This window comes from Sphingomonas arvum (assembly GCF_026013565.1).
GTDB classification, from domain to species: Bacteria; Pseudomonadota; Alphaproteobacteria; order Sphingomonadales; family Sphingomonadaceae; genus Sphingomicrobium; species Sphingomicrobium arvum.
Genome location: NZ_JAPDOB010000001.1, coordinates 563,631 through 619,249 on the forward strand (window position 1 = coordinate 563,631; position 55,619 = coordinate 619,249).

General features: G+C 67.0%; 54 protein-coding genes and 2 tRNA genes (2 of these 56 cut by a window edge). 21 read left to right on the forward strand and 35 right to left on the reverse strand.

Annotated elements, in window-relative coordinates:
* Positions 1-1,160 carry the 5' end (the start) of a Calx-beta domain-containing protein gene (locus OMW55_RS02740; protein WP_264880635.1) on the reverse strand. It extends 3,403 nt beyond the left edge of the window, so only the first 1,160 of its 4,563 coding nucleotides appear in the window; the start codon lies at positions 1,158-1,160; the stop codon falls past the left edge of the window.
* 483 nt (positions 1,161-1,643) lie between these two features.
* On the opposite strand from OMW55_RS02740, the gene OMW55_RS02745 reads away from it, so the two are divergent.
* Positions 1,644-3,353 carry a cellulase family glycosylhydrolase gene (locus tag OMW55_RS02745; RefSeq protein WP_264880637.1) on the forward strand — a complete coding sequence of 570 codons (1,710 nt, stop codon included), beginning with the start codon at positions 1,644-1,646 and terminating at the stop codon, positions 3,351-3,353.
* 101 nt (positions 3,354-3,454) lie between these two features.
* On the opposite strand, the gene OMW55_RS02750 is transcribed toward OMW55_RS02745, so the two are convergent.
* The 6 genes from OMW55_RS02750 to OMW55_RS02775 all read right to left on the reverse strand — a co-directional run bounded on the left by OMW55_RS02750 (position 3,455) and on the right by OMW55_RS02775 (position 11,379).
* On the reverse strand, positions 3,455-4,075 hold the full coding sequence (locus OMW55_RS02750) for a YbhB/YbcL family Raf kinase inhibitor-like protein (RefSeq protein WP_264880639.1): 621 nt from the start codon (positions 4,073-4,075) through the stop codon (positions 3,455-3,457).
* 73 nt (positions 4,076-4,148) lie between these two features.
* Positions 4,149-5,540 (reverse strand): efflux transporter outer membrane subunit, encoded by a 1,392-nt coding sequence (locus OMW55_RS02755; protein WP_264880641.1) that lies wholly within the window; start codon positions 5,538-5,540, stop codon positions 4,149-4,151.
* 11 nt (positions 5,541-5,551) lie between these two features.
* Positions 5,552-8,728, reverse strand: coding sequence for an efflux RND transporter permease subunit (locus OMW55_RS02760; protein WP_264880642.1), 3,177 nt, complete (start codon positions 8,726-8,728; stop codon positions 5,552-5,554).
* 43 nt (positions 8,729-8,771) lie between these two features.
* Complete coding sequence (locus OMW55_RS02765) at positions 8,772-10,049, reverse strand: efflux RND transporter periplasmic adaptor subunit (RefSeq protein ID WP_264880644.1); 1,278 nt, start codon at positions 10,047-10,049, stop codon at positions 8,772-8,774.
* Complete coding sequence (locus OMW55_RS02770) at positions 10,046-10,474, reverse strand: hypothetical protein (protein ID WP_264880645.1); 429 nt, start codon at positions 10,472-10,474, stop codon at positions 10,046-10,048. Before OMW55_RS02770 ends, OMW55_RS02765 begins: the two co-directional genes overlap by 4 nt.
* Positions 10,475-10,767: 293 nt before the next feature.
* A complete protein-coding gene (locus OMW55_RS02775) occupies positions 10,768-11,379 on the reverse strand; it encodes a TetR/AcrR family transcriptional regulator (RefSeq protein ID WP_264880646.1) in 612 nt (203 codons plus the stop codon).
* 133 nt (positions 11,380-11,512) lie between these two features.
* Here OMW55_RS02775 and OMW55_RS02780 point away from each other — a divergent pair, with 133 nt between their 5' ends.
* Genes OMW55_RS02780 through OMW55_RS02790 form a run of 3 tightly spaced genes read left to right on the forward strand, consistent with a single transcriptional unit; the run spans position 11,513 to position 14,843 of the window.
* Positions 11,513-11,872 carry a thiol-disulfide oxidoreductase DCC family protein gene (locus OMW55_RS02780; protein WP_264880647.1) on the forward strand — a complete coding sequence of 120 codons (360 nt, stop codon included), beginning with the start codon at positions 11,513-11,515 and terminating at the stop codon, positions 11,870-11,872.
* Positions 11,869-13,200 carry an ABC1 kinase family protein gene (locus OMW55_RS02785; RefSeq protein WP_264880649.1) on the forward strand — a complete coding sequence of 444 codons (1,332 nt, stop codon included), beginning with the start codon at positions 11,869-11,871 and terminating at the stop codon, positions 13,198-13,200. The genes OMW55_RS02780 and OMW55_RS02785 overlap by 4 nt, the downstream gene beginning before the upstream one ends.
* 56 nt (positions 13,201-13,256) lie before the next feature.
* A complete protein-coding gene (locus OMW55_RS02790; protein ID WP_264880651.1) occupies positions 13,257-14,843 on the forward strand; it encodes an FAD-dependent oxidoreductase in 1,587 nt (528 codons plus the stop codon).
* A gap of 73 nt (positions 14,844-14,916) precedes the next feature.
* Here OMW55_RS02790 and OMW55_RS02795 read toward each other — a convergent pair whose 3' ends face one another.
* Entirely contained in the window at positions 14,917-15,624 is a 708-nt protein-coding gene (locus OMW55_RS02795) for a response regulator (RefSeq protein WP_264880652.1), read from the reverse strand.
* Positions 15,625-15,742: 118 nt separating this feature from the next.
* Between OMW55_RS02795 and OMW55_RS02800 the strand changes: the two genes are divergently transcribed.
* Entirely contained in the window at positions 15,743-16,168 is a 426-nt protein-coding gene (locus OMW55_RS02800) for a globin family protein (RefSeq protein WP_264880654.1), read from the forward strand.
* On the opposite strand, the gene OMW55_RS02805 is transcribed toward OMW55_RS02800, so the two are convergent.
* From OMW55_RS02805 to OMW55_RS02825, 5 genes are all read right to left on the reverse strand, one after another.
* Positions 16,157-18,802 (reverse strand): PAS domain S-box protein, encoded by a 2,646-nt coding sequence (locus tag OMW55_RS02805; protein WP_264880655.1) that lies wholly within the window; start codon positions 18,800-18,802, stop codon positions 16,157-16,159. The genes OMW55_RS02800 and OMW55_RS02805 overlap by 12 nt on opposite strands.
* Before the next feature lie 310 nt (positions 18,803-19,112).
* A complete protein-coding gene (locus tag OMW55_RS02810; RefSeq protein ID WP_264880656.1) occupies positions 19,113-19,268 on the reverse strand; it encodes a hypothetical protein in 156 nt (51 codons plus the stop codon).
* A complete protein-coding gene (locus OMW55_RS02815) occupies positions 19,261-19,461 on the reverse strand; it encodes a hypothetical protein (RefSeq protein ID WP_264880657.1) in 201 nt (66 codons plus the stop codon). Before OMW55_RS02815 ends, OMW55_RS02810 begins: the two co-directional genes overlap by 8 nt.
* Before the next feature lie 156 nt (positions 19,462-19,617).
* Complete coding sequence (locus tag OMW55_RS02820) at positions 19,618-22,044, reverse strand: DUF2309 domain-containing protein (RefSeq protein ID WP_264880659.1); 2,427 nt, start codon at positions 22,042-22,044, stop codon at positions 19,618-19,620.
* Positions 22,045-22,058: 14 nt separating this feature from the next.
* Entirely contained in the window at positions 22,059-23,393 is a 1,335-nt protein-coding gene (locus OMW55_RS02825; protein ID WP_264880661.1) for a proton-conducting transporter transmembrane domain-containing protein, read from the reverse strand.
* A 67-nt stretch (positions 23,394-23,460) separates the two neighbouring features.
* Between OMW55_RS02825 and OMW55_RS02830 the strand changes: the two genes are divergently transcribed.
* Complete coding sequence (locus OMW55_RS02830) at positions 23,461-24,345, forward strand: LysR family transcriptional regulator (protein WP_264880662.1); 885 nt, start codon at positions 23,461-23,463, stop codon at positions 24,343-24,345.
* Positions 24,346-24,415: 70 nt separating this feature from the next.
* On the opposite strand, the gene OMW55_RS02835 is transcribed toward OMW55_RS02830, so the two are convergent.
* Positions 24,416-24,492, reverse strand: a tRNA-Arg gene (locus OMW55_RS02835).
* A gap of 97 nt (positions 24,493-24,589) precedes the next feature.
* On the opposite strand from OMW55_RS02835, the gene OMW55_RS02840 reads away from it, so the two are divergent.
* Positions 24,590-24,799, forward strand: a complete 210-nt coding sequence (locus OMW55_RS02840; protein WP_264880664.1) for a hypothetical protein — start codon at positions 24,590-24,592, stop codon at positions 24,797-24,799.
* Here the strand turns inward: OMW55_RS02840 and purQ are convergent.
* Positions 24,796-25,464, reverse strand: coding sequence for a phosphoribosylformylglycinamidine synthase subunit PurQ (purQ, locus tag OMW55_RS02845; RefSeq protein WP_264880665.1), 669 nt, complete (start codon positions 25,462-25,464; stop codon positions 24,796-24,798). The two genes, OMW55_RS02840 and purQ, sit on opposite strands and share 4 nt — an antisense overlap.
* A gap of 4 nt (positions 25,465-25,468) precedes the next feature.
* On the reverse strand, positions 25,469-25,702 hold the full coding sequence (purS, locus tag OMW55_RS02850; RefSeq protein WP_264880667.1) for a phosphoribosylformylglycinamidine synthase subunit PurS: 234 nt from the start codon (positions 25,700-25,702) through the stop codon (positions 25,469-25,471).
* A gap of 122 nt (positions 25,703-25,824) precedes the next feature.
* Between purS and OMW55_RS02855 the strand changes: the two genes are divergently transcribed.
* Together OMW55_RS02855 and OMW55_RS02860 are read left to right on the forward strand one after the other, a co-directional pair.
* Positions 25,825-25,974, forward strand: a complete 150-nt coding sequence (locus tag OMW55_RS02855) for a hypothetical protein (RefSeq protein WP_264880668.1) — start codon at positions 25,825-25,827, stop codon at positions 25,972-25,974.
* Positions 25,975-26,032: 58 nt separating this feature from the next.
* Positions 26,033-26,587, forward strand: coding sequence for a Pycsar system effector family protein (locus tag OMW55_RS02860; protein WP_264880670.1), 555 nt, complete (start codon positions 26,033-26,035; stop codon positions 26,585-26,587).
* On the opposite strand, the gene OMW55_RS02865 is transcribed toward OMW55_RS02860, so the two are convergent.
* From OMW55_RS02865 to OMW55_RS02880, 4 genes are all read right to left on the reverse strand, one after another.
* Complete coding sequence (locus OMW55_RS02865; RefSeq protein WP_264880672.1) at positions 26,584-27,489, reverse strand: NAD-dependent epimerase/dehydratase family protein; 906 nt, start codon at positions 27,487-27,489, stop codon at positions 26,584-26,586. The genes OMW55_RS02860 and OMW55_RS02865 overlap by 4 nt on opposite strands.
* A complete protein-coding gene (gene obgE / locus OMW55_RS02870; protein WP_264880673.1) occupies positions 27,486-28,532 on the reverse strand; it encodes a GTPase ObgE in 1,047 nt (348 codons plus the stop codon). Before obgE ends, OMW55_RS02865 begins: the two co-directional genes overlap by 4 nt.
* 38 nt (positions 28,533-28,570) lie before the next feature.
* Positions 28,571-29,353: a sulfite exporter TauE/SafE family protein gene (locus tag OMW55_RS02875; protein WP_264881983.1), complete on the reverse strand. Its 783-nt coding sequence runs from the start codon at positions 29,351-29,353 to the stop codon at positions 28,571-28,573.
* Positions 29,354-29,509: 156 nt separating this feature from the next.
* Positions 29,510-30,457 carry an outer membrane protein gene (locus OMW55_RS02880; RefSeq protein WP_264880674.1) on the reverse strand — a complete coding sequence of 316 codons (948 nt, stop codon included), beginning with the start codon at positions 30,455-30,457 and terminating at the stop codon, positions 29,510-29,512.
* Between the two features lie 183 nt (positions 30,458-30,640).
* Between OMW55_RS02880 and cysE the strand changes: the two genes are divergently transcribed.
* A complete protein-coding gene (cysE, locus tag OMW55_RS02885) occupies positions 30,641-31,327 on the forward strand; it encodes a serine O-acetyltransferase (protein WP_264880675.1) in 687 nt (228 codons plus the stop codon).
* Positions 31,324-31,668, forward strand: coding sequence for a DUF2794 domain-containing protein (locus OMW55_RS02890; RefSeq protein ID WP_264880676.1), 345 nt, complete (start codon positions 31,324-31,326; stop codon positions 31,666-31,668). The genes cysE and OMW55_RS02890 overlap by 4 nt, the downstream gene beginning before the upstream one ends.
* On the opposite strand, the gene OMW55_RS02895 is transcribed toward OMW55_RS02890, so the two are convergent.
* Both OMW55_RS02895 and OMW55_RS02900 read right to left on the reverse strand, forming a co-directional pair.
* Positions 31,649-32,758, reverse strand: a complete 1,110-nt coding sequence (locus tag OMW55_RS02895; RefSeq protein WP_264880678.1) for a hypothetical protein — start codon at positions 32,756-32,758, stop codon at positions 31,649-31,651. The genes OMW55_RS02890 and OMW55_RS02895 overlap by 20 nt on opposite strands.
* Before the next feature lie 113 nt (positions 32,759-32,871).
* Positions 32,872-33,195 (reverse strand): glycine zipper 2TM domain-containing protein, encoded by a 324-nt coding sequence (locus tag OMW55_RS02900; RefSeq protein ID WP_264880680.1) that lies wholly within the window; start codon positions 33,193-33,195, stop codon positions 32,872-32,874.
* A gap of 224 nt (positions 33,196-33,419) precedes the next feature.
* Here OMW55_RS02900 and OMW55_RS02905 point away from each other — a divergent pair, with 224 nt between their 5' ends.
* Positions 33,420-34,025: an NADPH-dependent FMN reductase gene (locus tag OMW55_RS02905; protein ID WP_264880681.1), complete on the forward strand. Its 606-nt coding sequence runs from the start codon at positions 33,420-33,422 to the stop codon at positions 34,023-34,025.
* Here OMW55_RS02905 and dcd read toward each other — a convergent pair.
* A complete protein-coding gene (gene dcd, locus OMW55_RS02910; RefSeq protein WP_264880683.1) occupies positions 34,022-34,576 on the reverse strand; it encodes a dCTP deaminase in 555 nt (184 codons plus the stop codon). The genes OMW55_RS02905 and dcd overlap by 4 nt on opposite strands.
* Before the next feature lie 144 nt (positions 34,577-34,720).
* Here dcd and OMW55_RS02915 point away from each other — a divergent pair, with 144 nt between their 5' ends.
* Complete coding sequence (locus tag OMW55_RS02915; protein ID WP_264880684.1) at positions 34,721-36,211, forward strand: replicative DNA helicase; 1,491 nt, start codon at positions 34,721-34,723, stop codon at positions 36,209-36,211.
* Positions 36,212-36,277: 66 nt separating this feature from the next.
* Here OMW55_RS02915 and astD read toward each other — a convergent pair whose 3' ends face one another.
* Both astD and OMW55_RS02925 read right to left on the reverse strand, forming a co-directional pair.
* Positions 36,278-37,702: a succinylglutamate-semialdehyde dehydrogenase gene (gene astD / locus OMW55_RS02920; protein ID WP_264880686.1), complete on the reverse strand. Its 1,425-nt coding sequence runs from the start codon at positions 37,700-37,702 to the stop codon at positions 36,278-36,280.
* A 34-nt stretch (positions 37,703-37,736) separates the two neighbouring features.
* Positions 37,737-39,107: a protein adenylyltransferase SelO family protein gene (locus OMW55_RS02925; protein WP_264880688.1), complete on the reverse strand. Its 1,371-nt coding sequence runs from the start codon at positions 39,105-39,107 to the stop codon at positions 37,737-37,739.
* A 37-nt stretch (positions 39,108-39,144) separates the two neighbouring features.
* Here OMW55_RS02925 and OMW55_RS02930 point away from each other — a divergent pair, with 37 nt between their 5' ends.
* Entirely contained in the window at positions 39,145-40,008 is an 864-nt protein-coding gene (locus OMW55_RS02930) for an alpha/beta fold hydrolase (protein ID WP_264880690.1), read from the forward strand.
* Here OMW55_RS02930 and OMW55_RS02935 read toward each other — a convergent pair.
* The 7 genes from OMW55_RS02935 to OMW55_RS02965 all read right to left on the reverse strand — a co-directional run bounded on the left by OMW55_RS02935 (position 40,005) and on the right by OMW55_RS02965 (position 44,212).
* Positions 40,005-40,673 (reverse strand): SCO family protein, encoded by a 669-nt coding sequence (locus tag OMW55_RS02935; protein WP_264880691.1) that lies wholly within the window; start codon positions 40,671-40,673, stop codon positions 40,005-40,007. The genes OMW55_RS02930 and OMW55_RS02935 overlap by 4 nt on opposite strands.
* Positions 40,651-41,094: a copper chaperone PCu(A)C gene (locus tag OMW55_RS02940; RefSeq protein ID WP_264880693.1), complete on the reverse strand. Its 444-nt coding sequence runs from the start codon at positions 41,092-41,094 to the stop codon at positions 40,651-40,653. Before OMW55_RS02940 ends, OMW55_RS02935 begins: the two co-directional genes overlap by 23 nt.
* Before the next feature lie 18 nt (positions 41,095-41,112).
* The gene (locus OMW55_RS02945; protein ID WP_264880695.1) at positions 41,113-41,463 is read right to left on the reverse strand and encodes a YbaN family protein; all 351 of its coding nucleotides are present in this window, start codon (positions 41,461-41,463) and stop codon (positions 41,113-41,115) included.
* A 5-nt stretch (positions 41,464-41,468) separates the two neighbouring features.
* The gene (locus OMW55_RS02950; RefSeq protein ID WP_264880696.1) at positions 41,469-41,789 is read right to left on the reverse strand and encodes a 2Fe-2S iron-sulfur cluster-binding protein; all 321 of its coding nucleotides are present in this window, start codon (positions 41,787-41,789) and stop codon (positions 41,469-41,471) included.
* Positions 41,789-42,985 (reverse strand): NAD(P)/FAD-dependent oxidoreductase, encoded by a 1,197-nt coding sequence (locus tag OMW55_RS02955; RefSeq protein WP_264880698.1) that lies wholly within the window; start codon positions 42,983-42,985, stop codon positions 41,789-41,791. The genes OMW55_RS02950 and OMW55_RS02955 overlap by 1 nt, the downstream gene beginning before the upstream one ends.
* Positions 42,934-44,112 (reverse strand): acetyl-CoA C-acetyltransferase, encoded by a 1,179-nt coding sequence (locus OMW55_RS02960; protein WP_264880700.1) that lies wholly within the window; start codon positions 44,110-44,112, stop codon positions 42,934-42,936. The genes OMW55_RS02955 and OMW55_RS02960 overlap by 52 nt, the downstream gene beginning before the upstream one ends.
* A 26-nt stretch (positions 44,113-44,138) precedes the next feature.
* Positions 44,139-44,212, reverse strand: a tRNA-Cys gene (locus OMW55_RS02965).
* Between the two features lie 190 nt (positions 44,213-44,402).
* On the opposite strand from OMW55_RS02965, the gene OMW55_RS02970 reads away from it, so the two are divergent.
* From OMW55_RS02970 to OMW55_RS02995, 6 genes are all read left to right on the forward strand, one after another.
* Positions 44,403-44,978 carry a protein-L-isoaspartate O-methyltransferase family protein gene (locus OMW55_RS02970; protein WP_264880701.1) on the forward strand — a complete coding sequence of 192 codons (576 nt, stop codon included), beginning with the start codon at positions 44,403-44,405 and terminating at the stop codon, positions 44,976-44,978.
* 12 nt (positions 44,979-44,990) lie between these two features.
* Positions 44,991-46,448: a TolC family outer membrane protein gene (locus OMW55_RS02975; protein ID WP_264880702.1), complete on the forward strand. Its 1,458-nt coding sequence runs from the start codon at positions 44,991-44,993 to the stop codon at positions 46,446-46,448.
* A gap of 16 nt (positions 46,449-46,464) precedes the next feature.
* A complete protein-coding gene (locus OMW55_RS02980) occupies positions 46,465-46,893 on the forward strand; it encodes a DUF2497 domain-containing protein (RefSeq protein WP_264880704.1) in 429 nt (142 codons plus the stop codon).
* Between the two features lie 44 nt (positions 46,894-46,937).
* Entirely contained in the window at positions 46,938-48,998 is a 2,061-nt protein-coding gene (locus OMW55_RS02985) for an alpha/beta hydrolase family protein (RefSeq protein WP_264880706.1), read from the forward strand.
* 55 nt (positions 48,999-49,053) lie between these two features.
* Complete coding sequence (locus OMW55_RS02990; RefSeq protein ID WP_264880708.1) at positions 49,054-51,699, forward strand: valine--tRNA ligase; 2,646 nt, start codon at positions 49,054-49,056, stop codon at positions 51,697-51,699.
* A gap of 103 nt (positions 51,700-51,802) precedes the next feature.
* Positions 51,803-53,236: an MATE family efflux transporter gene (locus OMW55_RS02995; protein WP_264880709.1), complete on the forward strand. Its 1,434-nt coding sequence runs from the start codon at positions 51,803-51,805 to the stop codon at positions 53,234-53,236.
* On the opposite strand, the gene OMW55_RS03000 is transcribed toward OMW55_RS02995, so the two are convergent.
* The 3 genes from OMW55_RS03000 to OMW55_RS03010 are packed head-to-tail and all read right to left on the reverse strand — an operon-like array spanning position 53,233 to position 54,842.
* On the reverse strand, positions 53,233-53,532 hold the full coding sequence (locus OMW55_RS03000) for a DUF1622 domain-containing protein (protein WP_264880710.1): 300 nt from the start codon (positions 53,530-53,532) through the stop codon (positions 53,233-53,235). The two genes, OMW55_RS02995 and OMW55_RS03000, sit on opposite strands and share 4 nt — an antisense overlap.
* On the reverse strand, positions 53,529-53,915 hold the full coding sequence (locus tag OMW55_RS03005) for a DUF1622 domain-containing protein (RefSeq protein WP_264880712.1): 387 nt from the start codon (positions 53,913-53,915) through the stop codon (positions 53,529-53,531). Before OMW55_RS03005 ends, OMW55_RS03000 begins: the two co-directional genes overlap by 4 nt.
* A 24-nt stretch (positions 53,916-53,939) precedes the next feature.
* A complete protein-coding gene (locus OMW55_RS03010; protein ID WP_264880714.1) occupies positions 53,940-54,842 on the reverse strand; it encodes a diacylglycerol/lipid kinase family protein in 903 nt (300 codons plus the stop codon).
* Between the two features lie 49 nt (positions 54,843-54,891).
* On the opposite strand from OMW55_RS03010, the gene hemB reads away from it, so the two are divergent.
* Positions 54,892-55,619: the 5' portion of a porphobilinogen synthase gene (gene hemB, locus OMW55_RS03015; RefSeq protein WP_264880715.1), read on the forward strand. Its footprint extends 265 nt past the window's final position; only the first 728 of its 993 coding nucleotides appear in the window; it begins with the start codon at positions 54,892-54,894; its stop codon lies off the right edge, out of view.

Here is a 55,619-nt window from a genome sequence, read left to right on the forward strand (position 1 = left end):
GCGGTCGCCTGACCGGCGGCGAAGGTGAGGGTACCAGCGGCAGCAAGGTAGTCGGACCCGGCAATCGCCGTACCGTCGGCGGTCGCGAAGTCGACTGACGAAGCGGCCGACAGGTCACCGGCGCGCGTAACGGTGAAGACCATCACGCCGCCCGCTTCGTTGATGGCCACGTCGTTGACGGCCACCGCCGGTGGACCCGAGGCCGGAGCGGCCAGGGTGAACGGATCGACGTAGCTCCCGAAATAGCCCTCCATCAGGTTCATGTACGCCGAATCGGGCTGGCCTTCCTTAGCCATGTACAGGGTGTAGCTGGTGTCCCACGGACCGCCGCCCCAGGCCGTTGCCTCCAGTTTATTGGCGACCATGTAGTCGAGCGCATTCTTCTGGATCTCGAGCCAGCGCGGGTCGGTGCTGGGCGCTCCGAACTCACCGATCATGCCCTTGAACCCATGCGCGTTGAGCCAGTCCACGAACGGCTTGAGCCGGTCGACGCCGATCTCCGGGTAGGCCTTCTCGCCCTCGTAGGTGTAACGGTACGCGCCTTCGTTGAACTGATCGTAGTAGCCGTGGGCGGTATAGATCAGCCGGTTGGCTGGGTCGGTGATGATGAGGTCGGCGTTGTTGTCCAGCCAGGTGTGCGTCGACGACCAGCCGTCACCCTCGATGTAGATGATGGCCTTCATATCGACGGTGCGGATGGCGTCAGTCGCCGCTTGCGCCGCCGCCTTCCACGCGCCTGCGACCGGCATGTCGTGCGGCTCGTTCATCAGGTCGTAGCCGACCAGCGCCGGATAGCTTTTGAACTCGGTCGCCATCTTCTGCCAGAAGTCGGCGAATTGCGCCGGGGTCGGCCCGCCCACGTCACCGATCGCCTTGCCGTTGTACCGGCCATAATTGTGCAGATCGAGCACGACGTTCATGCCCAGCGATCCCGCATCGGTCAGCAACTGCTTGAGCACCGCGATGTCGCTCGCAAGGTCGAGCGGCCCGTCCAAGGCAGACTGCAGTCGCTCCCACCCGACTGGGATCCGGACCAGGTCCACGCCCTTGCTGTTATAGTATTGGAGCTCGGCTAGCGTCGGATAATGATAGCCGTTGTCGGGCGAGCCTCCGGTACCGTTGAATTCGCCGCCAGAAATGTTGAGGCCGATCGTCGCCATTCGTTACGCTCCCAAGGTCTTACGACCAAAAATTTCGTGGTTCGCCCGCTCGAAAGGACGACGATTCACAGAATGTTAGGCTTGGTGGTTAAGCATAACCGGCAAACCGGCTCGATCCAGCCTTGTTCCTCCAACCGCGGCAGTGTTCCTTCGTGAAACAGTGTCCCTGAACGTTAATTCCCGCGAGACGCGGCTTTTGCATCACAGAGAGCCAGGGTTGGCCCATGAGGCCAAGCGGAGGTCCACGTGGCGATAGCCTGATCAAACGCCATCGCTGCAAACCCAGCCAAGCGGAGTATTAACGGCACATTTCCAGCCTAGATGTTCCGCGTTCGCACGTTAATTCATCGAGCTGTAGCAACGGTTTACCGACAATCGGGTAACTCTTCCTGTTGCACCGGAGAACTCCGCGATAGCCGATGCGACCACGAGGCAGGTTCCTGTTTCGATTCCGTAATTAGTTCAGTTCAGGGCGGGGATTACATGATCGGTATTAATTTGTCTGGGGCCGAGTTCGGCTCCGGGAACACTTATGGGCGTGATTATCATTATCCTGATCTGAACGAGATCAAATATTACGCAGGCAAGGGTGCGCAGTTGATCCGGCTGCCATTCGACTGGGAGCGCATGCAGCCATCGCTTGGGGGAGCGCTGGACCCGAATGAACTCGGTCGGTTGAAGCAGTTCCTGGCCGATGCGCAAACCGCAGGCGTCAAGGTCGTCATCGATCTCCACAACTACGGCCGGTACAATGGACAAACCGTCGGCTCTTGGGCCGTGCCGAACGCGAAGTTCGCCGATTTCTGGCAGAAGCTCGCGGCGGCGGTGAAGGATGCTCCGGCCCTGATCGGCTATGGCATCATGAACGAGCCACACGACATGGGGGGTGCCGGCGTATGGAAGGCGGCCGCACAGGCCGCGGTGGACGCCATTCGCCGCGTCGACGGAACTCACTCCATCTTCGCCAGCGGGGACGGCTGGTCCGGAGCCCACAGCTGGCAGTCGATCAATCGGGATTTCATCCTGAAGGACCCGGCCAACAACATCTATTACGAAGCCCACCAGTATTTCGACCGGGACTCGTCGGGCACGTACAACGGCTCCTATGACCAGCAGGGCGCCTACGCGAACGTCGGTGTCGACCGGCTGAAGCCGTTCTTTGATTGGCTCAAGGCCAACAATCTCAAGGGCTTCATCGGCGAGTTCGGTGTTCCCAGCAATGATCCGCGCTGGATCGAGGTCGAGAACCGCGCCGTCCAGTACATGGAAGCCAACGGCGTGTCGGGCACGGCGTGGGGAGGCGGTTTCTGGTGGCCCAAGGATTACCCCATGTTCATGGGCAGCCCCGACAAGGGTGAGTCGAATTACTTCAACTCGCTGAAGGGGTTCCTGGACGACGGGACCTGGGGATCGACAACGACCACCACTACGCCGACCACCACCACCACCACCACCACGCCGCCCCCGCCGCCGCCCACGACGACCACGACGACGACCACCACCACCACCACGTCGACGGCCGACCTCAGCAACCCGACAATCGTCGGGTCAGCCGGTAACGACTGGCTGAACGGTACTCCCGGCAACGACAGAATGGACGGCCGCGACGGCAACGACACGCTTACGGGAACCGGCGGCGCCGATGTACTCTCCGGAGGCAACGGCTCCGACACGGCGAGCTACCATTGGTCGGGTGCCGGAGTGAACGTCGATCTCACCCGCGCGACGCAGCTGTATGGCGATGCGCACGGCGACACCCTGATCGGCATCGAGAATGTGACCGGCAGCGGTAACGCGGACATCCTGTTCGGCGACGCGGGCGCCAACGTGCTGAACGGCAATGGCGGCAACGACACGATCAATGGTCGTGGCGGCGCCGACGTCCTGACGGGCGGCGCGGGCAACGACCGCTTCATCTTCGATACTGCCGCAAACGCAAACGGGGACAAGATCACGGACTGGGCGTCGGGCGATACCATTGACCTGGGGCAGATCGACGCGAACAGCGGGGCATCCGGCGACCAGGCGTTCACGAACATCGGTTCCGGCGCATTTACCAGGGTGGCGGGCCAGCTGCAGATCCACAGCGACGCCGCCAACACCTACATCGCCGGCGATGTGAACGGCGACGGGGTGGCGGACTTCACGCTGACCCTGGTGGGCGTTCATGCCGTCACGGGGATAATCCTGTAGGCACAGGGTCATCCCGCGATGAGCTCCGGGGAGGTTGGGCGCGAGGCGCCTGACCTCCTTCGCCACTTGCGGTTCACTCGAAAGCCGCCGTCCCTGGCGGATTAGGCCCGGGCCAGTCCGCCAGCGGCGGGGCCGACCGGCGCTTCCTCGCCACGCGAATAGGTTCCGACCAGCAATCCGGTGGCAAGGACCCGTCCGCGGACTTTTTCGAGGAAGTCCGATCGGCCGGGAGCCGCGTCGTCGGACGGTGCGCCCGCCCGGAGGGCGAACAGCTGAAAAACATAGTCGTGACTGTCGTGCCCGGTTGGTGGATCAGGCGGCAGCCAGCCCTCGGACAGCCCCGAGTTGCGGCCGACGTTCTTGCCGCCAGAGCCCGCGCCATCGGGAGCAATGGCACCTTCCGCGAGGCTGCCGAGCGCCGGATCGATATCGAGCAGGATCGCATGCACCATGGGCCGCGGGGTCGGCGCGTCGGGATCCTCAACGATCAGCGCCAGGCTGGTCGCTCCCGCCGGTATACCGCTCCAGACTAGCGGCGGTGAGATGCCCGCCCCGTCGGCAGTGAAGCGTTCGGGCAGCCGGCCGCCGGACGCAAAAGCGGGGCTGGTGAGCGACAGCTCGGCCGACTGATGCAGGTCGAGGCGTGCGACGGTGAGCTTGTCATGGCCGGCGCGAACGCCCGTGAGTGCCTGGCCGAGCCAGTGCGGAATATGTTCGAGCATCGCCGACCAACGCGCAGCCCTGCGCTTCGTTCGCCTCGGATGGCCTCCGCTGGGCGTCATCTTCCCTGCAGCTTTATGCGCTCCAGGCGCCGCCAAGCGAGCGGAAGAGGTCAATCTGCGCGTCCACTATGCGGGCATCCGCGTCGGCGACGGCCGCCGCGGCATCCGCCGCGGTCCGCTCCGCATCGAGCAGTTCGAGCGAGTCGATCTGACCCTCACGCTGGCGCGCGCGGGTGATGCGCGCGGCGTTCTCGGCCTGCGTGCGGGCCGAGTCCAGCGCAGCGCGGCGTTCCAACGTGCGCTGGTAGGTCGACAATGCTCCTTCGGTCTCCTCCAAGGCGGTCAGGATCTGGCCATCGAAGGTCGCAAGTGCGGCCTGACTGTCGGCCTGGGCCGCGGCGATGCGGGCGCGGGCGGCGCTGCGGTTGGCAGTCCAATTAATCAGTGGGCCGACCAGCCAGCTGACGGGGTTGAACAGGTTGCCGAGGCCGCTCGCCGCCGAGCCGACCGAACCGCCGAGCGAGATGCGCGGGTAGAGGTCAGCGGTGGCGACGCCGATGCGGGCGGTGGCGGCGGCGAGGCGGCGTTCCGCGGCGCGCACGTCCGGGCGGCGGGCGAGCAGGCCTGCCCCGTCGCCGACCGGGATCGGGCGGTCGAGCCGGAAGGTGGCGGTGCGCGCCGCCGCGATCGCAGGCAGTTCACGCGGGCTGCGTCCGGTCAGGGTCGCGAGCCTGAGCAGCGCGGCTGTGCGCTCCGCCGCAAGTAGCGGCACCTCCGCCCGGCGCTGATCGCGGAGCGCGGCGATGCGGGCGGTATCAAGGCCGGTGGCGAGCCCCACCTGGTGGCGGCGCTCGGTCAGGGCCAGCGACCGGGACAGCAGGGCGACGATCCGCTCCGCCACCGCGATGCGCTCGGCGGCGGCGGCCGCGTCGGCATAGGCGCGGGTGGTGTCTGCCGCGACCACCACGCGCACGGCGTCCGCATCCGCTGCGGCCGCGGCGACGTCACCGCGGGCGGCTTCGGTTCCGCGGCTCAGGCGGCCGAACAGGTCGGCTTCGTAGGCTACATCGAGCCCGACGCTCACCTGCAGGTCGGCGCCGCCCTGCCCCGGCGCGGCTGGACCGGCGGGGCGGCCATATTGCGCGCTTCCACCCAGGCCGACTTGCGGTTGGCGGGCCGCTCGGGTCTCACGCAGCAAGGCGCGGGCACGGGCGAGCCGGGCGGTAGCCACTCGGATGTCGGTGTTGGCGGCGAGGGCGTCGCGCACCAGTCCGTCAAGCACCGGATCACGGTACAACCGCCACCAGTCGCCCACCGGCTGATCGGGCGAGACCGCGGCGCCTGTCGCCAACGCGAAGGGCGCGGCGGCGGTGGGCGACACGGGCCGCGCGACATAGTCCGGGCCGGTGGTGCAGGCCGCCAGCGCAAGCGCGGAGGCTGCGGCGAACAGGGTACGAGCTGGCATGGTGAGGGTCCTCATTCCGCTGGAGCAAGCGCGGGCGGCGGCACCGAACGCCGGCGCAGGCGCGCGATGCGATCCGCGAGGCCGCGGCAAACGACATAGAAGGTCGGCGTGAAGATGAGGCCGAAAGCCGTCACGCCGATCATCCCGAAGAATACGGCGGTGCCCAAGGCTTGGCGCAGTTCCGCACCGGCGCCCTCCGCCACCAACAGCGGCAGGGAGCCGAGGATGAAGGCGAAGCTGGTCATCAGGATGGGCCGCAGGCGATCGCGCGCGGCACGGACGGCCGCCTCGACCGGCGACATACCCGCCGCCTCGTCCTGCTGCGCGAACTCCACGATCAGAATGGCGTTCTTGGCCGCGAGCGCGATCAGCACCACCAGTCCGATCTGCGTCAGGACGTTGTTGTCCATGCCGCGCAGGTTCACGCCCGCCATCGCCGCCAGCAGGCACATCGGTACGATCAGGATGATTGACAGCGGCAGGACTAGGCTTTCGAATTGAGCCGCCAGGACCAGGAACACGAACAGCACGGCCATGCCGAACACCAGCCCGGACGTGCTTCCAGCAGCCTTCTCCTGATATGCGATGCCGGTCCATTCGGTCCGGAAGCCGGCGGGCAGCACCTCGGCGGCGATCTTCTCCATGGCGGTCAGCGACTGGCCGGACGAGTAGCCGGGCGCGGTGTCGCCATCGATCTCTACTGCCGGGAAGCCGTTGTAGCGCGACACGCGATAGGGCCCGGTGCGGTCCTCAAAGGTCGTAACCGACCCGACCGGCACCATCGCGCCCGAGTTGGACCGCGCGCGCAGGTTGGCGATGTCGGCCTCGCTGGCCCGAAACGGTGCGTCGGCCTGGGCGGTCACCCGATAAGTACGGCCGAGCAGGTTGAAGTCGTTTGCGAACGCAGACCCCAAGTAGACCTGCAACGCCTCGAAGATGCGCTCCGGCGGGACGCCGAGCATGTCGGCCTTGGTCCGGTCGATGTCGGCGAACACTCGGGGCGTGGAGATGTCGAACAGGGTGTAGACCTGCTTGAGGCCGGGCGTCTGGTTGGCCTTGCCGATCAAGGCCCAGGACAGGCCCGACAGCTCCTGGAAGCTATGGCCGCCGGTGTCCTGCACCACCATCCGGTAACCGCCGGCCGAGCCGATGCCCTGGATCAGCGGCGGCGGGACGATCAGCAGGCGAGCTTCGTTGATGTCGGCTGTGCGCTTCTGCGCTTCGGCCATGATGTCCTGAAGGGACATGCCGAGTTTCTTGCGCTCCTCGAACGACTTCAGCGGCACATAGGCGGCGGCGGCATTCGGCGCCTGCGTCTGCGAGGCGCCATCGAAGCCGGCCAGCATGACCGCGCCTTCCACGCCCTTGATCGGCAGGATGCGCGAAGCGACCTTGCGCATCACCTCGTCGGTCCGTTCCAGCGAGGAGCCGGACGGGAGCTGAATCACGGTCAGGAAATAGCCCTGGTCCTGCGCCGGAATGAAGCCGGTGGGCGTGATGGAGAACAGGCCCACGGTGGCGGCGATCAGTACGGCATAGGCCGCCATCATCCGCTTGGGCGCTTGCACCAGCTGCCGGGTCAGCGCGGCATAGCGTTCGCTGAACCGTTCGAACATGCGGTTGAACCCGTCACCTGCGGCGCGCGCCCAGCCGACCAGCCGGTTGCTCGGCGGCTCGTGCGCGTGCGGCTTCAGCAGCAGGGCTGCAAGCGCCGGCGACAGGGTTAGTGACAGCAGCAATGAGATCAGCGTTGCGGCCGAGATGGTCACCGCGAACTGGTGGTAGAAGGCGCCGGACAGCCCGTTGAGGAACAGGGTCGGTAGGAACACGGCGCACAGCACCAGCACGATCGCGACCAGCGCGCCGCCGACTTCGTCCATAGAGGTCCGTGCGGCATCGAGCGCCGACATGCCCTTGGCGAGGTTGCGCTCGACATTCTCGACCACGACGATGGCGTCGTCGACCACGATGCCAATCGCCAGCACCAGCCCGAACAGCGACAGGTTGTTGAGGGAGTAGCCGACCAGCTGGAGCACGGCGAAGGTGCCGATCAGCGATACCGGAATGGCCAGTACGGGCACCACGGCCGCGCGCCAGCGCTGCAGGAACACCAGGATGACCAGCACCACCAGCACGATGGCCTCGATCAGCGTATGGCGAACCGCTTCGATCGACTGGGCGATAAACTCGGTCGGATTGTAGATCACCCTATATTCGAGCCCCGGCGGGAAGCTGCGCGAGGCGCTCTTCATCTCCGCCTCCACCGCCTGCGCGGCTGCCAGTGCGTTGGAGCCAGGCCGCTGGAACACGCCCAGCAGCACGGTCGGCTCGCCCGATAGGTAAGTGTTGGAGGCGTAGTCGGCGGCGCCGAGCTCGACCCGGGCGACATCCGAGACGCGCACCTGGCGGCCGTTGGCATCGCTGCGGATGATTACGTTGGCGAACTGCTGCGGATCGGCCAAGCGACCCTGAGTCTCGACGTTGAGCTGGTAGGCGCTGCCTGTGGCATAGGGCGGCTGCCCGAGCGTGCCGGCCGCGACTTGAACGTTCTGGGCACGAAGTGCGGCGACGATCTCGCCTGCGGTGAGGTCCAGCGCGGCGGCGCGGTTCGGGTCGATCCAGACGCGCATGGCATAATCGCGGGCGCCGAACAGCTGCACATCGCCGACCCCGTCCAGCCGCGCGATGCGGTCGCGGACCTGTGCCAGCGCATAGTTGGACATGTAGCCACGATCGAGGCTGTGATCGGGTGAGACCAGGTTCACCACCATCAGGAAGTCGGGCGAGGTCTTGCGCGTGACGACGCCGAGCCGCTGCACCTCTTGCGGCAGGCGCGGCGCGGCGATCGCAACACGGTTCTGCACCAGCACCTGTGCGGCGTTCAGGTCGGTGCCCTGCTTGAACGTCACAGTGATCGTGAGACGGCCGTCGCCAGTCGACTGCGACGACATGTAGATCATGTTGTCGACGCCATTGATCTCCTGCTCGATCGGAGCGGCGACGGTGGACGCGACGGTCTCGGCCGAGGCGCCGGGATAGCTGGCGTTCACCGTCACGGTTGGCGGTACGATGTCAGGATATTGCGAGACCGGCAGCGCGAAATAGGCGATACCGCCCATGACCGTGATCAGTACGGCGATCACCGCGGCGAAGATCGGTCGGGTGATGAAGAAACGGGACATGCGCATGGGGAGATCTCCGCGCCGGGGCGCCGGAAGGAGGAGGGAACGCCTAGCGGCCCGCGAACGTGGCCTCGCCGGTGAGCGGGCTGGGTTGGGCCGGTGCTGCAGGGGCCGCGACCGGCCGGATGACGCCGGGCCGGACCCTGACCTTCATGCCCGGCATGGCGAGCTGCGCGCCGCTGATCACCACCCGATCGGTCGTGGCAAGACCGGAGCGGACCACGCGCAGGCCGTCCAGCAAGGGACCGGTCACGACCGGCCGCGGGCTCAGGCTGCCATCCGGGGCGACCACGGTGACGACCTTCCGTGCCTGGTCCATCTGCACCGCTGCGTCGGGCACCAGCAGGGCGGAGGTCGTGCCGCCGGCGGCAAGGCGCAGGTTGCCGAACATGCCCGGGGTCAGGAACTGCCGACCGTTGTCGACCACCGCACGCAGCCGGATGGTGCCCGAGCGGGTATCCAGCGCATTGTCGGTGAAGTCGAGGCGACCGTGCCAGCGGTAGTCGGTCTCGTCCTGCAGCCGAATCAGGACCGCCGATGGTGCGGCGCCGCTTTCACGAGCCCGCCGGGCCTTGAGGAACAGCGCCTCGGATGCGTCAAAGGTGAAGTAAATGGGGTCGAGCGCGTTGATGGTGGTCAACAGAGTTGCCTCCCCGCCCGCGGCGCCACCGGAAACCAGGTTGCCGGCGTCGATCCGCCGGTCGGATACACGGCCCGTGATTGGCGCTCGGACCTGCGTGAAACCGACATCGAGCGCGCGGGAGCGGACCCGGGCATCGGCGGCGGCGAGGGTCGCCTCCGCTTGCTGCACGCGGGCACGCAGGCGATCCACGTCGCTTCGCGACACCGCATCGACGTCCAGCAGGCGGGTGGCGCGGCCGAGGTCGGCGCGAGCCAGCGCGAGGTCGCTACGGGCGCCCTGCACCGCGGCACGCGCTTCCGCCAGGGCGGCGGTGAACGGACGCGGGTCGATGGTGAAGAGCAGTTGCCCTTTGCGGACCAGGGCGCCGTCTTGGAAGTGCACGCCCACGATCGCGCCTGACACCCGCGGTCGGACCTCCACCGAACGGCTGGCTTCGAATCGGCCCGAATAGTCGTCCCATTCGGAGATCTGGCGGATCAGCGGAGCAGCGGCAGTAACGGTCGCGGGTGGCGGTGCCGCCTCGACCGGGCTGCCGCTGCCGCGGACCAGCGCCACACCCGCCAGCAGAGCCAACGGCGCGGCGAAAATCGCGACTTTCTGTTTCCTGCTCAGCCGCTTTATGTCGGCCGGTGAAGCGATTGGCTGGGCGGCGGGATCGGCGGCCGGGTTGGTCACGACGTTCATCGACCCAGCCGCCTGCGACGCGGCGCGCTCTCGCGGCTCCGGGAGATGCTCGCCTGGATAAGTTCGTACTGGTCGAGGGTGAAACCCTCGGCGACAAACGCCTTGAGCTCGCTCGACGGCACGTTCCAGTGATGGCGCCAGGCGTGAACGGCGACCCGGCGCAAGGCTTCCAGACGCGGGTGAGCCAACCGGTTCGCGCGGGTGAGGCCGAAGAGGCTCTCCAGCGCGGCGGCGATACGGCCGGGCTCACGAAGGCTGGCCAGATTATCGCGCTCGGCCATCGCAACGATCGACCACTCGAGCGGTGACAGGCGGGCGGGGGCAGGGGCGGATCCAGCAGCTTCGACCGGCACGATGGTCGGAGCGGCGGAGTGCACGTAGCGCGCCGGCTGAGTAGGCGCATAGGGCAATGGCAAGGACGCCATGGGGGTTTCCTCCTGATGGACGCAGTCCACCGGCGCCGCAGAGCAGTGCTGCGCGGCGGGGTTGGACATGAACTGGGCACAGGCAGCGGCATTGGCCGCGGCGCGGGTCGGCGCCGTCCAAGCAGTCAGCTGCAAATGGGATGGGTGGGGCCGCGCCGTTACGGCGCGCTGCTTCGCCCGGCGATGTGAATGGTCATGAGCGAGTCTTCCCCGTTGCTTCTATACTGAGCGGTATATAAAGTGCAGGAGCTCTGGTCAAGACTTCCGTACCGGCCGGTACGAATTTATTTTCCCTATTTCCCGGGCCAGATCGCGAGGCTGGTCCGAACCACCTCTTCCAGCTCGGCCTTGCTCGCCCCGCTACCCGCCTGCACCGACATGCCCTGGAGGATCGCGAGGAGGTAGTTGGTGATCCCCTGCACGTCCGTGTGCGGCGGCAGGTCGCCTTCCACCTTCGCCCGCTCCATGCGCTCGATCAGCGCCTGTTGGGAGGAGGCGCGGCGGGCAATCAGGTCGGCGCGGACCGACTCGGCCTCGGCACCGCAGCTCACGGAACTGATCACCCGCAGGCAGCCGCGCGGCTCGCACTCGCTGGTCTGCATTTCCAACGCTCCGCGCAGCAGCCGCTCGGCGACCCCGCGGGACGTCGGCGCGGCCAGCGCTTCGCCGATGTAGGCCAGTTTCTCACGCTCGTAGAGGTCAAGCGCTTTGCGGAACAAGGCTTCCTTGTTGCCGAAGGCGGCGTAGAGGCTGGGGCGGGTAATGCCCATTGCATCGGTCAGGTCCGTAAGCGACGTGCCTTCGTAGCCCTTGCTCCAGAACACGCGCAGCGCCGCCGCCAACGCCTCATCGACGTCGAACTCGCGGGGTCGGCCCTTGCAGACGCGTGACAGCGAACCTTCCATATCGTTCGGTATATAATTGCTGCGGCCCAGGAGTCCAGATGCGGTTCGCGGAGAAGGGCGTGCACGGAGGACTGCTGCCGACACCGTCCCGAGGTCAGGTTGGGGATGATCGTCTCACTCCCATATGCCGGCCATGACCGACGTGACTGTATGGTATGATGGCGCTTGCCCGCTGTGTCGGCGCGAAATCTCGATCATGCGCGGGTTGGATCGCGGCGGCGCCATCCGGTTCGTCGATCTTAGCAGCCTGGCACCCACCGATTGCCCCGCGGACCGCAGCGCGTTGCTGCAGCGCTTTCACGCCATGGAGGATGGCCGAATGCTTTCCGGCGCCGCAGCCTTCGCGGCCATGTGGCGCGCTATTCCAGTTCTGCGCCCCTTGGGCATCGCTGCCCGGCGCCCGTGGGTCTTGCGGCTGCTGGAGCGCTGCTATCTACAGTTCCTCCGGGTCCGGCCGGTGCTGCAGCGGTTGGCCGGAGGCGTAGAACGGTGAGCGAGCGCGAGGACGATGCTCAGGCGAGAGCAGTGCCAAGCGGGCGGCTCGCCCGGGTCGGTCAGTTCGGACGTCTCGCCGGCGGGGTAGCGGGTGGCATGCTGACGGAAGGTGCCCGGCGGCTCGCGGCTGGCGAGCGCCCCCGGATGACCGATCTGCTGCTTACTCCAGGTAACGTGCGCAAGCTTGCCGACCGCCTGTCACATCTGCGCGGCGCCGCCATGAAGCTCGGTCAGATGCTGTCCATGGACGCGGGTGACCTGCTGCCCGACGAGCTCACAACCGTGCTCGCGAAGCTGCGCGACAGTGCCCACCACATGCCGCCGCAGCAATTGCAGCGAGTACTCGCGAAGCAGTGGGGAAGCGACTGGCGCAAGCGCTTCACCCGGTTCGAGCCCAGGCCGATCGCTGCTGCCTCGATCGGCCAGGTGCACCGGGCACTGACCCGCGACGGGCGCCTGCTCGCCATCAAGGTGCAGTATCCCGGCGTTCGCGAGAGCATCGATGCGGACGTGGACAACGTCGCCACGCTCCTGCGGGTGTCGAGGCTGCTGCCGCCCGAACTCGACCTTGCTCCGTTGCTTGGCGAAGCAAAGCGCCAGCTGGCGAGCGAGGCCGACTACCTCCGCGAGGGCGCGCAGATGACGCGCTTCGGGACATTGCTTGCCGACGACCCCGCTTTCCTCGTTCCACAGCTCGACGCCGAGTTTACGACCGATAGCGTCCTGGCCATGACCTTCGTGGATGGCGGTCCGATCGAGGCGTTGGTCACGATGCCGCAGGAGCAACGGGACCTTGCGGCAACCAGGCTGATCCAGCTGGTCCTTGCCGAATTGTTCGCGTTCGGCGTGATGCAAACGGACCCGAACTTCGCCAATTATCGGTTCCAGGCCGACACAGGCCGGATCGTGCTGCTCGACTTCGGCGCTGTTCGGGAAGTCTCTGCGTCCACCAGCGACGCTTACCGCCGGTTGCTGCGGGCCGGCCTTGATGAGGATCGGCCGGCCTTGATCGAGGGGGCGGTGACAGCCGGTTTCTTTGGCCGCGCTGCGGTTGAACGCCATTCGAACGAGGTAAGCGCCCTGGTCGACATCATTCTGGGCGAACTCCATCGCCCTGGACCATTCGACTTCGGCGATCGCGGGTTCGTGGAAGGGCTGCGGCAGCACGGAATGATGATCGCAGCGGACAAGGCCGCATGGCACGTGCCACCCGCGGACATCCTGTTTGCGCAGCGGAAGATCAGCGGGACTGCACTGCTTGCCGCGCGCCTGAAAGCGAAGGTCGACGTTCGCTCGCTCGCGCGGGCCGCGCTGTCGCAACCCTAGCGTGACCCCGTTCACGACCGTTGGCTTGCCCGGCGCACCGTCTTACATGGCGTCTCATGGAAAGCATCGGCGGTGACCTCAGCACCATGGCGCCGCGCCCCTTCATGGAGGGGCATCTGGCAGCAATCCGCGCCATCTCGACGTCACGGGAATACCGGATCGGCGAGGTGGTCCTGGAGGCCGGCGAGGCCCTGGACCGCTTCGTTCTGGTTGAAGAGGGCGAGCTGGAGGTGGCGGATCCGGCGACCGGTAAGCGACTGCTTGCCGCCACGCTCAAGCCCGGTCAGTTCATGGGTGAGCTGTCGTTCCTCAACGGCGGGCCGATGACGCTGACCATGCGCGCCTGCGCCCCGACCCGCACGCTTGAGGCACCGCGGGCCGCCATGCTCCGGTTGATGAGCGACGTGCCGGAAATCGGCGATCATGTGCTGACCGTCTTCTCAGCCCGACGGCGGCGCATTTTCGAGGCCGGGGACAGCAGCCTGGTTGTTCGCGGAGCCGAGCGCGACCCGGCCGTCGCTCGGGTCGCCAGCTTCCTCAATCGCAACCGCATCCCTTTTCATGAGGAGCGGGACGGCGAGCCGGAGGTCAGCTGGTCCGGCACGCGCCTGGTCGATCCGACGCCGCGTGCGGTCGCCCGGCATCTCGGGCTCGACCTCAAAGCCAAGCCTCCCGGCGCACTCGACCTAGTGATCGTTGGCGCGGGGCCGGCCGGGGTGGCGGCTGCGGTCTATGCCGGAGCCGAAGGTTTGAAAGCGTTGGTGGTCGAGGACAGCGCGATCGGCGGTCAGGCGGGCACCAGCTCGCGGATCGAGAACTACATGGGGTTTCCGACCGGCATCTCGGGCGCGGACCTGACGTTCCGTGGACAAGTGCAGGCGATGAAGTTCGGCACCTGCTTCGCCATGCCGCGACGGGTGGAGAAGCTTGCGCGGCACGGCGACGGGTTCTGCGTGACCCTCGACGATGGTGAAGAACTCTGCGCGCGCTCGGTGCTGGTCGCGACCGGAGTTCAGTACCGCCGCTTGCCCATCGATCGGCTGGAGGAATTCGAAGGCGCCGGCATCTACTATGCCGCGACCGAGATGGAAGCTCGGTTCTGCGCCGAGACGGAGGTGATCGTCGTCGGAGGAGGTAACAGCGCGGGGCAGGCCGCCATGTACCTGTCTCGGGTGGCCAAGCAGGTCCATGTGCTGGTTCGCGGCACCGGCTTGGCCGAGACTATGAGCGCCTACCTCCGCGAACGCCTGGAGGCGGATCCGCGCATCACCATCCACACCGGCAGCCAGCTTCACCGGCTCGACGGCGAAGGGCACCTCGAACGCGTGGTGATTGCAACATCGTCAGGCAGCGTGGCGATTGACTGTCGTGCCCTGTTCATCATGATCGGCGCTGCGCCGAATACCGGCTGGCTGTCCGGTTTGGTCGAGCTCGACCGTCACGGGTTCGTCCGCACCGGAGCGGAGGTCGGCGCCTCCTCGAGCTTTGCGACCTCCTGCCCAGGCGTTTTCGCCGTCGGCGACGTCCGCTCAGGGTCGGTCAAGCGGGTCGCGAGCAGCGTGGGGGAAGGCTCGGTAGTGGTCAGCGCCATCTGGAGCCACATCCACGCGCCACCACCAGCATCGGTCGGCATCGGCGGCTAGCTGTTCCACCGGAACTCAGCCTGCGGGAGGCAGGCCGACCTGTAGCTCAAAGGAGTGCCGGCAGAGTTGTAGCTCAATGAATGCTGGCAAACATGTAGCCGGCGCCGCGCACAGTCTTGATCGCCTGCGGGTGGCGGGGATCTACCTCGATCTTCTGCCTCAAACGCACGATTCGCGTGTCGATCGAACGATCGAACACGTCGGCGTCCTTGTTGTGGGCAAGCTCCAGCAACTGGTCGCGGTTAAGCACGCGGTTGGGGTGCTCGACAAAGGTTCGCAGCAGGTCGAATTCCATCGCGGTCATCGGCAATTCCGAGCCGTCAGCGGCGAACAGCTTGCGGCTGTCCAAGTTCAGCCGAGCCTTGCCGATCGCCACTTCCCGACCAAGCGTGGCGGGGGTCCCGCCGTGGGAAGATGCGCGGCGGAGGACACTTCGAACCCTCGCCAGCAACTCGCGCGGATCGAACGGCTTGGTGACGTAATCGTCCGCCCCGACCTCGAGCCCAACGACCTTGTCCACCGAGTCGCTGTTGGCGGTCAGCATGATGATCCCGATCGGCCCGGCCGCGCGTAGTTCGCGGGCGATGCTGACCCCATCCTGGCCAGGCATGTTCACGTCGAGGATGGCGAGATCGACCGGTCGCTGCGCCATCAGCTCGCGAAGAGCATCGCCCCCGTCCACCGCGCTGACTGCGTAGCCGTGTCGTGAGAGGTAGGTCTGCACCAGCTCCCGGATGCCCGGCTCATCGTCCACGACCACCAGATGCGCATTCTGCGACACCTCAACCCCCCGCCCGCCAGTCACTGACACAATTGAAACAATACCACTCCTCTCACAACATCCAACAGGGACCAGGCTCCGCCAGAAGGCTTCTAGAACGGACGGCACGGAGCTCGTGATGACGCCTCTTCAGATTGACCTGGTGCAAGACAGCTTCGCGCTCATCGTCCCGCGGCGAACAGAGGCTGCGGCGATCTTCTACGAACGCCTTTTTGTATTGGCGCCGGAGACCCGTGCGCTGTTCAAGAACGATCTCGCTGAGCAGGGCCGCAAGCTGATGCAGGTGCTTGTTACGATCGTCCGCAACTTCGACGATCTCGGACCGCTGCTCGACTCGGTGGACTATCTGGCGCAGCGCCACGTCGGTTACGGCGTCCGGGACGAGCATTACGCGATTGTCGGAGAGGCGCTCATTGAAACGCTCCGCGAATGCCTCGGCGTCAGCTTCGACGAACGTACGGAACGGGCCTGGGGCTATGCCTACACGATCCTCAGCGGTCGCATGATCCGGGCCGCGCGAGAGTGGCGCGATTTAGCCGCCTGAGTCGCCGGCCAGCTCGGCCAGCAGGTCGCGGATGCTCTGGCGGCTGAACGGCTTCTCGATGAAGGGCCGCCCCGCGTCGCCGAGGAAACGGACCGCGGCCGGCCCCAGCGTGTCGCCGGTGACGTAACCAAGGCGGCTGGCCATCCGGGGTCGATTGGCGGCAAGCCACTTCAACAGCGTCGGTCCGTCGACATCCGGCATCCTGAGGTCAGACAGAATGATGTCGAACTCCTGAGCGGTTGCCAGCTCGATCGCCTCGCGGCCGCTGTTCACTACCGTGCAGCCGTATCCCTCGCGCTCGAGGAAACGGGCGAGCGAGTCCGCAAGCTCGGGCTCGTCGTCGACGACCATGGCTTTGCCCACCCGAGCAGGTGTCTTCGTGACCGGTGGGGGCGCCGTTGCTTCTGGCGCGGCGTTGACCGGCAATTCAATCAGGAATGTCGCACCCTCCTCGCTGTTTTCGAGCAGCAGGTTGCCCCCATGCGCCTCGATTACCCCGTGGCTGAAGGACAGGCCGATGCCCGTTCCCGCGCCCTGCGGCTTCGTCGTGAAGAATGGCTCGAAGATGCGGCGCGCGATGTCGGGCGGAATACCGGGGCCATTGTCCGCGACCTTGATGCAGACGCGTTCCTTTTCCGGGTTGTAGTGGGTCGAAACCCGGATCTCGCGCACCTTGTCGACTTCCTGCAGCGCCTGCTGGGCGTTGATCAGCAGGTTCACGAGCACCTGGTGGAGCTGATCATTGTCCGCCGCGACCGGCGGCAGCCCGGCCTCGAACTCGGTGCTGACCCTGATGCCGTTGCTGCGCATGCCGTAATGGGTGAGCTCGACCGCAGCACGGGCAACCGATTCCACGTCCAGGCGAACGCGTTCGGGCGGCCGCTGTCGGGCCATGGCGAGGAACGTCTGCACGATCCGGGAGCAGCGGTCCGCCGATTTGCGGATGCGCCGCGCGCTGGCGGCGAATGGCGTGTCCTCCGCATCTTCCTCCAGCAGGATCGCCTCGCCGACGACAACTGCCAGAGGGTTGTTGAGCTCATGGCTGACCCCGGCGAGCAGCGAGCCCAATGCGGTCAGCTTCTCCGACTGCACCAGCGCCTCGCGCGATCGAATCAGCGCCTCCTCGGCCACCTTCTGGGCCGTGATATCGACATAGACGCCGCCTATCTGCGTGAGCGCGCCGGTTTCGTCCGGTACCGGGAAACGCGTATTGAGGCCGTAGACCCGCCCCACGGCTAGGTCGAAGACCTGCTCATCGGTGCGCGGTATGCCCGCTGCGAGAACGTCGCGTTCGAGGGCGGAGCCGGCAATCGCGACTTCGGGTGGAGCGACCTCCTCCGCTGTCTTCCCGATGATCTGGTCGATGGACAAACCGAGGTTGGTAGCAGCCTGTTGGTTCACCAGCAGGTAGCGGCCTTCGGCATCCTTCAGGAACATAGTCAGCGGCGCGTGCTGCATGAAGGCTGCCAGCCGTGCCTCGCTGGCGCGCAGGCGGCGCTCGGCGGCGATCCGGTCGGTCGTGTCCAGGATGACTCCGCCGATATAACGGTGCGCGCCATCCTCGTCCTTGACCGGGAAGCGGATGCTCAGTCCCGATCGGAGCCCGATGCTAGTCTTGAACTCGCTTTCCCTGATCTGGGGCTCGCCTGTCTCCCGGATCAGCCGATCGGTCCTGGCCAGCTCTTCCGCTGCCGCCGGATCGATCAGGTCCATCGGGCGAAGGCCGATGAGGGCCTCCGGCGTGGTCTCGAACCGATCCGCGAGGAATCGGTTCACGAGGACGAAGCGCCCGTCCTCGTCCTTCAGGTACATCGCCGCAGGGGCGTGATCGAGGAACCCGGTCAGCTTCGCTTCGCTGTCCCGGAGCTTCCTCTCTGCTTCGACGCGATCGGTGACGTCGATCAGCACCACGCCGATGTGCGTGATCTCCCCGTGGAGATCGCGGATCGGAAAGCGCGTCGAAACGACGTGGGTGACCCGGTCGCGGATGTGGAACGTCTGCTCGGTGACCAGCGGCTGGCCCGTCTCGAGGACCTGCCGATCGAGTTCGGTCACCTCGTCTGCCTCGTCAGCCCTGACAACGTTCCTGGCATCCCCGCCGATGAGCACGGAGGCCGGCTGCCCCATCATCGTGCCGGTATAGTCGTTGACCCGCTCGTAGCGGCCGTCGGTGGACTTCAAGTACATGGCCGCTGGGGCGTGCTTGAAGAATGCTTCAAGCCGAGCCTCGCTTTCACGCAGCGAATCTTCGGTTTCCCTCTGCTCGGTCAGGTCGCGGACCGAGGCCGTGAAAATCCTCTTGCCTGATGGCGTACGCGCTTCAGTGAGGGCAAGTTCCGCCGGGAAGATCGACCCGTCCGACCGCATGGCTTGGACGTTCACGCGCTTGCCCACGACGCGCGGCTCACCTCCGCCGACATAGCGCGCGAGGCCGCTGTCGTGGGCATGTCGGTGGTGCGGCGGAACGATCAACTCGGCAATCGGGCTGCCGAGTGCCTCCTCGCGCGAGTAGCCGAAGGCGGCTTCGGCGGCGGGGTTGAACTCGAGCACGATGCCCTGCTCGTCAATCACCACGATGCAGTCGAGCGAAGCGGCAAAGACGGATGCCAGCATCGCTTCAGTATCTTCAGCCATTTATTGCAGCCCCTGAGCTAACAAGCTCCTAGCATGAGGCGCCACCGGCTGAAACGGACCTCTCGCGATTTCTGGCTGGAGCGGCGGCGTGACGGGGCGGTCACTTCAGGCGGCTGCTGGACCGCGGCGCATGGCTCCGAGCCAGGTTCACCAGCTCCGGACAATGAAAAGCGACGTTGCCACGAAGCTCGCGAACACGATCGCGAACGGGTGAGCTGCCAGCTTGTCCACCAAGTTGAAAAACGACATTTCAGCGTTCCTGTTCGATAGGCCGTCGTTCGCCGGCGCAAGCCGGCGCGACTGCAGGCGCTCAGGCAAAGGTCTGGTCGGCCGGAAGCATCTCGTACCCAGCCACCAAGATAGCGAAGGTGAGAAGCGCGATGCCGACCATCATGGCGTACAGCTTGGCGGTCATCCCGTGGGACTGGCCCGCCCGTGCTGGCCTGGTGTGCTCGAGATTATGCATCTTTGCTGTCCCGCGCCGCGTGGGCGATGGTGGTCCCGCCAGTCACGATGGAGTGCGATGTCGCGACGGACAGGTCCGAGCTTGACGCGAATAGCGGCGCGGCGGCGCCGATCGCGGTGGCCGAGCAGCAGAGCGAAGCGAACACGATCGCGGTCCTGCGCAGGGCTGCGGGCGAATTGTTGTGGCTGTTCATGGTAATGCTCCCCTTGGTCGTAGGCTGTTCGTTTGATGGCAGCCATTTGGGGGAGCGACGTTGCAGCGATATGCTGCCGAACGCGCTGCTTTGTTTCAATTGTAGCAGGAAGCGACCTACTTGCCGCTTCCTTGCCACGAACTTGCCTGCGGTCGCCTAGTCAACGGTACACAGCGGCACGTAGCGCTCGGACTTACCGCTCACGGGATCGACCGACACCAACAGCACCCATTCATTGTCAAACAACCTTTGCAGCACAGGGTTGCGGTCGATCACCGTCTCGATTCGGTCGATCGGGGCATGGACGATGGTCAGCAGGCGTTGCGGCACATGGAACGGCAAGCCGGCGTCGTGGAACAGCGATTGCCGCGGCAGCCCGACCCGCAGGTCCCCGCCGTTGCCTTGCACCACACCGATTCCCCCGAGCACGTTGTGCACGATCTTGTCGCCAGCGCCGAAGCGGTCGTTGTCGACCGTAGCGAACAGATACTGGCAGTTGATCCATTGCGCGACGACCATCGGCGCGGTCAGGATCGTGGTCAGTGAGGTGCCGTCCGGATCAGTGCGCCAGTCATAGCTGTGGAGGAATGCGCGGCCATCCAGGTCGAGGTTCTTGGTCAGGCTTCTCGGGCCGACAACGAACGCCGCGTTGCCGGCGAGGCCCCATTCCGGCCGCACTTCGCCCCAATGCGCCGCACCGACGGCAAGGTCCCCGGGGGCGCATCCAAGCTTCTTGCTTCGGATATCACGGCACTTGGCACCGGCTGCTTCGAGCGAGCGCAACAACTTGGCGACGTCCTGCTGGTGAGTGGCCGGCAAGCGCTCACGGTCGAGCAGCAGCACGTCGTCGCACGTCGTGTCATGCTCCGCCGCGACAAACAGGGTGTCCACGGCGATCCTGAAACCCTCGGCAGCCAAGCCCTCACGAACCGCCGGCCTGTTCAGGATGGTCGCGAGCAGACGGGCATTCTGACCGCCGGGATGACCGCCGCAAGCACCACAATGCAGTGCTGAGAGGTAGGGGTTGTTCACCGCACGTCCGGCATGGCCCACCAGCACGAACAGACGGGAAGTGACTTCTTTCAGGCCGGTAAGAGTGAACAGCCCCTTCGCATATTCGACCTGTGCCACGACTGGCACGTCCAGGTCGATTTCAGTGGGCTCATCACCCTGGCGGTGTCTTGCTGGCGCGAAGGTGCGAAGCAACATGGAGAGCGCAGCGGGAATCCCGCTGGCCTCGGCGGTCGTGAAGGTTGTCGCAAGACCATCCTTCAACGTGCCGAGCAGACCGCTCCAACCCTTTCGGATGGGCCGCTTGGCCGACGCCGGGATGACTTCTCGAAGCTCGTGGGCCGGCTGCAGCAGGACCGGCAGTTGCTTGCGCAGAGGACCGCCATCGTCGGGCTGCACGGCAATGGGCAAGCCGAAGAAGCCGGCATAACCGATCGTCTCGTAATCGCCCGCTGCCTCGATCGCCCGGCGTATCGGTTCCGAGCGCACATCGATGCAGAAAGCCAGCAGCGCCTCCGCTGGCTCAGACCTGCTCGTGGCTGCGGCTTGCACGTGCAGCTGCTTGACCAGCCGGTCGCGATAGTGCCGTTCCGCCGCCCGCATGAAGATCAGGCCGAGTTGCGTTTCATCAAGCGACGCGATGTCGTTCAGGGACCGCCGTGCCTGGATGGTCAACGGTTGCTTCTCGGGAGCGAAGCCGAAGGCGCGGAGGTCTGGTGCTATGCCTCTTGCTGCGGCTCGGTTGGGCAGCTCCGCAAGCCGCGGGTCGGTTCGCACGACCGTTGTCCAAAGGGCGAGAAGGTCGGCCATGCCAGCCGGCGCGTTGCGGACTAAATCCACGGGCGCATGCTCGTTGCGCCACCGGATGTGGCCGGCCCAACCGGGCAGCCTGGCCACGAGGCGCTTCATCAGCTCGCTCTGCTTGGCGCTGGAAAGGGCAAGTGATGCGAGGTTCTGCTGCGTCGCCTCGAGCGGATCGAAACTAAGCGACGTCGGCCTGAACGGCGGTTGCTGGGCCTTGCTGGCGAGCTCGGTGAAGTCGGGGTCCCTGGCCAACAGCGGAAGAATGGCGCCGAACAAGCCGGCGCCACGATTGGGCATCAGGTTCGCAGCCTTTTCGGCAAAGAAGGCACCGCACCATTTCGCCACCAGGGCATCAGCCGCTGCATACCGCTTGTCGCTGGTGAGTTCGGACGAGGAAGACTGGCGCAGCCTGGCCATCAGGAGATCGAGGCGCGAAACGTCCGGACCGATCGGCTGTAGAGCCCTCTCGAAGCCTCCGAGGAATTCAACCGCCGCTTCCTTCAGCGCCGCTTCACTGAAGGCGCCACCCGCCATCAGGGTGCGCCAAGAGGCGGGCGGCAGAGTTGTGCGAGCATCCAAAACATCGGCTGCCTCGACAACTGCCTCGGTGAAGGGCCGACCCTCGAACCCGGCGAGCGGGTTGACGGCGATCGCGCTCTCGAGTGGCCAGAGCGGCGGCACGATCGCGCCGGCTTCCGCCACAAGTCGCGCAGTTTCATCCAGTGTCGGGCGGGTTGTGAAAGCGGAGGCGGGTGCGGGCTTGTTCACCGTGATTCTCCTGATCAGCGGGCGTGTAAGGCGCCGGAGTTGACGAGACGGACGTAGGCCGTTGGGGGCAGGCCGCGGGTGGCCATCAGGCGCTGCCCAACCCAGCCAGCAAGAAGCACTGCCAGCACGCCGAACTGCATGGCACTGCCGAATGCGGCATGCTCGGTCGGCAGCAGGCGACCCATGGCGTGCGCGCCGGCCAGTCCGAGCGACAGCAGCGCTGCGGCGGACACCAGGTAGGGCCAAGTCCGCCAGCTGCGCACGAGGCTGAGCGTCGAGAGCGCGGTGGCTAGTGCGAGCAGTTGCGGTATCAGTGCGGGGTTGCTCGTGCCCTGAGCAGCCATCGCGACCGCAACTGCGAGGGTCGTGAGCGCGATGACCGCGGCCTGGGTGGGACGGCGGACAGCCGCTTGTCGCGGGTCGGTCATGCCGATGGTGGCGCCTGAACCCAGGAACAGGCTCGCCTTGAACAAGCCGTGGGCAACGAGGTGCCAGAGGGCCGCGCCGTAAGCACCAAGGCCGCAGGTCATGAGCATGAATCCCATCTGCGACACGGTTGAACCCGCCAACGCTCCCTTGACGTCCGGTCGGACCAGCATGACGGCGCCGCCGTAGAGGGCTGACACGGTTCCAAGCACAATAAGTCCGAACTGGACCGCGGGCACGAGGTCGAGCAGCCCGGCGAAGCGGATGAGCAGAAATCCGCCGCCATTGACGAAACCCCCGTGCATCAAGGCCGACACGGGTGTGGGCGCCGACATGGACCCCAGCAGCCAGCGGTGGAAAGGTAGCAGCGCGCAGCGCACAGCAACGGCGACGACGAGCAAGGCGCCTACGACATAGGTCAGCAAGGCCGGCATGTCGGCGGCTGCCGCGACGACCGACGCTATCCGCAGATGCCCCGTCCCAAGCGCCAGGATCGCACCGGCGACAAGCAGAGCCGCGTCACCGACGATGAACGAACGTCGGCAGCGCTGGGCAGCAAGCTGTGCCTCCTTACAATTGGACAGGTGCCCCACCAGACGGACCAGCAGCTGGCCGCTGGCAATCCAGGCGACCCCAAGCGTGATGAGGTCGGTGGGGAAGGCCAGCAAGACGGTCAGCAGGCCGAACCCGGCAACCTCAAGCGCGAACAAGCCTCTCCTTGGGTCCGCGCGCATGTAACGTTCGGAGAAGGCGAGCACGACCGTGGTGATGAAAAGGGTGAGCGTGGCGAGGACCAGGCCGACCGGATCAAAGCCGCCGAAGCCGAGCGCCGCGCCACACAAGAGAACGGCCCCGACTCCTAACGTCAGCATTGCACCCCGCGTCATGGAAGGGGGCAGGTCGTGCATGGCAACGGTCGTCATCGCGGCTCCTTCGAACACCACGGCAACTCTGCTGCTGCAGCTCCCATTGAGCAAACGAGTTGTTGAAATGGCAACCATTGATGGCGTAAATGGATTGATGAACCGCAACCTGGACTTGGACCTGCTGCGCTGCTTCTCGGTGATTGCAGCCGAGGGTAGTTTTACCAAGGCCGGCGAGCGGCTGGGCCGAACGCAGTCGACCATCAGCCTCCAGGTGAAGCGCCTGGAGGAGCAGCTTGGCCTGAGCCTGTTCGACCGCACGTCGAGGTCATTGGCCCTTACTCCGGACGGAGACCGCTTGCTGGGTCCGGCTCGCGAACTGCTCCGCCTACACGACGTGACGCTGGCGAAAATCACCGAGCCAGATTTCTCCGGCGTCGTTCGCCTCGGTGTGCCCGAGGACTTCGCGACAGCGCACTTGCCGCAGGTCCTCGCTGCTTTTGCCGAGGCTCACCCGTTGGTTGACCTGGAGGTCACCTGCGACCTGACGCTCAACCTGCTGGAGCGATTTCGCGCGGGTGACTTCGACCTTGTGCTGGTCAAGCGGGAGCCCAAAGGTAGCGGCGGCGGCGCGCGGGTGTGGCGTGAAGCGCTGCTATGGGTTGCCCGACCGTCATTTCCGATCCGGGAGATCGATCCGCTGCCGCTGGTGGTCTCGCCTACTCCCTGCGTCTACCGCAAGCGCGCGTGCGATGCGCTGAACGCCATTGGGCGCCGCTGGCGCGTAGCCTACACTTCAACAAGCTTGGCGGGTGCTCAATCAGCAGTCAGAGCTGGTTTAGGAATAACCGTTCTTCCGCAGAACATGATCCCGGCAGGGCTCGAGCCAGTGTCGCCCGCGGCAATGCTTCCTGCGCTGCACGACACGGAGGTCGCATTGCTCGTGGCGCATGCACCGGCAGAACCGGCGCGGCGCTTAGCTCAGCATATTCGAGACGCGCTCAGCCACTGAAGCGCCTCTTCTGGAAACCGGATGGAAGGTGCCCGGATTAAGACGGTACACTGCGGCGGATCTGAGTAAGTGGCGCGCCCGGCAGGATTCGAACCTGCGACCACAAGCTTAGAAGGCTCGTGCTCTATCCAACTGAGCTACGGGCGCCCGCGGACCGATCTAATCGCTTGCCAAGCCAAGCGAAAGTCATTCATCTTCCGTTCAACGCCGGAGCTGCCATCTGGCGTTTCAGGGGAGAGTGACCGTGCGTTGGACATTGCTGCGGCTAGCGCTGGCATCGGGTCTTGTTGTCGTGCCGAACGTTGCTTCCGCCACGACCATCGTCGTTATGACGGATCCGATGAGCCTGGAAAGGCGCACCGTGGTGCTGGACACGCCTGGTCCCGACCGGCTGTTCGTATGCGCTGCGCCGCCAGCCGTCAGTGGCTGCCGCGAACTGCCGATTAAGCGCTAGGCGCCGACTCGCTCGAACAATCCTTCGAACAAGCGCCGGCCATCGGTGTTGCCGTGGGCCGGCTCCAGCGCACGTTCGGGGTGGGGCATCATGCCGAGCACGTTGCCGTTCGCATTGACGATGCCGGCGATGTTGCGGGCTGAGCCGTTGCAACCTTCGGCGTAGCGGAAGGCGACTCGGCCATCGCCTTCCAGACGGTCGAGCGTGTCGGCGTCGGCTTGGTAATTGCCGTCATGGTGGGCGATCGGCACCGTGATCCGCTCACCCGCTTCGTAGCGACTGGTGAACAGCGACTGGCTGTTCTCCACTACCAGTCCGACGGGACGGCAGATGTAGGCGAGTTCCGCATTGCGCATCAGCGCGCCCGGCAACAGGCCGGCCTCCGTCAGGATTTGAAAGCCGTTGCAAATGCCGATCACAGGGACGCCGCGCGCCGCCGCATCGGCAACCGCCCGCATCACCGGCGAGCGCGCGGCCATGGCGCCCGACCGAAGATAGTCGCCATAGGAGAAACCGCCGGGTACCCCGATCACGTCCAGTCCGTCCGGCAATTCCGTTTCCGCGTGCCAGACCAGCGCCGGCTTCGTGCCGCCAACCTGTTCAAAGGCGACGGCCAGGTCACGGTCGCAGTTGGAGCCGGGAAAGACAACCACCGCGCTCCTCATGATCTCAGCCCACCTGCTCGATGCGAAAATTCTCAATCACAGTGTTGGCCAGCAGCTTGCGGCACATGTCCTCGATCACCGCCTGCGGGGTTCCCTCGGCGAGGTCCAACTCGATGAGCTTGCCCGCGCGCACGTCGTTCACGCCAGCAAAGCCGAGGCCTTCCAAGGCATGGTGAATCGCTTTGCCCTGGGGATCGAGGACGCCGGACTTCAGGGTGACGAACACACGCGCTTTCACTTCGAGTCCTCGCCGCGGCTGTTGGGTTCGGCCGGGCTATGGCGCGGCCCCGGGACGGTGGCAAGTTTTACCAGCTGTTCACCAATGCCGGCGCAGGAGGAGCGCAAAAGCGGAGGGTGGACGTGAGCTTCATCGCCTTGGCGTTCTTCGCCACGATCGTGTTCCTGGGCAAGAACTACGGCGCATGGGAGGGCGCCAGCGGCAACGTGCAGATGACGCTGGTGATCTGTTTCCTGCTCGGTGCCGTGTGCGGCTACAAGGCGCGCGGCTGAGCTCCCGTCCGCGGTAACCATTGACGGACCGCTTGCCCGCAGGGCAGCATCCCGCCCGATGAGCGAGGCGGAGTTCAATCCCGAGCTGAAGCCGGGCGATCCGGGCTATGTTTTTCCAAAGGAGGTGCACAACCTTCTGGTCGCGGCCGATGTCGGGCACATGGCCCTAAGTGAGATGGCGGACAATAAGTCATCCATGCTGATGGGCGCGAGCTTTGTCGTGTTCAGCCTGTCGATTGGCACCATCTCCGAAGGTAAGGCGAGCCTGCCCTTGCTGCTGCTTACCCTGTTCTCCTTCATGGCGACGCTGCTGGGCATCCTGACCGTGAGGCCGGGCCGCGCGCGCAAGTGGAAGGTGACGCCCGAGACGGCCAACCTGCTATATTTCGGCTCCTTCACCAACATCAGCCGCGCCGATTACGTCGAGCAGATGATCAAGGTGCTGTCGTCAGAGGAGGCAACCTATCGCCATCTCGCCGGCAGCATCTACGACCATGGCTGCGTGTTGAAGCGCGAAAAATACCGCTGGCTGTACTGGAGCTACACCTTCTTCCTCACCGGCCTAGTCGTCACCGGGCTGGCGGTGGTGTGGGAGCTCGCGCTCCGGCGCTAGAGCCAGCCTTGCCGTTCATACCAGCGGGCAGTGCTGGCGAGGCCTTCCGCGGCGGTGATGGTCGGCCGCCACAGCTCCGGCGGCGGAGCCTTGGCGGGATCGGACGTCCAGTCCGGATGGCAGAAGTAGGCGGCGCGATCGGCGGTCAGCTTGGCACGGTCGCGCCGCAACAGCCGGTCGATGCGTGCGCCGGTCCGGAGCAGTGGCGCCGGCACCGAGACGCAGATCGGCCGCCGCTCCACGGCCGCCCCGATCGCCTGCGCGAACTGCTTATGGGTAAAGCCGCCAGGCCGCCCGTCGTCAGGCTCGTAGAGCACGCGCCTGGGTGCATCGGGAGCGGCCAGCGCCAGCAGCAGCCGGGCGAGGTCGTCGGCGTGGATGATCGACAGTCGCCCGGCGGGAGGCAGCGGCACGACGCCGGTCGCCGCAGCCTTGAACAGGTCGAGCATCTCACCGTCGCCCGGTCCGTAAACGGCGGGCGGGCGGACAATCGCCCAGTCGAGCCCACTGTCCATCACCAGCCGCTCCGCCTTGGCCTTAGACGCGCCGTAAAGCGACAACTGCGGCTCGCGGGCGGCGAGGCTGGAGACGTGGACGAAGCGATGCACTCCGCCCGCCGTCGCATTCGCCAGCAGGTGCAGGGTGCCTGTGACGTTGCCCGCCTCGAAGGTCTCCCGGTCGAACGCCTTCACCACGCCCGCGACATGGATGATGGCGTCGACGCCCTCGACAAGGCGGCGCAGCGGCTCGCGCTGGTCCAGCGTGCCGTGGATCCAGTCGATCCCGCGCTCGTCCTGTTGCGGGCGGCGGGTGAGGGCACGAAGCTGATGTCCCTCCGCCACCGCCAGCCTGGCAAGCCGGCCGCCAACAAAGCCGGTGGCGCCGGTGACCGCCAGCCTCATAGCGGCGACCAGGCCTCGTCGGGTGCCTGTTCCGCCTCCGCGGCAGCGGCGGAGCGGTCGCCAAGTGCCTCGACAATCGCGTCGAGCAGCGCGTCGACGCCGTCGCCGGTCGCGGCCGAAATCGGGAACACCGTCTTCGCGCCGGCTTCGTCCATCGCCTCGCGCGCCTCGGCAAGCTGTTCGGGCCTGGCCAGGTCGGTACGGCTCAGGGCCACGACCTCGGCCTTGTCCTCCAGCCCGGCGCCGTAGGCCTCCAGCTCCCCGCGCACGACCTGATAGGCCTCGCCGGGGTCCTCGCCGGCGGTGTCGACCAGATGCAGCAGCACGCGGGTGCGCTCGACGTGGCCGAGGAAGCGATCGCCAATACCGGCACCTTCGGCCGCGCCTTCGATCAGGCCGGGGATGTCGGCGAGCACGAACTCGCGACCCTTGTGGCGCACGACCCCGAGCTGCGGGCGTAGCGTGGTGAAGGGATAATCGCCAACCTTGGCGGCGGCGTTGGTGGTGCGGTTAAGGAAGGTCGACTTGCCGGCATTGGGCAGGCCGACCAGGCCGACGTCGGCGAGCAGCTTGAGGCGAAGCCACAACCACAGCTCCTCGCCCGGGATTCCGGGCTGATGCTGGCGCGGCGCGCGGTTGGTGCTTGTCTTGTAGCTGGCGTTGCCGCGGCCGCCCATGCCGCCTTCCAGCAAGGTGATGCGCTGCCCGACCTCCGTCAGGTCGGCGACCACCGTGCGGTCCTCGTCGTCGGCCAGCACCTGGGTTCCGACCGGGACCTTAATCACCAGGTCCTCGCCGCCCGCACCGGTGCGGTTGGAACCAGCGCCGCCTTTCCCGCGCGGCGCCCGGAAATGCTGGGTGTAGCGGAAGTCGATCAGGGTGTTGAGGCCGGCTACCGCTTCGAACACGATATCGCCGCCCTTACCACCGTCGCCGCCATCGGGGCCGCCGAACTCGACGAACTTCTCCCGGCGGAAGCTGACGGCGCCGGGGCCGCCGGCGCCAGAACGCACGTATATCTTGGCTTGGTCGAGGAAATGCATGGCACCCGCTCTACTCGTGAGCGGCGGTCAAGGCCACCTCAGGCGAGCAGGCGGTAGAGAGCGACGCCACTGGTAAGCGTGAGGAGCGCGCCGACGAACGTCAGCAACTTGTCGGGATGGACCCGCTTGGCGATCAATGCTCCGAACGGGGCCGCGATGATGCCGCCGACCAGAAGTCCGGAGACCGCCTTCAGCAGCAGTTCGGAATGCTCCTTGTCACCCGTCAGGGTGAGAGTCGCGAAGAACGTCGCGGAGATCGTGATGGTCAGGAAGAACTCGGCGGTGTTGACGGTTCCGATCGTCTTGCGCGGGTTGCTGCCCTGGACGAGCAGGTTGCTGGTGACGATGGCGCCCCACCCACCACCGCCGGCCGCGTCAAGGAAGCCCCCGACGATGCCGAGCGGTTCGACAACCTTCGGCTTGCGCTCGTTGTGGCGGTGCATGACGCCGCGATAGAATAGGTAAAGACCGAGCGCCGTGAGGTAGGTGAGCACGAAAGGCCGCGCGACATCGGCCTTGATCTGGGTCAGGACATAGGCGCCCAGCACGCCGCCGATCACGCCCGGAAACACGATCCGGATGAACAATACCCAGTCCACATTTCGATGGGCGACATGGCTGATGGCGCTGACGCCCGTGGTGAAGCTTTCCACCGTATGCACGCCGGCCGACGCCGCCGCCGGCGGAACGCCCATGGCGATCAGCAGGGTGCTCGAGATCTGCCCGAACGCCATGCCGAGGGCGCCGTCGACGATCTGCGCCGCGAAGCCGATGAGAATGAAGGGAATGAGGACCGACGGGTCAGTCAGGAACGCCGGAATGGCGAGGCCTTTCGAAGTTGCGCCAGGTGCTGTGGCTTCACGCAAGCGGTCCGGCAAGCTGTTTGCTGGCGATTAACCGCGCCGGTTGCGCGGCCGGGCGAAAGGAAGAGGGCGCGAAATGCCTTTCGCGCCCTCCCTTGTTTCGCGATCCCGTCGTCAGCCGCGTTCAGGTGCGGGCGGCGGCGGCGGCGGCGGCGGCGGCGGCGCCGGGCACTGGTCCGTCGCCAGGATCACCGAGCCGTCCGGGCAGGTCTGCGTCGCCGGTGGCGGCGGAGGCGGCGGCGGCGGCGGAGGAGGCGGCGGGGGCGGCGGAGCCGCGACAGGCGACAGGTTGAAGATCAGGCTCGCCATGATGCTGTGTGAGCGGAAGCGGCCCGACCCATCGATGAAGCGGTTGCAGGTGCCCGCCGCGCCGGCGGCCGTGGTGCAGGCAAACGTCCGTGACGCGGTGGAGTTGATGTCGTCGAAGTCGAGGCTGCGAGTGCGGAAGTAGCGATACTTGATGCCAAAATCGACCAAGTCGCTGATCGGCACACGAGCGCCGGCGATCAACTGCCACGCCAGACCGCCGTCGCTGCCGCCGTACGTGCGGCCGCTCGCGTCACGGACGTCTTCCAGGCCTACCTTGGCATAGCCGGCGCCGCCCCCGGCGTAGAAGGCGATGCCACTGGCTCCGCCGAGATCGAACAGCACGTTGCCCATGATGGACGACACAGACACTTTGCCCTTGGCATCGAGCGATGTCGCCGGCGAGCCGATCGCCAGCGCAGTGGTGGTACCGCCAGTGATCGGCAGGCCGTCGATCGAGCCAACGCCCGCGCGCTTGTAGCCGCCCTCGACCTCGGCCCGGATGAGGCCAAAGTCATAGCCGAAGTTGACGTCGAGGTCGGCGCCCTTGTTGAGGTCTAACCGGTAGAGGTCGTTGACATCGGTCGCCGCGAACGTGCGCGATCCGGTCTGGGCAACGGTGCCGTCGAGTTTCATGTCGCGTGCGAACAGCAGGCCGCCCTCGACGCCGATGTAGACGCTGCCGTCGCGGGCCGTGGCGGGCGTTGCCGCCAGCACGGTCGACGCCGCCAATGCGATCAGGATGGAATGGCGCATCCTTGTCTCCTCCCTCTGTTAACCCCCCGGCAGGGTGCCGCCGAGTTGGACGCAGCGTAGCGCGACTCGGGCGCTTGTCACTGTTGCGAAGCCTTCTGCGCCCCCGGGTGCTGGCATTCCGCGCACGCGGTCATTAGATTGTGGCGGAAAGGTCACGCCCACGCGCTGGGAGGCGCAGCTTACTTGGCTCTCGCATTGCTCGATTACCTGGACTCGGTGAAGGAGCGTGATCCCGCGGCGCGGAGCCGCTGGGACGTGCTGCTCTATCCGGGCGTATGGGCGCTGGGGCTGCACCGGGTGGCGCACTGGCTGTGGGTGGGAAAGCTATATTTCCTGGCACGGCTGGTGAACCATTTCTCCCGATTCATGACTGCGATCGACATCCACCCCGGCGCGACCATCGGCCGCAACTTCTTCATCGATCATGGCTTCACGGTGATCGGCGAAACCGCGAACATCGGCGACAACGTCACCATCTACCAGAACGTGACGTTGGGCGGGACCAATCCGTCGACCGGCGTGGGCGGCAAGCGCCACCCGACCTTGCGCGACAATGTGGTGATCGGCTCGGGCGCGCAGGTGCTTGGGCCAATCGAAGTCGGGGAGGGCGGCAAGATCGGCGCCAATGCGGTGGTAACGAAGGACGTGCTGCCCAATACCACCGTCGTCGGTATTCCGGCGCGCCCGGTACCGGTGGATCTCGTCCACTACAGTCCAGGCTTCGTTCCCTACGGCACGCCGTGCGGCGAGGACCTCGATCCCGTGCGGGCGCGACTGGCGGAGATGGAGGAGGAGCTTGCCGCCCTCCGCCGCGAGCTGCAGGCCCTCAAGGCTCGGGAGGCTGACCTGCCGGAGGTGAAAGCTTCGTGAGTGTAATCACGCCCTTTCCGGGTGCGTATCCCCGGAAGGCAATCGCTACCTTCGATCGGTCGGAGCTGCAGCGGATCCTGGACCTATACGGGCGGATGGTCGCAGCCGGGCACTGGCGCGACTACGCCATGCAATTCTCTCCGGAAGTGGCGAGCTTTTCCGCCTTCCGCCGTACGGCCGAGCGACCAGAGATCCGCATCGAGAAACGCCCCTCGCTTCAGCAGAAGCAAGGGGCGTGGGCGTTGATGGGCGAGCATGGCCAAGTGCTCAAGCGGGGGCACGAGCTGCAACCCGTGCTGGCCCCGATCGAGCGGCGATTGATCAAGCTGGTCGAGGACTGAGCGCGAAGTCGCCGAGCACCGGCAGGCGCCTTTGCAATCCGCCGGGCAGGCGGGTGACAATGGCAGCCCGGGCCTGATGCCAGAAGGCGGACAGCAGCAATAGTGCCGAGCCAATCACCAAAGCAGTGAGGGCGACGTTGAGCTGCACCGCGCCGACCGTTTCGAACAGCCGGTTGAGAGCGAATAGCACGTAGGCGAGGGCCGAAACCAGCAGGGCACGACGATCGATCGCGAGGGCCGTTACGGCCAACGCCACGTACAGCACGATGACGACCAGGCCTTCGCCGACGCTGGCGTCGCCATCGTTGAGGCCAAGCAAGGTGAACACCGGGTGCACGATCATCGGCGCTGCAAGCAGGTGCAACCAGAACGCGACGTCCGAGCGGCGGGTGACACGCTGCGGATCACTGGCGTCCCAGCGCATGGCGAACAGGAACACGCCAACACCCATAGCGAGGACGAGGGCGAGCAGCACGTCGCGGGTCTGCGGGCCTTCACCCATACCGGCCAGGACGAGGCCGGCGACTATGCCAGCCGCCGAGGCGGCGCCGGCGGCGACCGTGATGGGTACCCTGAACCGACGCCAGTGAAGGTAGGCGGCGGCAGCGCCAACCGCAGCTGAGATAGCCGCGACAATGCCACCGACGACATGGCCGCGCCCGTCGTCGAATTGTGCGCCGCCGAGCACAATGGCCTGGAGGAACCCGGCAGTCCCCACGACTCCGCCGACAAAGGCCAGCAGCAGCAGGATGGAGGGGAGAGCCATGCGGCGCTTGGCCGTGAAGAACAGCGCCAGGCCCCAGGCCGTGCCAGCGACAAGGGCGGGTGCGAGCGGGGAGGGGCCGTTACCCTCGACCGTCAGATTTGCGGCTTGGCCGATGCTCTGGCCGATCCAGCCGACCGCGAACAGCAGGATCGCCGCGGCGATCGAGACGAAGATGTCGTTGAAGCCCGTGATCAGCCGGAACTGCTCTTCGTCGACGGCCGGCAAAGTGCGTTGGCGGTCGATGTGGGCGCGGAGGGCGGTGGCGGAGTCGGCGCTGATGGCGCCAGCCGCGACCGCCTCATCGATGTCGGTTTGAGAATACATGAGCACCTCCCTGTCGGCGTGAAAGCCTAGGGTCGGTGTCTTACCATGTCAATACAGCTAAACAGCTGGCCGGCGCCGTCGTGAGAGCGGCGCCGGCCAGACTGGGCTACCGCTTAGCGGCAGACGTACTGGTTGCGCGTGCGGTTACGGTCGATTGAACGACCGATCAGCGCACCGGCCGCAGCGCCGATGATCGTGCCGGTGGCGCGGCTGCCATGAGTGTCGATCGCGCGGCCGACCAGCGCACCGCCGACGCCGCCGACCAGCAGGCCAGTGGTGCCGTTCGGACGGCGGCAGCGAACGCGGCCCTGGCCATCGTACCAGGTGCGACCCGAGTAGTAGCGCTGCTGCTTGGCAGCCGCGGCCGTCGGGGCGATCACGGCCGTGGCCGGAACGGTCAGCGAGGTGGCGGCAAGCGCCAGCATCATGGTCCGCATTGGAAGAACTCCTCTTATGTTGTTGCGGTCTGTGAGGTGACTAGTGCCACCTACAACCTGAACCCGCCCCGACCGCACCCGTCAGTTAAGTGTCAGTAACCATGTTAACGACGAACCGAGCCGCGGCGGCTGGTCGCGGGTGAAATGAGGCAGGCGGCGGGGTGTTCCGCCGGGCTGGACGAAGGCTGGTCGGAACCGTCCCAATCGGGGGCAATTGAGACCGCATGCCCCAGGACCAGCACCGCATCGCCATCATCGTCGGCTCCATTCGCGAAGGCTCGCTCAGTCGCAAGCTCGCCCGCGCGATCCGCGGAGCCGTGCCGCAGAGCCTCGACTGCGGCACCGTCGAGATCGCCGACCTGCCGCTGTACGATCCCGATTTGGATCACGAGCCGCCGGCGCCGTGGACCCGCTTCCGCCAGGAGATCGGCCGAGCAGATGGCGTGCTGTTCGTCACGCCCGAGTACAACCGTTCAATACCCGCCGCCCTCAAGAACGCCATCGACGTCGGCTCGCGACCATATGGCAAGAGTGCCTTCGCCAAGAAGCCCGCTGCCATCGTCACCATGTCTCCGGGCGCGCTGGGCGGGTTCGGCTGCAACCACCACTTGCGCCAATGCTGCGTGTTCCTAGACATGCCCGTTATGCAGCAGCCCGAAGCATATATCGGGCACGTGTCTGACGAGAAGTTCGCAGCCGACGGATCAATCGCCGACGCAAGCCTGGCTAAGCTGATGGGCAGCCTGGGGCAGGCGTTCGCCGGGTGGGTGGACCTGATCAAGGCAGGTCGCGCCGCCCTGGCGCCCGATCCGGCGGGTGCGGGTGCCTAGAGCCGCGGCAGGGTCACCCCGCGCTGGCCCTGGTACTTGCCGGCGCGGTCGGCGTAGCTGGTCTCGCAAGGCTCATTGCCTTGAAGGAAGAGGAACTGGCAGGCGCCTTCGTTGGCGTAGATCTTGGCCGGCAGCGGGGTGGTGTTGCTGAATTCCAGCGTGACGTGGCCTTCCCAGCCAGGCTCCAACGGAGTCACGTTCACGATGATGCCGCAGCGGGCATAGGTCGATTTGCCAAGGCAGATCACCAGCACGTCGCGGGGCACCCGAAAATATTCCACGGTGCGGGCCAGCGCGAAGCTGTTGGGCGGGATGATGCACACGTCCGTCTTGCGGTCGACGAAGCTGTTGGCGGCGAAGTCCTTGGGGTCGACCAGCGCGTTGTCCACGTTGGTGAAGATCTTGAACTCGTCTGCCACGCGGGCGTCATAGCCGTAGGACGACAGGCCGTAGCTGATGCAGCCGTCGCGGCGCTGGGCTTCGACGAATGGCTCGATCATGCGGTTGGTTTGAGCCTGCTGACGGATCCAGCGATCTGAGAGAATGGACATGGAGCTTGCTTAGCCGTGCGCCGAGCGGTTCGTCGATTCTTGCGTGGCGGATTTCCCCAGCGCAGGAAAGTTTTCCACACGCCGTCCACCGGTAAAGCTGGCCGGCGCCTTCCGCCTCCGCCCCCCACAGCATACAAGCGCGCCATGGCAGAAATCCTCCGTCACCCCGGCGCTGATGCCGCCGCGCCAGCACCGACCCTGCCGCAGAACGTTGAGGCGGAGGCGGCGCTGCTCGGCGCCATGATGCTCGACAACCGGCTGGTTGAGGACGTGCAGCTGCGGCTGCGCGCCGACCATTTCTTCGAGCCGCTGCACGGCCGTATCTACGACGCTATCCTGCGCATGACCGATCGCAACATGGTCGCGAACCCGGTGACCCTGCGGCCGCTGTTCGAGGCGGACGAGGCGATGAAGGAGGTCGGTGGGCCGGCCTACCTCGCGCAGCTGACGGGATCGGGCGCGGCGATCATCGGGGCGCGCGACTTCGCCCAGCAGATCTATGACCTCGCGCTCTTGCGAAGCCTGGTGTCGGTCGGGCGCGAGATGGTCGAGGTGGCGCTGGACACCAGCGAGGATATCGTCCCGCTGGAGCAGATCGAGCGGGCGGAGACCGAGCTCTACAAGGTCGCGGAGCAGGGCGGCGGCGAAGGCAAGGTCAAGGCGTTCGCCGAAGCGTCCACCATCGCTCTCCGCACCGTCGAGAAAGCCCTGCAGTCGGGCGGCCACCTGTCCGGCATCACCACCGGTCTGGACAGCCTCAACAGCAAGATCGGCGGCATGCACCCGTCCGACCTGATGATCCTGGCTGGCCGGCCGGGCATGGGAAAGACCTCGCTCGCCACCAACATCGCTTTCTCCGCGGCGCAGCGCTGGCTGCGTGACCAGGAGGACGGGATCGAGCCCGAGAAGTCGGCCGGCGCCGCCACTGCCTTCTTCAGCCTGGAAATGAGCGCCGACCAGCTCGCCACCCGCGTGCTGGCGGAGCAGTCGGGCATCAGTTCCGAATCGCTGCGCATGGGCAAGCTCAGCACGTCGGAGTTCCACAAGCTCGCGCGGGCCGCGGCCGAGCTGCAGACGCTGCCGCTGTACATCGACGACACGCCCGGCCTGACCATAGCCGCGCTGCGGGCGCGGGCACGGCGGCTGAAGCGGCAAAAGGGCATTGGGCTGGTGGTAGTCGACTATCTCCAGCTGCTGTCCGGTACCGGGCGCGGCGGCAACGACAATCGCGTGCAGGAGATTTCGGAGATCAGCCGGGGTCTCAAGCAGCTGGCCAAGGAACTGGACGTGCCGGTGCTGGCGCTGTCGCAGCTCAGCCGTGCGGTCGAGCAGCGTGAGGACAAGCGCCCGCAGCTGTCGGACCTGCGCGAATCGGGCTCGATCGAGCAGGACGCGGACATGGTCTGGTTCGTGTTCCGGCAGGACTATTATCTGCAGATGAAGAAGCCGGATGAGAGCCACCCCGACTTCCCCGCATGGCAGGAAGAAATGCAGCGGATGTGGGGCCTGGCGGAGGTGATCGTCGCCAAGCAGCGCCACGGCTCGACCGGGCGCGTGCGGCTGAAGTTCGACAGCCAGGTGACCAAGTTCAGCGACCTCGCCGACGACCAATATCCGGCGGACATGGGCGAATAAGAGACCCGGGGAGGGGACGGGCGGACTAGCTGCGCTCCAGTCGCGCTGGTCCGCCCAAGTTGCCGGTCAGTCCTCGAGCATGTTGGGGTCCCGGAGACCCGTCGTGATGGTTCCGCGGGACAGTTCGGATTCGCTGCTGGTCACCGGGTAGGCGCAATAGTCGGCGGCGTAGTAGGCGCTGGGCCGATGGTTGCCGGACAGCCCGACGCCGCCGAACGGAGCGTTGGACGGCGCGCCGTTGGTGGGCTTGTTCCAGTTGATGACGCCCGCGCGCACCTCCGACCAGAAGCGGTCGTAGAGCTCGGGCGAGCCGCCGACCAGGCTGGCCGCGAGGCCGAAGCGGGTGTTGTTGGCCTCGGCGAGAGCGGCGTCGAAATCGGGAACGCGGACCAGCTGCAGGACGGGGCCGAACAGCTCCTCATCCGGGCGGTCCACATCGGTGACGTCGATGATCGCGGGGGTGAGGAAGGGCCGACCCTCGTGCGGGCGGTCGAGGCGGCGGATGACCCGGCCACCCTTGATCATCAGGTTGAGGAACTGTTCCTGCAGCGTGTCGGCCGCAGCGTTGTCGATCACCGGGCCCATGAAGGGCGCTGGGCTGGCGTGGGGGTCGGCGACGATGATCCGGTCGATGAGCTTAAGGATCGCCGCGACCAGCGCGTCGTGCTTGCCGTCCTCCACGATCAGGCGGCGGGCGGCTGTGCAGCGCTGGCCGGCAGACAGGTAGGCGGATTGCACGGCGATCACCGCCGCGGCCTGCACGTCCTTGGCGTTCCAGACCACCAGCGGGTTGTTGCCGCCGAGCTCCAGGGCGAGGATCTTCTGCGGCGTGTCGGCGAACTGCCGGTGCAGCGCCTGGCCGGCGCGGGCGGAGCCGGTGAACAGCAGGCCGTCGATGCCGGGCTCGGCAGCCAGCGCGCGGCCCTGGTCCGGGCCCCCGGTCAGCAGCCGGACGGCACCGGCGGGAATGCCCGCCTCGTGGAAGCAGTCGACCAGCCGGGCGCCGACCGCCGGGGTCTTCTCCGAGGGTTTGAACACCACCGTGTTGCCGGCAATCAGCGCCGGGACGATGTGGCCGTTCGGCAGGTGCGCCGGGAAGTTGTAAGGGCCAAGCACGGCCAGCACGCCGTGCGGCTTGTGCCGGACCGCGACCTTGGAGCCGAGCGCGCCTTCCGTCTTCCGTGCGGGCGTGCGGTCGGCATAGGCGTTGATCGAGATGTCGACCTTGTTGACGACCGCCTGGACCTCCGTCGCCGCTTCCCACAACGGCTTGCCAGTCTCCCGGGCGATGAGCTCCGCGAGTTCGTCGGCGCGGGTTCGGACAACGTTTGCGAAGCGGCGCAGCGCTTCGGAGCGGTAAGCGACCGACTGAGCGGCCCATTCAGGAAAGGCGGCGCGGGCGGCGGCGACTTCGGCGGCGGCGTCCCCCACGGGACCGGACCAGAGCTCGGCGCCGGTCGCCGGCTCGGTTGAGACAAGAAGCTCAGTCATGCGCAGCGGCGTGTCGAGCATGAGGGCGAGCCGGTCAAGCGGGCGCCCCGTCGCGCATCGCATCGCCCATGCGGCGGATGGCGGCGACCTTGGCGTCGAAGGCCGTCCAGTCATCGCCTTGCGCGATGGGCGCCCAGATCGCCTCGACCTCTTCAATGTGCATCGAGCAGGGCTGCGGGTCCGACCAATAAGGGTGGGTCGGTAGGCGTTCGCGGCCGGCGAGCAGCTGGCGGAGGTCGTGGAACACCGGGTCATCGTAGCGCGGATCGGCGGGCACCCGGCCGCCGCGCCAGTCGAAGAAGAAGCGGTCGATCTCCACCGTCTTGCCGGCCAGCGCCGTAACAGTGGCACGGGCGAGGGCACGATCGCTGTCGGCGTCCAGGTGGGCGATGCCTAGGCGTTTCAGCAGACCATCGATAAGTGCGGCCTGGAAGCGATCGGCCCAGCCCTGCAGCAGCTCGGAGATCTCCGCTGCGTCGGCGACGTAGGTCAGGCAACCGGCGAGCTGGGCCAGGTTCCACTGGACGGCCTCGGGCTGGCGGCCGAAGGCATAGAGGCCGGTCTGGTCGAAGTAGGCGGCGGTGAAGGACGGGTCCCAGTCAGGCGTGAAGCGCCACGGGCCGTAGTCGAAGCTCTCGCCCGTGATGTTGATGTTGTCGGTGTTGAGCACGCCATGGACGAAGCCTGCTGCCATGTAGCTGGCGGCAAGGGTGGCCGTGGCCTGGCTAACGCGGTCGAACAATTGCACGGCGCCCGCTTCCGGGTCGTCGCCGTAGAGGTGCTGGAGGCAGTAGCGGACCAGCCGCGCCATGTTCTCAGCGTCGTCGTGGTAGGCGAGGCGCTGGAAAGTGCCGATGCGGATGTGGCCGTGGCTGAGCCGGGTGAGCACGGCCGAGCGGGTGGGGGAAGGCTCGTCGTTGCGGACGAGGTCCTCGCCGGTCTCGAACACCGCAAAGGTTTTGGATGTGCCGACGCCGAGCGCCTCCAGCATCTCGGTGGCGAGCACTTCGCGGACGGCGCCCTTGAGCGTCAGGCGCCCGTCACCGAAGCGGCTCCAAGGCGTCTGGCCGGAGCCCTTGGTGCCGAGGTCGAGCAGGCGGCCGTCGGCGCCGCGCAGCTGCGCGAAGAGGAAGCCGCGGCCGTCGCCGAGTTCCGGATTGTAGGAGCGGAACTGGTGGCCGTGATAGCGCAGGGCGAGCGGCTGCGGCAGGTTGTCCGGCAGCGGCTCGAAGCGGTGAAGGTGCGCTTCCCAGTCCATGTCGGCCAGGCCGAGCGGCTCGGCTGCGCGCCGGTTGAGGAAGCGCGCCCTCGCGGACGGAAAGCGCGCGGGCTCGACCGGGTCGAAGAATGCTTCGCCAAGCTCCAGGATGCGCGGGTCGGGTCGATAGGCTTGCGTTAGCGACATCGTGTCCGGATAGGGGAAGAAAGACAGGGAGGCTGCGTTGGCCGCATTCGAGGACCGCTACTACAACAGCGCGGACGGCGTCCGGCTCCATTATCGTGATTATTCCGGTGGCGATCCGAACCAGCCACCGATCCTGTGCCTGCCCGGTCTGACCCGCAACGCGCGCGATTTCGAGCCGGTGGCGGACCGGTTCGCTGGCGAATGGCGGGTGCTGGCTCTCGACTTCCGCGGACGGGGCCTCAGCGATTCGGACCCGCAGCCGGCCAACTACCTGCCGCCGACCTATGCCAAAGACGTGCTGAAGCTGCTCGACCAGCTGGGGATCGCCGACGCGGTGTTCGTGGGTACGTCGCTGGGCGGGCTTACCACCATGATCATCGCGGCCATGGAGGAGGAGCGGATCGCAGGCGCGCTGGTCAACGACATCGGGCCGGAGGTCGCGCCCGGCGGGATCGAGCGCATCCGCACTTATGTCGGCAAGCAGGCGCGGTTCGTCGACTATGCGGAGGCTGGCCAGGCGTTCGCGGCCCGCGCCAGCGATGTCTACCCGAAGTGGACGCCGGCCGAGTGGGAGCGCTTCGCCCGCCGCTGCTGCCGCGAGGAAGAGGGCGGCGTGCAGTTCGACTATGACATGGCAATTGCCGAGCCCTTCGCGCAGGCCAACGAGGCGACCCAGCCGAACCTGTGGCCGCTGCTCGGGTACCTTAAGGGCAAGCCGGTGACGGTGCTGCGCGGGGAGCTGAGCGACCTGTTCGCGGCCGATGTGGCCGAGCGGATGGTCGCCGAATTGGGCGAAAACGCTGAGCTGGTGACCGTGCCGCATGTCGGCCATGCGCCTAGCTTCGACGAACCAGAATCTATCGAGGCAGTGGAGCGGCTGCTGGCGCGGGTGGAGCGCTAGGCGACGATCCGCCTAAGCTTGGCGAGCGCAACGTCGTCGCCCTCTTCCTGCGCGATGGTCGAGACGAAGCGGCCGTCGCGGCCGAACAGCAGCGCCGCGGCGCCATGGTCCATGGTGTAGCCGTCGGGCGAGGCGGGATCCTTGACCTTGGCCTGGTAGATGGCGTGCTGCTTGGCGACTTGGTCGATCTGCTGGCGGGTGCCGGTCAGGCCGATGATCGGCGTGTTGAACAGCTGGGCGTAACTGCCGACGGCCTGCGGCGTGTCGCGCTCCGGGTCGACGGTGACGAACACGATCTCGAACGGGCGAGGACCGGCATTCAGCTTCTGCCGCAGCTGCGCCAGGCGGGCCAGCGTGTTGGGGCAGACGTCCGGACAGTGCGTAAATCCAAAGAAGATGACGTACGGCTTGCCGGCGAGCGCCTGGGCGCTGGAGAAGGGCTTGCCGTCGGCACCGGTGAGGGTGAAGGGGCCGCCGAGCTGGACGCCGGACGAGCTCGCCTGACCCTGCGGGGTGACGGCCATTTCCGAGCGGTCGCCGCGCTGTGTGGTCAGCCACAGGTACGCGAAGCCAAGGGCGGCGAGCGCCACCAGGACCCAGACCAGCAGCCGGATCCGGCGCAGGGCGGCGTTGGGCCGAGGATCAGTGGTGGGCATGTCCGGCATCGGGTGCGCTCATCTGGATCAGGAGGTTGGTGCGGACGAGCCCGGCGCGTTCGAATCGCAAGGTGAGCGGCAGGCGGGCGCCGGGGCGAAGCGGCGCCTTGAGGCCCATCAGCATGACGTGCAGGCCGCCCGCGCCCATGGTCATCGTCTGGTTCGGAGCGACCGCGAGCGGGCCGGCCGGCCGCATCCGGGCCACGCCGCCGGCCGTGCTCGTCTGGTGCACGGACACCATTGCCGCCGCTGGACTGCTCAGACCCACCAGCCGGTCCGCGCCGGAGCCAGCATTGTGGATGGTGAGATAGGCCGCGCCAGCGGCTTGTCCGGCGACTGTCGGCCGCGCCCAGCCCGTGACATGGATCGCCGGCGCCGCGGCCAGTGCCGGCGCGGACAACAGGGCCGTGAAGGCGAGCAGGGTGCGCATGGCGCGCGCCTTACGCACTCAGTCGGGTCGGGTCCAGATGAACAGGCCGACGATCAGGCAGGCAGCGAGCGGCGCCAGTGACCAGGGCGGCCGAAGCGCCAGCAGGCCGATGGCGCTGCTGGCCGCGAGCCCGGCGGTGGCCGCGAGCTTGCCGCGCCGGCTGATCGCTCCGCGCTGACGCCAGGCAAGGATGTGCGGACCGACAGTCGGGTGGCGAAGCAGCCAGGCCTCGAAGCGCGGGCTGGACTGGCCGAAGCACCAGGCGGCGATGATCCAGAAGACGACGGTGGGCAGGAGGGGCACGAACATCCCCACGAAGCCAACCGTAAAGAACAGCCCGCCGGCGAGCAGGAACAGTGTCCGGCGCACCCGCCTCAATCTTCGGGTGCGACGGTGACGGCGAGGCCGTGGAGCTCGGGCGTGACGGGGATCTGGCAGGACAGGCGGCTGTTCGCCTCGCGGGCGCCGCTGGTGTCGAGCAGGTCGTCCTCGTCCTCGCTCATCGGCGGCATGGCGGTGAGCCATTGGTCGTCGACATAGACGTGGCAAGTGGCGCAGCTGCAGCACCCGCCGCACAGTGCCAAGATTTCTTCGATCCCGCCGGAGCGGAGATTCTCCATGAGCGAGCGGCCGGCGATGGCGGTCAGGTCCTTGGTGCGGCCGTCGCGGGTGGTCACGGACACGGTGATGGGCATCAGGTCTCCAGCAGGCTTTTGAGCGGGCGGTCGGCGTCGGTGAGCAGCGCGCCGTCCAGCCTCACGCCGCGCTCGATCAACGCCCGGCCCTGCACATAGTCGCGGGTGTTGTTGACGCAATCGAGCGCGATCACGCGGCCGGCGCGGCGGTAGATGACAGCGAACTTGCCGATGGCCGGATCGCCGCGGACGAGGACCTCGTCATGATCGTGGCTGAGGCCGACTGTCTGGAGCTTGAGGTCGTACTGGTTGGACCAGAACCAGGGCAGCGCGGCATAGGGCTGCGGATCGCCGGCGATGGCGCGCGCGACGCAGGCGCCCATGTCGGCGGCGTTCTGGACCGACTCGATGCGCACCGGGCGGTCGGGACCAAACCGATTGCGATGAAGGGCGCAGTCGCCGGCAGCCCAGACGTTCGGCAGACTGGTGCGGCCAAATTCGTCCACCAGCACGCCATCGTTGCCGTCAGCGCCAGCGGCGAGCAGCGGCTCGACATTGGGCTCGATGCCGATGCCGGCGACCGTCAGGTCGAAACGGACCGGGTCCAGTTGGCCGCAGGCGAGCCGGACGTCGACGCCGTGACCGCGGTGCTGGGCGAGCAGAAAGTCGGACAGGAGGGCGGCCGAGCAGCGGGCGAGGAGGTGGTTCTGCGACTCGGCGAGCACGACCTGCTTGCCGGCGGTGGCCAGCACTGCCGCCGCTTCCAGTCCGATCCAGCCGCCGCCGACCACCAGGATACGGGTCGCGCCTGGCAGGCTGGCCTTGAGCGCGTCGACATCGGCCAGCGTCCGGATAGCGTACGCACCCGGGAGGCGGCGCGCCCGACCCCCGGCGGCCCAGACGAGCTGGCCGAAGTGGAGCTCACGCCCGGCCGCGCAGTGGACGGAGGAGGGGTGGACCGTAGTCACCCGCTCGCCCGCGATGAGCCGGATGTCGCGCTCGGCCCAGAACTCCGCTGAGCGGAAGCGGAAGTCCTCACGACCTTTCTTGCCGGCCAGATAGTCCTTGCTGAGCGGCGGGCGCTCGTAGGGCAGCTCCGGCTCGTCACCAAGGATGGCGATCGAGCCGGTAAACCCAGCTTGCCGAAGATGGATCGCGACCGAGGCTCCGGCGTGGCCTGCGCCGACGATCAGGACGTCGAAGGTCAGTTCAGCGCCTCGACGATCGTCACGTTGGCGATGCCGCCGCCTTCGCACATGGTCTGCAGCCCGAAACGCTTGCCCCGCTTCTTGAGGGCATGAAGCAGGGTGGTCATCAGCTTGGTGCCGGAGGCGCCGAGCGGATGGCCAAGCGCAATGGCGCCGCCGTTGACGTTCAGACGATCGGGGTCACCGCCAAGCTCGCGCAGCCAGGCCAGCGGCACGGGGGCGAATGCCTCGTTCACTTCGTACAGGTCGATGTCCTCGATCCGGCGGCCGGAGCGCTCCAGCGCACGGCGGGTGGCGGGAATCGGCTCCATCAGCATGATCACCGGATCGCCAGCGGTGACGGTGAGGTGGTCGACCCGGGCGAGCGGGGTCAGGCCGTGGTCCCTGAGCGCGCGCTCACTGACGACCATGACGCCCGACGCGCCGTCGCAGATCTGGCTGGCGTTGCCGGCGGTGACCACGCCGTCGGGCTTGAGCGTCTTGAGCGATGCCAAGCCCTCGAGCGAGGCATCGAATCGCACGCCTTCGTCGAACTGGTGCTTGCGCTCCGTCCCGTCGGCATCGACGACCGTCAGCGGCACGACCTCGTCGCGGAAGTCACCCCGCTCGGTCGCCGCTGCGCCGCGCCTGTGGCTCTCAAGCGCGAAGGCGTCCAGCTCCTCGCGGCTCATGGAGTAGTTTCGGGCGATCATCTCGGCGCCGGTGAACTGGCTGAATTCACTAACCCCGTAGCGGTCCTTGATCGACTGCGGCCAGGGACCGATGCCGATCCCGGCCTGCATCGGAAGGATGACCGGCAGGCCCATCGGCACGCGGGTCATGCTTTCAACGCCGCAGGCGATCACCACGTCCTGCGTGCCGCTCATCACCGCCTGCGCGGCGAAGTGGAGCGACTGCTGGGAAGAGCCGCACTGCCGATCGATGCTGACGGCCGGGACGCTGTCGGGCAGGCCCGACGCCATCACCATGTTGCGGCCGATGTGAAAGCTCTGTTCGCCGACCTGTCCGACGCAGCCGGCGATCACGTCCTCGACGGCGGCGGGGTCGATGCCGGAGCGTTCGACAAGGCTGTCGAGCACCTTCGCGCCCAGGTCGGCCGGGTGCCAGTCCTTGAGGGCGCCGCCGCGCTTACCTCCGGCGGTGCGGGCGGCTGCGACGATGTAGGCTTCGGCCATTTGCGTTCCCCTGGCCGCGGGAGAGTTGGAGGCCCGAGCCGGAATCGAACCGGCGTGCAAGGATTTGCAGTCCTCTGCGTAACCACTCCGCCATCGGGCCCCGACGCGGCGTCGGGAGCGCCTTGGGGGAGGAGGCCGCGCCCTGTCAACCGGGCCAAGCGCTCGACGGACGGCGGGTTTGCTCGACGAAAGCTACGCGCTTCGCTTGAGCAAGGGGAGGCCACGCGTGTAAGAGCAGTTGCAACAAGTGTGTTGATCGCATAACACAGCGCGAGCGCAGGGGAACCGGATTGGATTACGCAAAGGCCCGTCGAGTCATGGTCGACAGCCAGCTTCGCCCGCAGGCGGTCACCGATCCACTTGTCGTCGCGGCCATGGCGGCGGTCCCGCGTGAGCAGTTCGTGCCGGAGGCGGTGCAGCCGGTGGCCTACATGGATCGCATCCTGGACCTGGGCGGTGGCAAGGCGCTGAGCCCGCCGGCGACGCTTGGCCGGATGCTGACGGAGCTGGGGCCCCGGTCCGGCGAGCGCGCGCTGGTGGTCGGCACTGCTCCGGCCTATGCGGCGGCCGTGCTGGCGGCAATGGGCGTGGACGTGGTCACGCTGTCCGAAGGCGACCTTGCCCAGGGTCTGGCCGGCGGTGGACCTTACGACGTAATTATCCTGGACGGAGCGGTCGAGGTCATCCCCGACACGATCATCGCCCAGCTGCGGGAGGGCGGGCGCCTTGGCACCTGCCTGATCGAAAATGGGGTTCAGCGGCTGGTCATCGGCCGGCGCGCAGGAGCCTTCGGAACCAAGTCCATTGCCGACGCCGCGGCAGCCCGCCTGCCGGGCTTCGACCGGCCCCGCGCCTTTGTCTTCTAGGAGCTGACTAGCTTGAAGCGCATTCTCCTTGCCACCGCCGCGGCTGCCCTGGTCGCCGGTCCCGCCGCCGCCGACACACTGCGTGCCGCGCTGGTCTCCACCTACCAGGCGAACCCGACCATCAACGCCCAGCGCGAGGCGCTGCAGGCCACCGACGCGACCGTGGCAATCGCCCGCTCGCAGAGCCGCCCGCAAGTGGCGGCGACGGTCGGCCTCAACCGCGACCTGACCCGGTCCGGCGTCCTCGACACCGGCCGGGGCAAGGGCCCGGTCGTATCGGGCGGGCTGGACCTCAGCCTGCCGCTGTTCCAGGGCGGCCGGGTCCGCAACTCGGTGGCGGCGGCGCGCACCCGCGTGGAGGCGGGCCGCGCCACCTTGCGCGCGGTCGAGGGCGACGTCTTCACCGACGCGGTGACCGCCTACATGGATGTGGTCCGCGACCGGGTCATCGTTGAACTGAACCAGAACCAGATCAGGGTCCTCACCACCAACCTGGAAGCGGTGCGCGACCGGTTCGAGATCGGCGACGTGACCCGCACCGACGTGGCGCAGTCCGAAGCGCGCCTCAGCCTCGCCCGCGCCCAGCTGGAGACCGCCCGCGCTCGCCTGGCGGGCAGCGAGGAGAGCTACCGGCGCATCATTGGGCGCAGTCCGGGCGAGCTCGCGCCGCCCGATCCGCTGCCGCCGCTTCCAACCAGCGGTGAAGAAGCGGTGCGGATTGCGCTGGTTCAGAACCCGGACATCATCGCCATCACCCGGCAGGCGCGCGCCGCCGGGCTGGACGTCAACGTCGCGCGGGCCGACCGCCTGCCGACCGTGTCGGGCGTCGTATCGGGCGACTATGTGAACACGGTTGGCGGCAGCAGCGGCGGGTTTCCGCGGGCCGGCACCCAGACCAGCATCGGCGTCAACACCCGCATTCCGTTGTACCAGGGCGGCCTGCCCTCGGCCCGCATCCGCCAGGCCCAGGCGATCGAGGGCCAGGTGCAGGAGCAGGTAATCGGGACCGAGCGCGCGGTGGTCGCGAACGCCCGGTCAGCCTGGGCTTCGTATGACGCAGCGCAGCGCGCCATCCAGTCCAACCAGGTGGCGGTTTCGGCCAACGAGCTGGCCCTTGAGGGCGCCCGCGCCGAACGCACGGTCGGAACCCGCACGGTGATCGAAGTGCTGAACGCCGAGCAGGAATTGCTCAACAGCCAGGTCCAATTGGTAAGCGCCCGGCGCGACGCCTATGTCGCCGGCTTTCAGTTGCTCAACGCCATGGGACAGGCTGAGGCGGACGACCTGGGCCTTGAAGGCGGGCCGCTGTACGATCCGACGGGCAACTACCGCCGGGTGACCGGCGGCTGGAGCGACTGGTCCGGGGAGCCGCGCCACCCGGTGCGGTCCACGCGAACCGTGACTCCGGCCGAAACGCCCGCGACGTCGGTTGCGCCAGCTGCGACGGGGGTGGCGGGCCCGCCACGTTAAGGCTAGCCTGCCGGCCATGCAGGAAGCTCACGACCCGTCGATGGAACAGGCGCTGGCGGCCATCAAGCGCGTGATGGCCGAGGAGAAGGAGCTGCGAGTCGCCAGCCGGGTGACCGCGCCGACTCCGCCGCCGACCGACGAGGATGAGACCTCGCCCGTGCTGGAACTGGACGAGTCGATGGTCGAGGAGCTGAACCTTCCGGCCGCCGACCTCGAGCCGCCGCTGGTCGGAAGCGATGCGGCCGAGGCGAGCCGCGCGCGCCTGGCCGAGCTGCAACAGGCTGCCGCCCTGGCGCCCTCATCGCCGGCCGAGCACCCGCTGGAGCAGATGGTCCGCGACATGCTCCGCCCGGCGCTCAAGGACTGGCTCGATCAGCACCTGCCGCGAATCGTGGAGGAGCATGTGAAGCGCGAGATCGGGCGGATCACGGGGCAGCGCTTCTAGGCAGGCACTTGCGGTTCGTTACGGCGCTGCTACCCCTCGGCGTCATGATCAGAACCGCCCTCCTCACCGCCGCGGCCGTTGCCGCCCTCCTCGCTCCGCAGGTCGCCGCCGGGCGGCCGATGACCGCCACCGACATGCACAACATGCGCCGGCTGGGTGCGCCCGAGGTGTCGCCGGACGGGCGCTACGCGGTTTTCACCCTCTCGACGACCGACCTTGCCGCCAACAAGCGCAACAACGTCCTCCATCTGCTCGACCTTACGAAGCGCGGCGCAGCGCCGCAGCCGGTCGCCGGAGCCGAGGGCGGGCATGACGCGGTGTTCGGACCCGATGGCGCGCTCTACTTCCTGAAGGCCGTTGGCGAGCGCGACCAGCTGCACCGTATGCCGCTCGGCGGCCAGGCAGTCGCGATCAGCGACTTCGGCGCGGACGTGTCCGGGTTCAAGCTGTCGCCGACTGGCGACCGCGTGCTGGTGTGGGCCGACCAGAAGGATTGCCCGGACCTCGCGTGCGCGGCGACGACGTTCGCCGCGAAGGAAGGCGGGTCAGGCCGCACGTATGACCAGCTGTTCGTGCGTCACTGGGACACGTGGGCCGAACCGGGCACGCGGAGCCGCATCTACACCTTTCCGATCGAAGGCGGCCGGCTGACCGGCATGGGCGTACGCGTCACCGGCGGGCTGGTCGGCGATACGCCGTCCAAGCCGTACGGCGGCGGCGAGGAGATCAGCTGGTCGCGCGACGGCCGCACCGTGTTCTTTGCGCTGCGCGAGGCCGGGCGGATCGAGTCGACCTCGACCAACCTCGACATCTTTTCCGCCCCTGCGGACGGGTCGGCAGCGCCGACCAACCTGACGGACGCGAACGACGCCACCGACAACCTGCCGACCGTGTCGCCCGACGGGCGCACGCTGGCCTATGTCGCGATGGCGCGTCCGGGCTACGAGTCGGACCGGCAAGTGCTGATGCTGCGCGACATCGCCAGCGGCACCGTGCGGCCGCTGACGCAAGGGTGGGACCGGTCGGTCGGCTCGATCGCCTGGGCACCGGACGGCCGCTCGATCCTGGTCACCGCAGAGGACACGCTGGAAGCACCGGTGTGGCGCGTGGACGTGAAGAGCGGCCGCGTCACCCGCCTGACCCAGCAGGGACACGCCGGCAACGTTCACGCCCTGAAGAACGGCGCGGTGCTGTTCACCAGCAACAGCATTCAGGCGCCCGACGACCTCTACCTGCTGCGCGGACGCGGCAAGCCGGTCCAGCTGACCAACGTCAATGCCGAGTTGCTGCGGGAACTCGATCCAGTGACCGTGGACCGCTTCAGCTTCGCCGGCGCGAACGGCGACAAGGTGTGGGGCATCAAGGTCAAGCCGGTCATGAACAAGACCCTGCCGATCGCCTTCGTGGTCCATGGCGGACCGCAGGGCAGCTTCGGCAATGGCTGGTCCTACCGTTGGAACCCGCGGGTGCTGGCGTCACTGGGCTACGGGGTTGTCAGCGTCGATTTCCACGGCTCGACCGGTTACGGCCAAGCCTTCACCGACGCGATCACCAACGACTGGGGCGGCAAGCCGCTGCAGGACCTGCAGCTTGGGCTGGCCTATGCCACGTCCAAGGACCCGCAGCTGCAGGCCGACAACGCCTGCGCGTTGGGCGCCAGCTACGGCGGCTACATGATGAACTGGATCGAGGGGAACTGGCCCGACCGGTTCAAGTGCATCGTCCAGCACGACGGCGTGTTCGACGCCCGCGCCATGGCGTACGAGACCGAAGAACTGTGGTTCGACGAGTGGGAGCATGGCGGCAAGACCTATTACGAGGACCCGGCCGCCTTCGAGCGCTGGAACCCGGTCAACCACGTCGCCAAATGGAAGACCCCGCAGCTGGTGATCACCGGGGAGAAGGACTTCCGCATTCCGTACACGCAGGGGCTGGCGGCGTTCACGGCCTTGCAGCGGCGCAACATTCCGTCGCGACTGGTGGTGTTTCCGGACGAAAACCACTGGGTGCTGAAGCCGCAGAACTCGATCCAGTGGTATCGTGAGGTCGAACGCTGGATGGGCAAGTGGACCGGCGCTCAGCAGCCCGAGGCAGCGCAGCAGTAGGCCAGAAGCGGACCTGAGAGTTGTGCGGGGCAACCCGCACAGCTAACCGCCGCGCATGACCGAACTGCCGAAGACCTTTGAGCCGGGCCCCATCGAGGCCCGCTGGTACGACCATTGGGAAACCGCCGGCCTGTTCCGCCCCGAGCGCGGGGACGCGGAGCCGTTCACCATCGTCATGCCGCCGCCGAACGTCACCGGCAGCCTGCACATCGGCCACGCGCTCGACAACACGCTGCAGGACATCCTGGTCCGGCGCGCGCGTATGCAGGGCAAGGACAGCCTGTGGGTGGTCGGGACGGACCACGCGGGCATCGCGACCCAGATGGTGGTCGAGCGACAGCTCGCAGAACAGCAGCAGAAGCGCACCGACTTCACCCGTGACCAGTTCGTGGACCGCGTTTGGGAGTGGAAGGAAGAAAGCGGCGGCCAGATCACGCGCCAGCTGCGCCGTCTGGGCGCCTCGTGCGACTGGGCCAACGAGCGCTTCACCATGGACCCCGGCTTCTCGGCGGCGGTGACCAAGGTGTTCGTGGAATTGCACGGGCGCGGGCTGCTCTATCGCGACAAGCGGCTGGTGAACTGGGATCCCAAGTTCCAGACCGCCATCTCCGACCTGGAGGTCGAGACCAACGAGGTGCCGGGCAAGTTCTGGACCCTGCGCTATCCCCTGGCCGACGGCTCGGGGCACGTCGAAGTGGCGACGACCCGGCCCGAGACGATGCTGGCCGACATGGCGGTCGCGGTGCACCCCGACGACGAGCGCTATCGCGATCTGGTCGGCCAGCAGCTCAAGCTTCCGCTCACCGGCCGCCTGATCCCCATCATCACCGACGAGCATGCGGATCCGGAGCTGGGGTCGGGCGCGGTGAAGATCACGCCCGGCCACGACTTCAACGACTTCGAAGTGGGCCGGCGGGCCGGGATCAAGGCCGGGGACATGCTCAACATGCTCGATGCCGCGGCCCACGTCTGCCAGACGGCGGACGGACTGGTGCCCGAGGAACTGATTGGCCGCGAGCGGTTCGACGCACGGCAACGGGTGGTGCAGTTGCTCGAGGCCGAAGGCGCGCTGGTCAAGGTCGAGGACTGGACCATCGCCACGCCGTATGGCGACCGGTCAGGCGTGGTGATCGAGCCGTGGCTGACCGACCAATGGTATGTAAACGCCAAGCCGCTGGCCGAGCGGGCGATGGAAGCGACCCGCTCGGGCGCGATCAGGATCGTGCCGGAGACATGGTCGAAGACCTGGTACAACTGGCTGGAAGGCATTCAGCCGTGGTGCGTGTCGCGCCAGCTGTGGTGGGGTCATCGCATTCCGGCGTGGTTCGACGACGAGGGCAACGCCTATGTCGCAGCGACGGAGGAGGAGGCGCGGGAGCAGGCCGGCAACAGGCCGCTGCGGCAGGACGAGGACGTCCTCGATACCTGGTTCTCGTCGGCCCTGTGGCCGTTCGCCACGCTGGGCTGGCCCGAGCAGACGGACGACCTCAAGCGCCACTATCCGAACGATGTGCTCATCTCCGGCTTCGACATCCTGTTCTTCTGGGATGCGCGAATGGCGATGCAGGGCTTGGAGTTCATGGGCGGCGACGGCAAGTCGCTGGAGGAGAGCGTGCCGTGGCGCACGCTCTACCTGCACGGGCTGGTCCGCGACGCGCAGGGCCAGAAGATGTCCAAGTCGAAGGGCAACACGGTCGATCCGCTGGGGCTGATCGACAAGTATGGCGCGGACGCGCTGCGCTTCACCCTGGCGGCGATGGAGAGCCAGGGCCGGGACATCAAGCTCGATGAGAAAAGGGTCGAGGGATATCGCAACTTCGCGACCAAGCTGTGGAATGCGGCGCGGTTCCTGAAGGGCAATGGGGTGGGCGGTTCAGCCTCGATCGAGGCTCCTGCGGCCAGTCTGCCGGTCAACCGCTGGATCATCGGCGAGGTGGTGGAGACGCTTGGCCGCCTCAATCGCGCGTTCGACGAGCTGCGCTTCGACGGCATGGCTGACGCTGTCTACCACTTCACCTGGGGCACCTTCTGCGACTGGTATGTGGAACTGGTGAAAGGGGCCTGGGACGAGGAGACCAAGGCCGTCGCGGCCTGGGCGTTCGACCAGATATTGGTCATGCTGCATCCGTTCATGCCGTTCGTCACGGAAGAGCTGTGGCACGCGATGGGTGAGCGTCCGTATGATCTGATCGTGGCCCGGTGGCCGGACCCGGCCGCGCAGCCGGACCAGGCGGCGCGTGCCGAGATCGGCGGGCTGGTCGAGGTCATTGCCGAAGCGCGCGCCCTGCGGGCCGAACTCAATATTCCCTGGACAGCAAGCCTGACGCCGCACGTGATCGGAGCTGACACCGGGACCATCGAGCGCCTGTCCGCCAACGCGGCGACGCTTGCGCGGATGGCCAAGCTTGATCCGCCAGTTGCGGCGGAGGTCCCGCCCGCAGGCTCGGCCCAGATCGTTGCGGCGGGTGCGACCATCGCGTTCCCGCTGGGGGACGCGATCGACCTCGACGCCGAGCGCAGCCGCCTCGCCAAGGCGGTCGCGGCGGTGGAGAAGGATCGCGACAATCTGGCGGCACGGCTGGGCAACCCCAGCTTTACCGAGCGGGCCAAGCCGGAAGCGGTGGAGAAAGCGCGGGCGGATCATGCGGCGCGGGCCGCGGAGGCAGAGCGGTTGGCAGCGGCGTTAGGTCGGTTGGGGTAAAGCACTCGTCACCCCGGCCTTGAGCCGGGGTCCGCGTTCCCTGCGACGGCGTTAGAGCGGCAGGCGAATGCCGGTTCATATCCGGCATGACGAGGGAAATGACTTGGCCGACGCAGAACCCGCGACCCGCAGCTCGCCTAATCGCCGCGACCTGACCACGGGGCCGATCGGCTCGACCCTGCTCGCATTCGCGCTGCCGACGCTTGGCTCGTCCATCCTCCAGTCGCTGAACGGCTCGATCAACTCGGCATGGGTCGGGCGGCTGATCGGGGAGGATGCGCTGGCGGCGACGGCCAACGCGAACATGACAGTGTTCGTGCTGACCGCTTTCACCTTCGGCTTTTCGATGGCCAGCTCGATCCTGATCGGGCAGGCGTTCGGCCGGCGTAACCTGGATGCAGCGCGGCGGGCATTCGGGACGGCGTTCGGCTTCTTCGGCCTGCTGGGGATCGCTGTGGCGGTCGCGGGCTGGTTCCTATCGCCTTACGTGCTGCGCCTGCTCGGCACGCCGCCCGAAGCCGTTCCGCTTGCTGACGACTATCTGCGGATCATCTTCCTCGGCATGCCGCCGGCCATCCTGCTGGTGCTGCTGATGATGAGCCTGCGCGGCAGCGGCGACAGCCTGACGCCCTTGTGGTTCATGGGGCTCTCTGTGCTGCTCGACAGCGGCCTCAACCCGCTGTTCATCGCCGGCATCGGGCCCTTTCCGCGGCTCGGCATCGCCGGCTCCGCCACCGCAACGGTGATCGCCAATTGGGTCGCGTTGGCCGGGCTGATCGCCTACCTGTACCTGCGCGACCTGCCGCTGCGGCTGCGCGGGGCCGAGCTGGCCTACCTCAAGCCCGCCGGCGGCTGCCTCAGGACGATCGTGTTCAAGGGCTTTCCGATGGGCCTGCAGATGATCGTGATTTCGGTCAGCAGCCTGGTGCTGGTCGGGCTCGTCAACAGCTATGGCGTGCATACCACCGCCGCTTACGGCGTCACCATGCAGCTGTGGACCTACATCCAGATGCCGGCGATGGCGTTCGGCGCGGCAGTCAGTTCGATGACGGCTCAGAACATCGGTGCCGACCGCTGGAACCGGGTGGCGCGGATCACCCGGCTTGGCGTTGTGCAGACCTTGGCGATTACCGCGCTGCTGATCGGCCTGTTTACCCTGTTTGATCGGCCCGCCCTGTCGCTGTTCCTCGGCACCGCTAGCCCCGCGCTGCCGATCGCCCAGCGCATCCAGTTGCTGGCGACCTGGAGCTTCCTGGTGTTTGGCATAACTCTTGTGCTGTTCGGGACCGTCCGGGCCAACGGCGCGGTAATGGGCCCGCTGGTGATCCTCGCCATCGGCCTGCTGCCGGTCCGGCTGGGCTTTGCCTATTTCGCGCAGCCATGGCTGGGGGCGGACGCGCTCTGGCTGAGCTTTCCCGCAAGCACGATCGTCAATCTGGCGCTCGCGGTCGCTTACTACAAATCGGGTCATTGGCGCCGGGCGCGCATCGGAACGCCCGCGGCCCAGCCGCAGGAGGCGGCGACGGCGCCGATCTAAGCCCGCGCCTCGGCCGCCAGCGTGCGCTTCACCAGCGTGCGCAGCGCCAGGATGACGGCGAACATGCCAATCGCGCTCCAACTGCGTAGCGTGATGGTCTTGAGCAGCGTGGCGGCGGTCATCAGCCCTAGCGCGCTGACCACGCCCTGCGCCATCACCTGACGCATGCGACCGACCGCCGCATCGCTGAACCGCGCGCCCGCGCCGGCAGTGATCGCCTGCAGCATGGCCCAGGCGATTACCGCTCCGCCACAGAGCTCGATCAGCCTGGCGCCGAGCCGGATGGCCTCGATCATGGCTCGGGCGTCGACGCGGCCGCTGCCGGCGCGCGGTCCTTCGCCCGGTCGATCTCCTGCTGGAGAAAGTAGTTGAGCAAGGTCCTGAGCGCCGCAATGGCGGCCAGCTTGCCGATCTCATCCCAGGTCGGCGCCACCGCTGTGCGCAGGATATCGGCCGCCAGCAGGAACTCGAGCGCCACCGCGAGCCACCGTCCAAGCCGCAGGCGCACGTCTTCCTTTTCGGCCAGCTGATGGCGCTCGGCGCCGCGCCAGCTGCGCGGCACGAACAGGACCGCCGCGCCGAACACCGCTTCCAGTACGGCGAACGCAATGATCAGCGCCGCTGCGCCTTCCGCGGCGCTGGCCAGCGTCATGGTGATGGTCTTGAGAAGCTCGTCCATGCGCGGCGAACGCCTCGGTGGCGCTTAGGTCTCCGCCGTTCGTGGCGCAGCTACCCACACGGCCGCTCGAGCCACTTCAGCGGTAACGGGGGTTGAGCCCGACAGCTCGCCATCGATGGAGATCCGCTGGGTCGGCTTGGCGCTGATCCGCAATCTGGTGCCACGATACTCGGTGGTCGTCTGCTTGCGGCTGCGCAGCTTGAACAGGGTGGCAAACCAGCTCCACGCCAGTCCGAACAGGCTGCGTCCGGTCACGGCCTGCACGACGATGTCGCCGCTCTGCAGGTCCACGTCGTCGACCAGCTCCACGCCGCCATGGTAACGCCCATTGAAGATGCGCGCTTCGGTCGCCCAGGTGCGATGCTGTTTTTCGCCGTCGTCGACCGTCAGCCGGAACGGCTGGAACTTGAAGGCCAGACGCACCGCCCACAGCAGGTAGCCGACGATCCCGAGATATTTCTTGAGCTTGTGGGGGATGGTTTCGGCGATCAGGGGGCTGAGGCCCATGGCGGCGGCGTTGACGAAATAGTCGCCGTCGATCGCGCCCAGGTCGATGCGCAGCTTGCGGCCGTTGGCGATGGTGTCCACCGCGGCCTCCAGGTCCGGCCCCATGCCGAGCGAGCGCGAGAAGCTGTTGGCGGTGCCCAGCGGCAGGATGGCGAACACCGTGTCGGTGCCGAGGAAGTCGTCAATGGTCGAGGACAGCGAACCATCGCCGCCGCCGACGATGATCATCGGCGGCCTCTGGGCCAGCGCTTTCCTGACCGCCTTCTGCAACCCGTCGGGATCCTTGATCGGATGCGCTTCGATCAGGTCGACCCCATGCTCGGCCAGCATGGTGCAGGCCTGCTCAAAGGCGTCCGCCCCGTTGCGGCTCATGGCGTTGACGACCAGCACGGCCTGTTTCGGAAGCGCATCGTTCGGCATGCCCCCTCAATGCTTGGGACGCCGCTTCTTTCCCGCTAAAGGCGGCGCCATGACCGCTTCCTTTCCCGCCATCCGCATGCGGCGCGGCCGCACCGAGCCGTGGATGCGCTCCATGCTGGCCGAGCACCGGCTGCATCCGAGCGACTTCATCCTGCCGTTGTTCGTCTGCGCCGGGCAGGGCTGCGAAGAGCCGATCGCCGCGCTGCAGGGCGTCAGCCGCTGGACGGTGGACCGCATCGGGGCGCAGGCCAAGGCCGCTGCGGCACTCGGCATTCCGTGTGTCGCCTTGTTTCCGAACACGCCCGCGGGCCTTCGGTCGGAGCGGGCGGAAGAGGCGCTCAACCCCGACAACCTGATCTGCCAGGCGGTGAGGGCGGTGAAGGACGCTTGTCCGGACATCGGCGTGCTGACCGACGTCGCGCTCGATCCTTATACGGCGCACGGCCATGATGGCCTGGTCGACGAGCGTGGGCGGGTGCTCAACGACGAGACCACCGCGGTGCTGGTCAGCCAAGCGCTGGTGCAGGCCGAGGCCGGAGCCGACATCGTCGCGCCGTCGGACATGATGGACGGGCGGGTGGCAGCGATCCGCGCCGCGCTGGAGGGCGCCGGCAAGATCGATACGGCGATCATGGCCTATGCCGCCAAATATGCCTCTGCGTTTTACGGGCCGTTCCGCGATGCGGTCGGCAGCCGCGGCCTGCTGAAGGGCGACAAGCGCGGTTATCAGATGGACCCGGCCAACGCGGGGGAAGCGCTCCGCGAGGTGGCGCTGGA

Bases quoted from the DNA above. Each gene is read 5' to 3' on its own strand.
- dcd (WP_264880683.1), bottom strand. From the start codon at position 34,576: ATGTCCATTCTCTCAGATCGCTGGATCCGTCAGCAGGCTCAAACCAAC.
- OMW55_RS02900 (WP_264880680.1), bottom strand. From the start codon at position 33,195: ATGCGGACCATGATGCTGGCGCTTGCCGCCACCTCGCTGACCGTTCCG.
- OMW55_RS02770 (WP_264880645.1), bottom strand. From the start codon at position 10,474: ATGGCGTCCTTGCCATTGCCCTATGCGCCTACTCAGCCGGCGCGCTAC.
- OMW55_RS02940 (WP_264880693.1), bottom strand. From the start codon at position 41,094: ATGCGCACCCTGCTCGCCTTCACGGCCCTGTTGTCCGCGCCGGCACTG.
- OMW55_RS02950 (WP_264880696.1), bottom strand. From the start codon at position 41,789: ATGCCCATCACCGTGTCCGTGACCACCCGCGACGGCCGCACCAAGGAC.
- purQ (WP_264880665.1), bottom strand. From the start codon at position 25,464: ATGAGGAGCGCGGTGGTTGTCTTTCCCGGCTCCAACTGCGACCGTGAC.
- OMW55_RS02895 (WP_264880678.1), bottom strand. From the start codon at position 32,758: ATGTATTCTCAAACCGACATCGATGAGGCGGTCGCGGCTGGCGCCATC.
- OMW55_RS02790 (WP_264880651.1), top strand. From the start codon at position 13,257: ATGGAAAGCATCGGCGGTGACCTCAGCACCATGGCGCCGCGCCCCTTC.
- OMW55_RS02825 (WP_264880661.1), bottom strand. From the start codon at position 23,393: ATGACGACCGTTGCCATGCACGACCTGCCCCCTTCCATGACGCGGGGT.
- OMW55_RS02810 (WP_264880656.1), bottom strand. From the start codon at position 19,268: ATGCATAATCTCGAGCACACCAGGCCAGCACGGGCGGGCCAGTCCCAC.
- OMW55_RS03000 (WP_264880710.1), bottom strand. From the start codon at position 53,532: ATGATCGAGGCCATCCGGCTCGGCGCCAGGCTGATCGAGCTCTGTGGC.
- OMW55_RS02800 (WP_264880654.1), top strand. From the start codon at position 15,743: ATGACGCCTCTTCAGATTGACCTGGTGCAAGACAGCTTCGCGCTCATC.
- OMW55_RS02830 (WP_264880662.1), top strand. From the start codon at position 23,461: ATGGCAACCATTGATGGCGTAAATGGATTGATGAACCGCAACCTGGAC.
- OMW55_RS02760 (WP_264880642.1), bottom strand. From the start codon at position 8,728: ATGCGCATGTCCCGTTTCTTCATCACCCGACCGATCTTCGCCGCGGTG.
- OMW55_RS02755 (WP_264880641.1), bottom strand. From the start codon at position 5,540: ATGCCAGCTCGTACCCTGTTCGCCGCAGCCTCCGCGCTTGCGCTGGCG.
- OMW55_RS02805 (WP_264880655.1), bottom strand. From the start codon at position 18,802: ATGGCTGAAGATACTGAAGCGATGCTGGCATCCGTCTTTGCCGCTTCG.
- OMW55_RS03010 (WP_264880714.1), bottom strand. From the start codon at position 54,842: ATGCCGAACGATGCGCTTCCGAAACAGGCCGTGCTGGTCGTCAACGCC.
- OMW55_RS02880 (WP_264880674.1), bottom strand. From the start codon at position 30,457: ATGCGCCATTCCATCCTGATCGCATTGGCGGCGTCGACCGTGCTGGCG.
- OMW55_RS02905 (WP_264880681.1), top strand. From the start codon at position 33,420: ATGCCCCAGGACCAGCACCGCATCGCCATCATCGTCGGCTCCATTCGC.
- OMW55_RS02815 (WP_264880657.1), bottom strand. From the start codon at position 19,461: ATGAACAGCCACAACAATTCGCCCGCAGCCCTGCGCAGGACCGCGATC.
- OMW55_RS02925 (WP_264880688.1), bottom strand. From the start codon at position 39,107: ATGTCGCTAACGCAAGCCTATCGACCCGACCCGCGCATCCTGGAGCTT.
- astD (WP_264880686.1), bottom strand. From the start codon at position 37,702: ATGACTGAGCTTCTTGTCTCAACCGAGCCGGCGACCGGCGCCGAGCTC.
- obgE (WP_264880673.1), bottom strand. From the start codon at position 28,532: ATGCATTTCCTCGACCAAGCCAAGATATACGTGCGTTCTGGCGCCGGC.
- OMW55_RS02860 (WP_264880670.1), top strand. From the start codon at position 26,033: ATGAGCGAGGCGGAGTTCAATCCCGAGCTGAAGCCGGGCGATCCGGGC.
- OMW55_RS02745 (WP_264880637.1), top strand. From the start codon at position 1,644: ATGATCGGTATTAATTTGTCTGGGGCCGAGTTCGGCTCCGGGAACACT.
- OMW55_RS02765 (WP_264880644.1), bottom strand. From the start codon at position 10,049: ATGAACGTCGTGACCAACCCGGCCGCCGATCCCGCCGCCCAGCCAATC.
- OMW55_RS02990 (WP_264880708.1), top strand. From the start codon at position 49,054: ATGACCGAACTGCCGAAGACCTTTGAGCCGGGCCCCATCGAGGCCCGC.
- OMW55_RS02775 (WP_264880646.1), bottom strand. From the start codon at position 11,379: ATGGAAGGTTCGCTGTCACGCGTCTGCAAGGGCCGACCCCGCGAGTTC.
- OMW55_RS02865 (WP_264880672.1), bottom strand. From the start codon at position 27,489: ATGAGGCTGGCGGTCACCGGCGCCACCGGCTTTGTTGGCGGCCGGCTT.
- OMW55_RS02985 (WP_264880706.1), top strand. From the start codon at position 46,938: ATGATCAGAACCGCCCTCCTCACCGCCGCGGCCGTTGCCGCCCTCCTC.
- OMW55_RS02960 (WP_264880700.1), bottom strand. From the start codon at position 44,112: ATGGCCGAAGCCTACATCGTCGCAGCCGCCCGCACCGCCGGAGGTAAG.
- OMW55_RS03005 (WP_264880712.1), bottom strand. From the start codon at position 53,915: ATGGACGAGCTTCTCAAGACCATCACCATGACGCTGGCCAGCGCCGCG.
- OMW55_RS02750 (WP_264880639.1), bottom strand. From the start codon at position 4,075: ATGCTCGAACATATTCCGCACTGGCTCGGCCAGGCACTCACGGGCGTT.
- OMW55_RS02980 (WP_264880704.1), top strand. From the start codon at position 46,465: ATGCAGGAAGCTCACGACCCGTCGATGGAACAGGCGCTGGCGGCCATC.
- OMW55_RS02915 (WP_264880684.1), top strand. From the start codon at position 34,721: ATGGCAGAAATCCTCCGTCACCCCGGCGCTGATGCCGCCGCGCCAGCA.
- OMW55_RS02935 (WP_264880691.1), bottom strand. From the start codon at position 40,673: ATGCCGGACATGCCCACCACTGATCCTCGGCCCAACGCCGCCCTGCGC.
- OMW55_RS02780 (WP_264880647.1), top strand. From the start codon at position 11,513: ATGACCGACGTGACTGTATGGTATGATGGCGCTTGCCCGCTGTGTCGG.